At 72.6% G+C, this 54,213-nt stretch carries 57 protein-coding genes and 4 pseudogenes (1 of these 61 only partly in view); 35 read left to right on the top strand and 26 right to left on the bottom strand.

The window, feature by feature from the left end; all coding sequences use genetic code 11:
- Positions 1–597, top strand: partial view of a lysophospholipid acyltransferase family protein gene (locus tag ACWFR1_RS26180; protein ID WP_453555127.1) — the 3' portion only. 132 nt of this gene lie to the left of the window's left edge; 597 of the gene's 729 nt are visible here — the last part of the coding sequence; the start codon falls outside the window, past its left edge; the stop codon is at positions 595–597.
- A 15-nt stretch (positions 598–612) separates the two neighbouring features.
- Here the strand turns inward: ACWFR1_RS26180 and ACWFR1_RS26175 are convergent, their stop codons facing one another.
- From ACWFR1_RS26175 to ACWFR1_RS26150, 6 genes are all read right to left on the bottom strand, one after another.
- On the bottom strand, positions 613–1,035 hold the full coding sequence (locus ACWFR1_RS26175) for a DUF4345 domain-containing protein (protein WP_453555125.1): 423 nt from the start codon (positions 1,033–1,035) through the stop codon (positions 613–615).
- 53 nt (positions 1,036–1,088) lie between these two features.
- A complete protein-coding gene (locus ACWFR1_RS26170; RefSeq protein ID WP_453555159.1) occupies positions 1,089–2,135 on the bottom strand; it encodes an enoyl-CoA hydratase/isomerase family protein in 1,047 nt (348 codons plus the stop codon).
- A 325-nt stretch (positions 2,136–2,460) separates the two neighbouring features.
- On the bottom strand, positions 2,461–3,144 hold the full coding sequence (locus ACWFR1_RS26165) for a GNAT family N-acetyltransferase (RefSeq protein WP_453555123.1): 684 nt from the start codon (positions 3,142–3,144) through the stop codon (positions 2,461–2,463).
- Positions 3,145–3,429: 285 nt separating this feature from the next.
- Positions 3,430–4,152 (bottom strand): ribonuclease H family protein, encoded by a 723-nt coding sequence (locus ACWFR1_RS26160; RefSeq protein WP_453555121.1) that lies wholly within the window; start codon positions 4,150–4,152, stop codon positions 3,430–3,432.
- A gap of 111 nt (positions 4,153–4,263) precedes the next feature.
- The gene (locus tag ACWFR1_RS26155; protein ID WP_453555119.1) at positions 4,264–5,184 is read right to left on the bottom strand and encodes a phosphatase domain-containing protein; all 921 of its coding nucleotides are present in this window, start codon (positions 5,182–5,184) and stop codon (positions 4,264–4,266) included.
- Between the two features lie 2 nt (positions 5,185–5,186).
- Positions 5,187–6,395: an RNA ligase gene (locus ACWFR1_RS26150; protein WP_453555117.1), complete on the bottom strand. Its 1,209-nt coding sequence runs from the start codon at positions 6,393–6,395 to the stop codon at positions 5,187–5,189.
- 203 nt (positions 6,396–6,598) lie between these two features.
- On the opposite strand from ACWFR1_RS26150, the gene ACWFR1_RS26145 reads away from it, so the two are divergent.
- The 3 genes from ACWFR1_RS26145 (at position 6,599) to ACWFR1_RS26135 (ending at position 9,015) form a co-directional block, all read left to right on the top strand.
- Positions 6,599–6,949 (top strand): hypothetical protein, encoded by a 351-nt coding sequence (locus ACWFR1_RS26145; RefSeq protein WP_453555115.1) that lies wholly within the window; start codon positions 6,599–6,601, stop codon positions 6,947–6,949.
- 113 nt (positions 6,950–7,062) lie between these two features.
- The gene (locus ACWFR1_RS26140) at positions 7,063–7,644 is read left to right on the top strand and encodes a dienelactone hydrolase family protein (RefSeq protein ID WP_453555113.1); all 582 of its coding nucleotides are present in this window, start codon (positions 7,063–7,065) and stop codon (positions 7,642–7,644) included.
- 180 nt (positions 7,645–7,824) lie between these two features.
- Positions 7,825–9,015, top strand: a complete 1,191-nt coding sequence (locus tag ACWFR1_RS26135; protein WP_453555111.1) for a hypothetical protein — start codon at positions 7,825–7,827, stop codon at positions 9,013–9,015.
- A 40-nt stretch (positions 9,016–9,055) separates the two neighbouring features.
- Here the strand turns inward: ACWFR1_RS26135 and ACWFR1_RS26130 are convergent, their stop codons facing one another.
- Positions 9,056–9,628 (bottom strand): NADPH-dependent FMN reductase, encoded by a 573-nt coding sequence (locus tag ACWFR1_RS26130; protein ID WP_453555109.1) that lies wholly within the window; start codon positions 9,626–9,628, stop codon positions 9,056–9,058.
- A gap of 245 nt (positions 9,629–9,873) precedes the next feature.
- Here ACWFR1_RS26130 and ACWFR1_RS26125 point away from each other — a divergent pair, with 245 nt between their 5' ends.
- Entirely contained in the window at positions 9,874–11,250 is a 1,377-nt protein-coding gene (locus ACWFR1_RS26125) for an NAD(P)/FAD-dependent oxidoreductase (protein ID WP_453555107.1), read from the top strand.
- 71 nt (positions 11,251–11,321) lie between these two features.
- On the opposite strand, the gene ACWFR1_RS26120 is transcribed toward ACWFR1_RS26125, so the two are convergent.
- Complete coding sequence (locus ACWFR1_RS26120; RefSeq protein ID WP_453555105.1) at positions 11,322–12,107, bottom strand: hypothetical protein; 786 nt, start codon at positions 12,105–12,107, stop codon at positions 11,322–11,324.
- Between the two features lie 195 nt (positions 12,108–12,302).
- Here ACWFR1_RS26120 and ACWFR1_RS26115 point away from each other — a divergent pair, with 195 nt between their 5' ends.
- The 3 genes from ACWFR1_RS26115 (at position 12,303) to ACWFR1_RS26105 (ending at position 14,398) form a co-directional block, all read left to right on the top strand.
- The gene (locus ACWFR1_RS26115) at positions 12,303–12,743 is read left to right on the top strand and encodes a GNAT family N-acetyltransferase (RefSeq protein ID WP_453555104.1); all 441 of its coding nucleotides are present in this window, start codon (positions 12,303–12,305) and stop codon (positions 12,741–12,743) included.
- A 90-nt stretch (positions 12,744–12,833) separates the two neighbouring features.
- The gene (locus ACWFR1_RS26110; protein ID WP_453555101.1) at positions 12,834–13,913 is read left to right on the top strand and encodes an NAD(P)H-dependent amine dehydrogenase family protein; all 1,080 of its coding nucleotides are present in this window, start codon (positions 12,834–12,836) and stop codon (positions 13,911–13,913) included.
- Positions 13,910–14,398: a carboxymuconolactone decarboxylase family protein gene (locus tag ACWFR1_RS26105; protein ID WP_453555099.1), complete on the top strand. Its 489-nt coding sequence runs from the start codon at positions 13,910–13,912 to the stop codon at positions 14,396–14,398. Before ACWFR1_RS26110 ends, ACWFR1_RS26105 begins: the two co-directional genes overlap by 4 nt.
- A gap of 108 nt (positions 14,399–14,506) precedes the next feature.
- Here ACWFR1_RS26105 and ACWFR1_RS26100 read toward each other — a convergent pair whose 3' ends face one another.
- The 3 genes from ACWFR1_RS26100 to ACWFR1_RS26090 form a co-directional block, all read right to left on the bottom strand.
- Entirely contained in the window at positions 14,507–16,150 is a 1,644-nt protein-coding gene (locus ACWFR1_RS26100) for a GMC oxidoreductase (protein ID WP_453555097.1), read from the bottom strand.
- A gap of 182 nt (positions 16,151–16,332) precedes the next feature.
- Entirely contained in the window at positions 16,333–17,766 is a 1,434-nt protein-coding gene (locus tag ACWFR1_RS26095; RefSeq protein ID WP_453555095.1) for an aspartate ammonia-lyase, read from the bottom strand.
- A 343-nt stretch (positions 17,767–18,109) separates the two neighbouring features.
- Positions 18,110–19,225, bottom strand: coding sequence for an asparaginase (locus ACWFR1_RS26090; protein ID WP_453555093.1), 1,116 nt, complete (start codon positions 19,223–19,225; stop codon positions 18,110–18,112).
- Between the two features lie 140 nt (positions 19,226–19,365).
- Between ACWFR1_RS26090 and ACWFR1_RS26085 the strand changes: the two genes are divergently transcribed.
- The 12 genes from ACWFR1_RS26085 (at position 19,366) to ACWFR1_RS26030 (ending at position 29,550) form a co-directional block, all read left to right on the top strand.
- Complete coding sequence (locus tag ACWFR1_RS26085; protein WP_360812095.1) at positions 19,366–19,830, top strand: Lrp/AsnC family transcriptional regulator; 465 nt, start codon at positions 19,366–19,368, stop codon at positions 19,828–19,830.
- A 234-nt stretch (positions 19,831–20,064) separates the two neighbouring features.
- Entirely contained in the window at positions 20,065–20,868 is an 804-nt protein-coding gene (locus tag ACWFR1_RS26080) for an endonuclease I family protein (protein WP_453555091.1), read from the top strand.
- 367 nt (positions 20,869–21,235) lie between these two features.
- Positions 21,236–21,739, top strand: a complete 504-nt coding sequence (ectA, locus tag ACWFR1_RS26075) for a diaminobutyrate acetyltransferase (RefSeq protein ID WP_453555089.1) — start codon at positions 21,236–21,238, stop codon at positions 21,737–21,739.
- Between the two features lie 113 nt (positions 21,740–21,852).
- Complete coding sequence (ectB, locus tag ACWFR1_RS26070; RefSeq protein WP_453555157.1) at positions 21,853–23,118, top strand: diaminobutyrate--2-oxoglutarate transaminase; 1,266 nt, start codon at positions 21,853–21,855, stop codon at positions 23,116–23,118.
- A 56-nt stretch (positions 23,119–23,174) separates the two neighbouring features.
- Positions 23,175–23,594 (top strand): ectoine synthase, encoded by a 420-nt coding sequence (locus ACWFR1_RS26065; protein ID WP_453555087.1) that lies wholly within the window; start codon positions 23,175–23,177, stop codon positions 23,592–23,594.
- Positions 23,595–23,708: 114 nt separating this feature from the next.
- A complete protein-coding gene (thpD, locus tag ACWFR1_RS26060; RefSeq protein WP_453555085.1) occupies positions 23,709–24,605 on the top strand; it encodes an ectoine hydroxylase in 897 nt (298 codons plus the stop codon).
- Positions 24,602–25,519, top strand: coding sequence for an ectoine/hydroxyectoine ABC transporter substrate-binding protein EhuB (ehuB, locus tag ACWFR1_RS26055; RefSeq protein ID WP_453555083.1), 918 nt, complete (start codon positions 24,602–24,604; stop codon positions 25,517–25,519). The genes thpD and ehuB overlap by 4 nt, the downstream gene beginning before the upstream one ends.
- 12 nt (positions 25,520–25,531) lie before the next feature.
- A complete protein-coding gene (ehuC, locus tag ACWFR1_RS26050) occupies positions 25,532–26,206 on the top strand; it encodes an ectoine/hydroxyectoine ABC transporter permease subunit EhuC (protein ID WP_453555081.1) in 675 nt (224 codons plus the stop codon).
- On the top strand, positions 26,206–26,841 hold the full coding sequence (gene ehuD / locus ACWFR1_RS26045; protein ID WP_453555079.1) for an ectoine/hydroxyectoine ABC transporter permease subunit EhuD: 636 nt from the start codon (positions 26,206–26,208) through the stop codon (positions 26,839–26,841). The genes ehuC and ehuD overlap by 1 nt, the downstream gene beginning before the upstream one ends.
- Positions 26,831–27,610, top strand: a complete 780-nt coding sequence (ehuA, locus tag ACWFR1_RS26040) for an ectoine/hydroxyectoine ABC transporter ATP-binding protein EhuA (protein ID WP_453555077.1) — start codon at positions 26,831–26,833, stop codon at positions 27,608–27,610. The genes ehuD and ehuA overlap by 11 nt, the downstream gene beginning before the upstream one ends.
- A 181-nt stretch (positions 27,611–27,791) precedes the next feature.
- Positions 27,792–28,595, top strand: a complete 804-nt coding sequence (locus ACWFR1_RS26035) for an N-formylglutamate amidohydrolase (RefSeq protein ID WP_453555075.1) — start codon at positions 27,792–27,794, stop codon at positions 28,593–28,595.
- Between the two features lie 238 nt (positions 28,596–28,833).
- Positions 28,834–29,550 (top strand): flavodoxin family protein, encoded by a 717-nt coding sequence (locus ACWFR1_RS26030; RefSeq protein ID WP_453555073.1) that lies wholly within the window; start codon positions 28,834–28,836, stop codon positions 29,548–29,550.
- Between the two features lie 9 nt (positions 29,551–29,559).
- Here ACWFR1_RS26030 and ACWFR1_RS26025 read toward each other — a convergent pair whose 3' ends face one another.
- Positions 29,560–30,015, bottom strand: coding sequence for a hypothetical protein (locus tag ACWFR1_RS26025; RefSeq protein WP_453555071.1), 456 nt, complete (start codon positions 30,013–30,015; stop codon positions 29,560–29,562).
- A 358-nt stretch (positions 30,016–30,373) separates the two neighbouring features.
- Here ACWFR1_RS26025 and ACWFR1_RS26020 point away from each other — a divergent pair, with 358 nt between their 5' ends.
- Complete coding sequence (locus tag ACWFR1_RS26020) at positions 30,374–31,648, top strand: VWA domain-containing protein (protein WP_453555069.1); 1,275 nt, start codon at positions 30,374–30,376, stop codon at positions 31,646–31,648.
- Entirely contained in the window at positions 31,648–32,475 is an 828-nt protein-coding gene (locus tag ACWFR1_RS26015; RefSeq protein WP_453555067.1) for a hypothetical protein, read from the top strand. Before ACWFR1_RS26020 ends, ACWFR1_RS26015 begins: the two co-directional genes overlap by 1 nt.
- Before the next feature lie 77 nt (positions 32,476–32,552).
- Here ACWFR1_RS26015 and ACWFR1_RS26010 read toward each other — a convergent pair whose 3' ends face one another.
- The gene (locus ACWFR1_RS26010; RefSeq protein WP_453555065.1) at positions 32,553–33,152 is read right to left on the bottom strand and encodes a hypothetical protein; all 600 of its coding nucleotides are present in this window, start codon (positions 33,150–33,152) and stop codon (positions 32,553–32,555) included.
- Positions 33,153–33,173: 21 nt separating this feature from the next.
- Here ACWFR1_RS26010 and ACWFR1_RS26005 point away from each other — a divergent pair.
- Positions 33,174–33,338 (top strand): annotated as a pseudogene (locus ACWFR1_RS26005) (MerR family transcriptional regulator); the annotation flags it as partial.
- A gap of 42 nt (positions 33,339–33,380) precedes the next feature.
- Here the strand turns inward: ACWFR1_RS26005 and ACWFR1_RS26000 are convergent.
- Positions 33,381–33,860: a (2Fe-2S)-binding protein gene (locus ACWFR1_RS26000; protein ID WP_453555063.1), complete on the bottom strand. Its 480-nt coding sequence runs from the start codon at positions 33,858–33,860 to the stop codon at positions 33,381–33,383.
- 14 nt (positions 33,861–33,874) lie between these two features.
- Positions 33,875–36,268, bottom strand: coding sequence for a molybdopterin cofactor-binding domain-containing protein (locus ACWFR1_RS25995; RefSeq protein ID WP_453555062.1), 2,394 nt, complete (start codon positions 36,266–36,268; stop codon positions 33,875–33,877).
- A gap of 216 nt (positions 36,269–36,484) precedes the next feature.
- Here ACWFR1_RS25995 and ACWFR1_RS25990 point away from each other — a divergent pair, with 216 nt between their 5' ends.
- Positions 36,485–36,847, top strand: coding sequence for a hypothetical protein (locus ACWFR1_RS25990; protein ID WP_453555060.1), 363 nt, complete (start codon positions 36,485–36,487; stop codon positions 36,845–36,847).
- 68 nt (positions 36,848–36,915) lie between these two features.
- Here the strand turns inward: ACWFR1_RS25990 and ACWFR1_RS25985 are convergent, their stop codons facing one another.
- Entirely contained in the window at positions 36,916–37,209 is a 294-nt protein-coding gene (locus ACWFR1_RS25985) for a hypothetical protein (RefSeq protein ID WP_453555058.1), read from the bottom strand.
- 187 nt (positions 37,210–37,396) lie between these two features.
- Between ACWFR1_RS25985 and ACWFR1_RS25980 the strand changes: the two genes are divergently transcribed.
- Together ACWFR1_RS25980 and ACWFR1_RS25975 are read left to right on the top strand one after the other, a co-directional pair.
- Positions 37,397–38,380 carry a type 1 glutamine amidotransferase gene (locus ACWFR1_RS25980; RefSeq protein ID WP_453555056.1) on the top strand — a complete coding sequence of 328 codons (984 nt, stop codon included), beginning with the start codon at positions 37,397–37,399 and terminating at the stop codon, positions 38,378–38,380.
- A 125-nt stretch (positions 38,381–38,505) separates the two neighbouring features.
- Positions 38,506–38,943: an OsmC family protein gene (locus tag ACWFR1_RS25975; protein WP_030689015.1), complete on the top strand. Its 438-nt coding sequence runs from the start codon at positions 38,506–38,508 to the stop codon at positions 38,941–38,943.
- A 192-nt stretch (positions 38,944–39,135) separates the two neighbouring features.
- Here ACWFR1_RS25975 and ACWFR1_RS25970 read toward each other — a convergent pair.
- From ACWFR1_RS25970 to ACWFR1_RS25960, 3 genes and pseudogenes are all read right to left on the bottom strand, one after another.
- Positions 39,136–39,282 (bottom strand): annotated as a pseudogene (locus ACWFR1_RS25970) (GNAT family N-acetyltransferase); the annotation flags it as partial.
- A gap of 136 nt (positions 39,283–39,418) precedes the next feature.
- The gene (locus tag ACWFR1_RS25965; protein WP_453555054.1) at positions 39,419–40,855 is read right to left on the bottom strand and encodes a carboxylesterase/lipase family protein; all 1,437 of its coding nucleotides are present in this window, start codon (positions 40,853–40,855) and stop codon (positions 39,419–39,421) included.
- Between the two features lie 289 nt (positions 40,856–41,144).
- Positions 41,145–42,419, bottom strand: a complete 1,275-nt coding sequence (locus ACWFR1_RS25960; protein WP_453555052.1) for an MFS transporter — start codon at positions 42,417–42,419, stop codon at positions 41,145–41,147.
- 136 nt (positions 42,420–42,555) lie between these two features.
- Here ACWFR1_RS25960 and ACWFR1_RS25955 point away from each other — a divergent pair, with 136 nt between their 5' ends.
- The 3 genes from ACWFR1_RS25955 (at position 42,556) to ACWFR1_RS25945 (ending at position 45,441) form a co-directional block, all read left to right on the top strand.
- Entirely contained in the window at positions 42,556–43,536 is a 981-nt protein-coding gene (locus ACWFR1_RS25955) for a LysR family transcriptional regulator (protein WP_453555050.1), read from the top strand.
- Positions 43,537–43,610: 74 nt separating this feature from the next.
- Positions 43,611–43,976 (top strand): hypothetical protein, encoded by a 366-nt coding sequence (locus ACWFR1_RS25950; RefSeq protein WP_453555048.1) that lies wholly within the window; start codon positions 43,611–43,613, stop codon positions 43,974–43,976.
- Between the two features lie 256 nt (positions 43,977–44,232).
- Positions 44,233–45,441: a serine hydrolase domain-containing protein gene (locus tag ACWFR1_RS25945; protein WP_453555046.1), complete on the top strand. Its 1,209-nt coding sequence runs from the start codon at positions 44,233–44,235 to the stop codon at positions 45,439–45,441.
- On the opposite strand, the gene ACWFR1_RS25940 is transcribed toward ACWFR1_RS25945, so the two are convergent.
- Together ACWFR1_RS25940 and ACWFR1_RS25935 are read right to left on the bottom strand one after the other, a co-directional pair.
- Positions 45,408–46,187 (bottom strand): GNAT family N-acetyltransferase, encoded by a 780-nt coding sequence (locus tag ACWFR1_RS25940; RefSeq protein ID WP_453555044.1) that lies wholly within the window; start codon positions 46,185–46,187, stop codon positions 45,408–45,410. The genes ACWFR1_RS25945 and ACWFR1_RS25940 overlap by 34 nt on opposite strands.
- A 79-nt stretch (positions 46,188–46,266) precedes the next feature.
- A pseudogene (locus ACWFR1_RS25935) lies at positions 46,267–46,524 on the bottom strand (arylsulfatase); the annotation flags it as partial.
- Here ACWFR1_RS25935 and ACWFR1_RS25930 point away from each other — a divergent pair.
- Both ACWFR1_RS25930 and ACWFR1_RS25925 read left to right on the top strand, forming a co-directional pair.
- Entirely contained in the window at positions 46,471–46,785 is a 315-nt protein-coding gene (locus ACWFR1_RS25930; RefSeq protein ID WP_453555042.1) for a hypothetical protein, read from the top strand. The pseudogene ACWFR1_RS25935 and the gene ACWFR1_RS25930 sit on opposite strands and share 54 nt — an antisense overlap.
- Positions 46,779–47,181: pseudogene (locus tag ACWFR1_RS25925) on the top strand (TauD/TfdA dioxygenase family protein); the annotation flags it as partial. The gene ACWFR1_RS25930 and the pseudogene ACWFR1_RS25925, both read left to right, overlap by 7 nt.
- 43 nt (positions 47,182–47,224) lie before the next feature.
- Here the strand turns inward: ACWFR1_RS25925 and ACWFR1_RS25920 are convergent.
- On the bottom strand, positions 47,225–47,596 hold the full coding sequence (locus tag ACWFR1_RS25920) for a cupin domain-containing protein (RefSeq protein ID WP_453555040.1): 372 nt from the start codon (positions 47,594–47,596) through the stop codon (positions 47,225–47,227).
- 231 nt (positions 47,597–47,827) lie between these two features.
- Here ACWFR1_RS25920 and ACWFR1_RS25915 point away from each other — a divergent pair, with 231 nt between their 5' ends.
- Both ACWFR1_RS25915 and ACWFR1_RS25910 read left to right on the top strand, forming a co-directional pair.
- Positions 47,828–48,265 carry an SPW repeat protein gene (locus ACWFR1_RS25915; RefSeq protein WP_453555038.1) on the top strand — a complete coding sequence of 146 codons (438 nt, stop codon included), beginning with the start codon at positions 47,828–47,830 and terminating at the stop codon, positions 48,263–48,265.
- Positions 48,266–48,455: 190 nt separating this feature from the next.
- Positions 48,456–49,745: an ATP-binding protein gene (locus ACWFR1_RS25910; protein ID WP_453555036.1), complete on the top strand. Its 1,290-nt coding sequence runs from the start codon at positions 48,456–48,458 to the stop codon at positions 49,743–49,745.
- Here ACWFR1_RS25910 and ACWFR1_RS25905 read toward each other — a convergent pair.
- From ACWFR1_RS25905 to ACWFR1_RS25895, 3 genes are all read right to left on the bottom strand, one after another.
- Positions 49,723–50,661, bottom strand: coding sequence for a carbohydrate kinase family protein (locus ACWFR1_RS25905; RefSeq protein ID WP_453555034.1), 939 nt, complete (start codon positions 50,659–50,661; stop codon positions 49,723–49,725). The genes ACWFR1_RS25910 and ACWFR1_RS25905 overlap by 23 nt on opposite strands.
- Positions 50,662–50,664: 3 nt before the next feature.
- Positions 50,665–50,901: a hypothetical protein gene (locus ACWFR1_RS25900; protein ID WP_453555032.1), complete on the bottom strand. Its 237-nt coding sequence runs from the start codon at positions 50,899–50,901 to the stop codon at positions 50,665–50,667.
- 74 nt (positions 50,902–50,975) lie between these two features.
- On the bottom strand, positions 50,976–51,992 hold the full coding sequence (locus tag ACWFR1_RS25895) for a LacI family DNA-binding transcriptional regulator (protein ID WP_453555030.1): 1,017 nt from the start codon (positions 51,990–51,992) through the stop codon (positions 50,976–50,978).
- A gap of 205 nt (positions 51,993–52,197) precedes the next feature.
- On the opposite strand from ACWFR1_RS25895, the gene ACWFR1_RS25890 reads away from it, so the two are divergent.
- On the top strand, positions 52,198–52,782 hold the full coding sequence (locus ACWFR1_RS25890) for a YdeI/OmpD-associated family protein (RefSeq protein ID WP_453555028.1): 585 nt from the start codon (positions 52,198–52,200) through the stop codon (positions 52,780–52,782).
- A 33-nt stretch (positions 52,783–52,815) separates the two neighbouring features.
- Here the strand turns inward: ACWFR1_RS25890 and ACWFR1_RS25885 are convergent, their stop codons facing one another.
- Entirely contained in the window at positions 52,816–53,337 is a 522-nt protein-coding gene (locus ACWFR1_RS25885) for a GNAT family N-acetyltransferase (RefSeq protein ID WP_453555026.1), read from the bottom strand.
- A 98-nt stretch (positions 53,338–53,435) separates the two neighbouring features.
- On the opposite strand from ACWFR1_RS25885, the gene ACWFR1_RS25880 reads away from it, so the two are divergent.
- Positions 53,436–53,876, top strand: coding sequence for a hypothetical protein (locus tag ACWFR1_RS25880; RefSeq protein ID WP_453555024.1), 441 nt, complete (start codon positions 53,436–53,438; stop codon positions 53,874–53,876).
- The last annotated feature ends 337 nt before the right edge of the window (positions 53,877–54,213 follow it).

Below are 54,213 nucleotides of genomic sequence, written 5' to 3'. Positions count from 1 at the left end.
GTGCTCGCCGCGCTGCGCGGGCGGCTGGCCGTCGAGCCCGTCCTGCTGGCCGCCGCGGGCCTCTGGCGGATCCCGCTGCTCGGCCGGGCCCTGGTCCGCGAGGGTCACGTGCCCGTCCACCGGAACTCGGCGCGGGCCGCCGCCGCCCTCGACCACGCCGCGGTCGCGCTCGCCTCGGGGCGGCACGTGATGCTGTACGCGGAGGGCCGCATCCCGCCCCGCGGGGACGCCGCGGAGAATCCTCCGGAGCCGTTCCGGACCGGCCTCGCGCGGCTGGCGCGGGCGACCGGGGCGCCGGTCGTCCCGATCGGGCAGGCCGGCGCCCGCCGGATCACCTCCGGCGGGCGGACGAAGCAGATCGCCGGGGTGCTCACGGCGCCCGTCCGCAGGCCCGGCCTGCACGTGCACATCGGTGCGCCGATCCGGTTGCCGGAGGACGTGGCCGCGGCGACGGCCCTGGCCCACGGCGCCGTCACCGAGGCCTGGCGGACAGCGGCCGGGGCGCTCGGCGAGGCGGCGGCCCTCGGGCCCGAGGTGCCTCCCGTCACGCCGTCGCGGCCGTCCTGGCGGCGGAGGGCGGTCCGGCGCCGGGACTGACGCGCGAGCCGCCCGTCAGGCGGTCTCGCCCACACCCTGGGCGCGCGGTGCCGGGCTCTCCTTCTCCTCCGCGTCGGCCAGCCAGAACAGCACCGGAGAGAGGACCAGTTCGAGAGCGCCGAGCGCCACCTGGAACGCGTGGGGCCATCCCTCCACGGCGAGCGAGAGGATCCGCCCCAGCGCACCCAGCAGGAACACTGCGGTGAGCCATCGGACCACCGTGGCCGGGATCGGCCGCTGCCTGGCCGCCCAGAGCCAGGCGAGGCCGTAGCCGGCGAACGTCGCCCCGAGGAACCGGCCCAGGCTGTCCATCGTCGTGCCGGCCGACTCGGCGCCCGGGACGGCGGCGTTGCCGAGCACGACGTGGACGAGCCCGATCGCCACGCAGGCGTACCCCATCGCCAGGACGAGCCCGCGCAGCCACTTGGCCTTGGTCATGTTCCCAACCCCCTTTCGGCAGGCGCCCGTTCGACGGACGCGTGCTGTGCAGCCTACGAGTGCAGGCCGAGGTCGCCGCCGGGCGGGGTCGCGAAGAAGCGCGCGAGGTCCGCGTCCGTGACCTCGGGGAGGGTAGGCGGGGTCCAGTGGGGGTCGCGGTCCTTGTCGACGACCTGGGCCCGGATGCCCTCGACGAGGTCGGGGGTGGCCAGTGCCGCGCAGGAGACGCGGAACTCCAGGTCCAGGACCTCTTCGAGGGTCGCGAGCGCGCGGGAGCGGCGGAGGGTGGCCAGCGTCGCCTTGAGGGCGGTGGGTGACTTCGAGAGGAGCGTGGTGGCCGTCTCCTTGGCGGCCGGGACGCCGGCCTCGAAGAGGCGGTCGACGATCGTCTCGACCGTCTCGGCGCGGTAGCAGGCGTCGATCCACTCCCGCTGCTCGGCCAGGATGCCGGGCGGGGGCGTCACCGTGTGCCGGGAGACGGCCTCGTCGGCGGGCAGCCGGGTCAGGTCCCGGGCCAGGGCGGGGAGTTCACCGGCGGGGACGACATGGTCGGCGAGGCCGGTGAGCAGGGCGTCGGCGGCACCGATGTGGCCGCCGGTGAGGGCGAGGTGGGTGCCGAGTTCCCCGGGTGCCCGGCCGAGGAGGTACGTACCGCCGACGTCCGGCACGAAGCCGATGCCGGTCTCCGGCATGGCCACCCGCGAGCGCTCGGTGACGACGCGAACGGAGCCGTGCGCGGAGACACCGACGCCGCCGCCCATGACGATGCCGTCCATGAAGGCGACGTAGGGCTTCGGGAAGCGGGCGATGTGGGCGTTGAGCCGGTACTCGTCGCGCCAGAAGGCCGCGGACGCCGTACCGCCGGCGCGGGCGTCGTCGTGGATGGCGCGGATGTCGCCGCCCGCGCAGAGGCCCCGCTCCCCCGCGCCCTCGATGACGACGGTGGTGACGTCCGGGTCGTGCTCCCACGCGGTGAGGGCCCGGTCGACGGCGAGGACCATGGTGTGGGTGAGCGCGTTGATGGCGCGGGGGCGGTTCAGGGTGATGAACCCGGCCCGGCCCTCCGTCCGGAGGAGTACGTCGGTTGTTCCGGTCGGCACGTTCACTCGGCCCGTTCCCTTTCCCTCGACTGCTCGCTTTCTCGATCACCGTACCGGCCCGGAAGGGGACGGCCCGGTCCGATCGAGCACGGGTGGTCACCAGGTGCCGGACGAGCGGGAGGGGGCGGCTGAGCGGTCTGTGGGGAAAACGGGGCGGGAAGGACTCATCCGCTTCTCGCGGATCCTGATTGCACGGTGCACGGTCAGAGATCGGCCGCTACCCCGCGTCCTCGATGGCGAGTCCTTCCCGTCCCTTCCCATGGAACCACCGCGCCGGTGAGGACGCGAGCGCCCGTCGGAGCGGTGGTTCCCGAGTCGGGGCGGATCAGGCCGGGAGCAGGTCCTGGGGGACGCGCACCTGGCGGGGGGTCGCCATGCGAAGTTCGACGATGTCGCGGACCGTGGGCCACTCCTCGTCGAGGATCGAGTAGAAGGCCGTGTCGCGGACCGCGCCGTCGAGGCCGCGGGAGTGGGCCCGGCGGACACCTTCGCAGGTGGCGCCGAGGCGTTCGATCGCGATCCTGGATCGGGTGTTGCGGGCGTCGGCGCGCATCGTGATGCGGCGGACGCCCCAGGTTTCGAAGGCGTGCCGGAGCATCAGGTACTTGGCCTCGGTATTGATGCCGGTGCCCCGTGCCTCGCCGCCGATCCAGGTGTTCCCGATCTCGGCCGCGTCCGGGACGGCGGTCAGGGGATCACCGTGGGGCATGCCGGGGACGGGGGGCCAGATCAGAGGGCCCCGCCAGTAGTCGAGTTCGAGGAAGCGGGTCGATCCGATGACTCGCTCGTCGGCCGTACTCACCAGGGCGAAAGGCAGGCACCGGCCCGCCGCCTGATCCGCGAGGGCGCGGGCGATGTAGTCGAGGGCCGATTCCAGGCCGTCGGGCACGGGGGTGAAGGCGTAGGCCGATCGGTCCGCCCCGCCGGCCCGGGCGAGGGCTTCGGCGTGCCGCATCGCCAGCGGCTCCAGGCGCACGGTGCGCCCGGTCAGGAGAACAGGTACTGGCACGGAACCTCGGGTCTTTCACGGGCAGGGAGAGCCGCCGCCGCGGGTGGTCCGCGACGGAAGCAGGAGGGAGGTTCTCGCCGGTGCCGATCACGTCAAGCAAGCGACAAACGAGCAGGTAAAACGGTTCGTCACCGGTGCGAGGAGGACAGTATGCAGCCACAATCGCTCGGAGAACAGAACCCGGAACGAACCCGGATGCACGCGTGGGTGAAGCCTGTCGGACACCCGGGTTCGCCGGTCTCACGGGACGGACGGAGCCGCCCGCCAGTCGGACGCCGATCCCGCTCAGACGCAGGTGGGATGGCCCCAGCCATCGGGGTTCTTGGCGATGGTCTCGCCCTTGTCGTACGCCTTGCCGCAGCGGCAGCGACCGGAGAATCGGGCCTTGAGCGTGCCGCCGTTCGGGCGACCCGTGCGGGCGGAGGACGAGGAGGTACGGGCCGAGGACGAACCCGCCGATCCGGCCGGGCCCGAGGGCGCGGAGGAGCGCGTACGGGGCGCGGAGGCGCGGGTCGAGGGTTCGGGCGGGGGCAGCGGGGCGCCGGTGGCGGAGCCGAGGGGCTCCTGCGTACGGGCGCTGTGGCTGGCCGCGCGGTCGGCGGCGTCGTTGAGCGGGTCTCCGTCGACCTGGTGCGCCGGGACGTAGACGAAGGCGACGTCCCGGCCGGTGAGGAGTGCGTCGATCCGGACGACGAGGTCCTTGTTGGCGACGGGGGTGCCCGCCGCCGTCTTCCAGCCCTTGCGCCGCCAGCCGGGGAGCCAGGTCGTGACGGCCTTCATGGCGTACTGCGAGTCCATGCGGACCTCGGCGGGCACCGCCGGGTCGAGGGTTTCGAGCAGTCTTTCCAGGGCCGTGAGTTCGGCGACGTTGTTCGTCGCCCTGCCGAGAGGGCCGGCCTCCCAGCGGTCGACGACTCCGTCGGCGCCGCCGATGACCCAGGCCCAGGCCGCGGGGCCGGGGTTTCCCTTGGACGCGCCGTCGCACGCCGCGATGATCTTTTCTGCCATCCCACGATCCTGACACGGCGGCGGGGGTGGGCGGTCCACCCGGCGGGGGTGGGCGGCCCCGCCCCGCCACCGGTCAGAAGGCGACTGTCAGAGACTGTCAGAAGGCGCCCGTCAGAAGTTGCCGTAGTTGACCTGCCAGGTGGGCAGGCCCATGCGGCGCCACAGGGCGACGACGCGGTCGCGGTCGTCCAGGGAGACCCGGACGGCGTACCGGTGGCGTACGTGGGCGTCGAAGAGCTCCGCCTTCACGAGGTCGTCGCCGCGGCCGTCGCCGGAGGCGCGCATCCACAGCTCGTCGTAGGGCACGCCGTGGCGGGCGAGCCAGGCCTCGGTGATCTCCCGGTGGTCCTCGCTGCGGCCGGAGAGCAGGACGATGCGGTCGCTCTCGGCGGCCCGGAAGGCCCGCAGGGCGTCGCGCACGGAGACGTTGAGCAGGTCGAGGTCGCAGCGCGTGAAGTCGTACGGTCCACGGTCGCCGCGCAGCGCGAGAGTGCCGTCGATGTCGCACATGACGGCGGACGGCAGGGCCGGGTCGGGGACGTACGGCGTGCCCGACCCGGGCTCTCCGCCGAGCCACTCCGCGGTGAGGCGCCAACCGCCGCGGGTGGCTTTGGCGTGCTTGTCGGCGAGGATCCGGATGATCTCCTCGCCGACGGGCCGCTCGCGGGCCGCGTCGCGGCGGACGCACTCGTCGACGGGGACGTCGGTGAAGTCGTGGACCACGAAGGTCACGGGCCGGCCGACGACGGCCGCCTTCAGCCGCTTGGGGATGTGCGGGGTCAGGTGGGTGTTGTCGACGACGACGTCGAAGCCGTCGTCGACGGCGGACCGGACGGCGGCGTCCTGGATGTCGAGGACGGTCCGCTCGTGGGCGTGCGAGCGGCCCCGCTCGGGGGCGGGCACGTCGAGCATGGTCCGGAGGTCGTCGAGGTTGACGCGGCGTACGCGTCCCTCGGCGGCGGCCTGGAGGGCGCGGGCGGCCGTCGTCTTCCCGGAGGCCGGGAGGCCGGTCATGACGTGGACGACAGGCACGGTCAGTTCTCCTTGTCGTGGGTGAAGGGGTCGGTGGCCTCGGGGCGCAGCTGACGCCAGACGAGGAGATCGGTGGAGCGCCCGTCGAGGCGCAGGAAGAGCAGGGCGCGCAGGGCCCGGTCGGCCACGTCCGCGGCGGCGCGGGCGAAGGCGGCGCGGTCGCCCGCGAGGTGCGTGAGCCGGCCGTACGCCTCGTCGAGGGCCCGCTCGCGGCGGGCGGCGGCCTCTTCCAGGCCGGTGATCACCTCGCGTACCCAGGCGTCGAACTCGTCGGGGACCTGCTCCAGGAGGGCGTCGAGCGGCTTGCCGCCGGAGGCCTCGACCTCGGCGACGGAGCATCCCAGGCCCTTGGCCAGCTGTGGCGCGGGCACGGCCGCGAAGCGCTGGATGCCGTGGCCGCGCCAGATGTCCCGCTCGGTGACGCCGGTGAGCACCTTGTGGAGGCGTACGTACTCGGCGATCTTGGCCTTGGCGCGCACACCGGAGGCGAAGCGGAGCACGAAGCCCTCGGCGTCGGTGCCGGTGGCGGGGGCGCCGCCCGGGAGCGTGCTGGACTCGGTCAGCTCGACGAGCTCGGCGACGGTCATGGCGGGCCAGACGCGGACGACGGACCCGATGGGAGCCCAGGGGCCCGCGGCCTCGGCCAGGGGTGTCTCGGTGCCGTCCGGGCCGAAGGCGGCGAGCAGGACGAGGTCGCGACGGTCGCCGTAGTTCACGACGATGCGGTTCTGCGGGTAGAGGGTCTCGGCGAGGTAGGTCACACCGGGGGTCAGGCCCGTGGTGTCGGCGGTGTCCAGGTGGCGCTGGGCCCAGGTGGCCTGGGTGCTGGTGAAGGAACCCTTGGAGGCGGCGCGCCAGCGGCCGTCGTAGTGGAAGACGACCGCGAGGCTGCCGTCGACCTTGTCGTACACCTCGAAGGGCTCGTCGGGCAGCGGCGGTGCGTAGGGGCGGCCGGCGGCGTGCTCGGAGAGGTTGAAGAACTTGGGGAGGGGAAGCGCGACGATCCGCCCGGTGGTGTCGTCGGCGACGAGACCGCGGCAGCGGATGGTGGCGCGGTTCCAGCGCTGTTCGTACTGGCACGCGCGCGTGTACGTGTAGATCGACAGCGGCAGCTCGGGGTGGCTCTTGCGGGTGATGTGCCCGGCCGCGAGGGCTTCGTCGAGCTCCTCGGGCGCCATCAGGTCGTGCAGAGTCAGGGTCTCCTGGCTCATGGGGTCCCTCCCATTGGTCCGATGATCCATTCTCGGGTCGGGAGGGCCCGGAGAACAGCGAATATTCCCCGATGAGGACCGGGGACGGGCGAGGCTCGGGCAGTCGGGCGGGCTCCCCGAACCCGGGCGTGTCGGTGGTGCCCCGTAGACTCGCCGTCTCCCCGCCGGTGACGGAACCGGCGCAGTCGAAGGAAGCGAGCCCCATGAACCACGCGGACGGCACGGCACCGATCTACGCCGAGCTCATACGGGAGCGGGGGGATGTTCCGGCTGACGTCCGCCAGGTCGCCGAGGAGGTGCTGCGGGACCTCAGCCGTGTCATCCAGCTGCCGCCGCAGGGCGTCCCGGGGCCGCAGGGAGGCGTCGTGCACGCCGGTGTCGGGCCGCAGATGGGCGTCGGCGGACACCCGGGCGCCATGGGCCAGGGAGGTCCGATGGGGCAGGGCGGTCCGATGGGGCACCCGGGCGGCATGGGGCAGGGCGGATCGATGGGGCAGGGCGCCGCGATGGTGCAGGCCGGCGGCGCGGTCGTTCCGCACCGGCCGATGCGCTGAGCGGTTGGCCGCTCCTGTCGTCGGGGCGTTGTCAGTGCCGTACGTCACGCTGTCTCCCGTAAGGCCCGCACCGCGATCGGACGGGCCCCGCACGACGAACTGGGGATGACGGCATGGCCGAGGTTCTGCTCTTCCATCACGTGCTCGGGCTGACGGAGGGGGTCGGCGCGTTCGCCGACGAGCTGCGACGGGCCGGGCACACGGTGCACGTGCCCGATCTGTACGAGGGGCGGACGTTCGACGACGTCGAGGCCGGGGGTGCGTACGCCCAGGAGGTCGGCTTCGACGTCCTGACGGAGCGCGGCGAGCGGGTGGCCGAGACGCTGCCGGACGAGCTGGTGTACGCCGGGTTCTCCCTCGGTGTGCTGCCCGCGCAGAAACTGGCGCAGACCCGGCCGGGTGCCCGCGGCGCGCTGCTGTTCAGCGCCTGTGTGCCGGGGGACGCGTTCGCCCCGGCCTGGCCGGACGGCGTTCCCGTGCAGGTGCACGCGATGGACGCCGACCCGTTCTTCGTCGGGGACGGGGACCTGGCGGCGGCGCGCGAGCTGGTCGCGGACGCCGGGGACCGCGAGCTGTTCCTGTACCCCGGGAGCTCGCACCTGTTCGCGGAGCGCGGTGCGGCGTCGTACGAGCCGGAGGCGACCGGCGCGAGTCTCGCGCGCGCCCTCGCCTTCCTGGCCGCTCTCAAGCCGTAGCACGGCACGCGCGCGTGGCCGGGTCGGCCGATCGGTCGACCCGGGGGTCGGCCGATCGCCGTCGGCCCGGGGCCGGGCGGCGGACCGTACGGGGCTTTGCCAGGGCGGAGGATCGGGGCAGGCGCGGAGCCCGCTTCCGGGCGGTGCCGTCCGCGTGCGTCCCGTAGCGAGGAGTCCGACATGACGAAGTTCCGCCGTGCGTCCCGTACCGCCCGGGTCCTCGTGCCCGGCGCGGTGGCCGTCGCCTTGCTCGCGGGCTGCGCGCAGGGCTCGGGCGCGGCGGAGAGCGCCTCGCCCTCCACCGCCTCGCCCTCCGCAAGCGCGTCCGGGTCCGTCGCACCGCCGCCGCCCGCTTCCGCTCCCGTGCCCGGCACCTCGGCCCCTGGCTCGGCCCCGGCCGCTCCGGCCACGCTGCTCGTGACCGACTTCGGCTCCGACACCGTCACCTTCGTCGACCCGGCGCGCGGGGCCACGGGCTCCGTGAAGGTCGGCGCCGCTCCGTACGGTCTCGTCCTCGGCGCCGACGGACGGGCCTGGGTGGCGACGGCCGAGGGGGTGGCGGTGATGGACACCGTGACCCGGGAGCGGCTGGCCCTCGTCCCGTACCGGACGGACAGCGGCCCCGTGACGTCGGGCGAGTACCGGGGCGGCGGCATGGGCATCGCGCTCGCGCCGGACGGGCGACGGGTGTACGTCGGGGTCAACGTCCCTGGCGGGAACGGCACCCTGGAGGTCCTCGACACGGCGACCCTGCGGTTCACGGACACGGTGCCGGTGGGGCGGCGCCCGTTCGACGTGGACGTGTCGCGGGACGGCGCGGAGGTGTACGTGACGAACCACGACTCCTTCGACGTCACGGTCGTCACGGCGGGGTCGCTGAGCCCGCGACGCGTGGAGGTCGCCCCGTACGGGACGGAGGGCGGGCTCGGTTCGTGGCTCAAGCCGCACTACACGGCCGTACGGCCCTCGGACGGCAGGCTGTTGCTGCCCTTCGAGGGCGAGCGGCTCGCGGTGGTCGATCCCCGGACGGGCCGGACGACGATCGAGCCGATGACGGCGAACACGCATCAGCACGGCACCGCGGTGACCGCCGACGGGACGCTCCTTACCGTCGGCACGGGACCGATCGACCCGGACGTGGACGAGGGGCCCTCGCTCACCGTGCGGACGCCGGGCGGGACCGAGCGGGTCTACCCGCTGGAGGGCCCCCACGAGAGCGTGGCCGTGTCCCGGGACGGGCGCACGGCCTATGTGACGGGTGGCTTCACCCGGGACGGGTACTGGGACGGGCTGAGCGTCGTCGACCTCGACTCGGGTGACGTCCGCCGGCTCCCGGCGGGCTCGCGGCCGCTGGGGATCGTCGTCCTCTGAGGCTTGGGCGGCGGGTGCCCGAGCTGGGCCCTGGCGGTGGCTAGCGCGGAGGCAGGACGGTGAGCACCCGCTCGATGAACGCCTTGAAGTCGGCCATGAAGTCGCTCAGGAACTGCTGGGTCGTCGGGTCGGTGACCTCGCCGTCCTCGGTGAAGAGGCCGGGGACGAACTGGATGTACGCCTCCGGGGCGTTCATCTGCGGGGAGTTGCAGAAGCTGAGCACCGAGCGGAGGCTCTGCTGGGCCACGGCGGTGCCGATCTTGCCGGGCGAGGCGCCGATGACGGCGGACGGCTTGTGGGTGAAGGAGTTGGTGCCCCAGGGACGGCTGGCCCAGTCGATGGCGTTCTTCAGACCGCCGGGGATGGAGCGGTTGTACTCGGGGGTCACGAACAGGACGGCGTCGACGGCGGCGATGGCCTCCTTCAGCGCCTTGCCCTCGCGGGGGTAGTCGGCGTCGAAGTCGTGGTTGTAGAGCGGGAGGTCCTTGATCGGGATCTCCCGGAACTCCAGACCCGGCGGGGCGACGCGGATGAGGGCCCTGGAGAGGATCCGGTTGATGGACTTCTCCGACAGACTGCCCACGAAGTAACCGACCTGGTAGGTGCTGCTCATGCGCGCTGTTCCGCCTTCCGTGCGGCCGTGCGGGGATGCCCCGGCAACGTAACCCGGTCCCCCCGCACCAGCGACCGGAGCCGGCGCCGAGCCTGACCGGACCGGAGCGGACCGTTCCGAAGAGCGATCCCGCCGCAATGACGATAAAAAGGGTGAACCACGGATAGTCAGCGAAAAATTGCCACATGGGCTTGCTCAGTCATCACTGAGGGCATTTTGCACGCTCATACGAAAGGGCGGACAGCGTGACTCGACCGAGGATTCTCGTGGTGGGCGCCGGATTCGCCGGAGTGGCCTGCGTACGGCGGCTCGAACGGCGGCTGACCGACCGGGAGGCGCTGATCACGCTCCTGTCGCCGTTCTCGTACCAGCTGTACCTGCCGCTGCTCCCCCAGGTGGCTTCGGGGGTGCTCACCCCGCAGTCGGTCGCGCTGTCGTTGCGGCGCAGCGAGCGGCACCGGACGCGGATCGTCCCGGGCGGGGCGGTCGGCGTGGACACGGAGGCGAAGGCCGTCGTGGTGCGGACGATCTCCGGCGAGTACGTGACGGAGCCGTACGACCATCTCGTGCTCGCGCCCGGCAGCGTGACCCGCAGCTTCGACATCCCCGGTCTCGCCGAGCACGCGCGCGGCATGAAGACGCTCGCGGAGGCCGTGTACATCCGGGACCACGTCATCGCCCAGCTGGACCTCGCGGACGCCAGCAACGACGAGGCCGAGCGGGCCGCGCGGCTGCGTTTCGTGGTGGTCGGCGGCGGTTACGCGGGCACGGAGACGGCGGCCTGCCTGCAGCTGCTCACGCACAACGCGGTCAAGCGGTATCCCCGGATCGACCCGCGGCTCATCAAGTGGCATCTGGTGGACATCGCACCGAAGCTCATGCCCGAGCTGGGCGACAAGCTGGGCACCGCCGCGATGAACATCCTGACCGGCCGGGGCATCGAGGTGTCGCTCGGGGTGTCGGTGGCCTCGGTCGACGAGGAGGCGGTGACCCTCACGGACGGGCGTGTCCTGCCCAGCCGGACGCTGATCTGGACGGCCGGGGTGGCCGCCAGCCCGCTGATCGGCACGCTGGGCGCGGAGACCCTCCGCGGGCGGCTCGTCGTCGGTCCCGACATGGCCGTACCGGGGCTCGACCGGGTGTGGGGGCTCGGCGACGCGGCGGCGGTGCCCGATCTCGCCAAGGGCGAGGAAGGGGCGATCTGTCCGCCGACCGCGCAGCACGCGATGCGGCAGGGCAAGGCGCTCGCCGACAACGTGGTCGCGACGCTGCGCGGGAGCCGGACCGAGCCGTACGTCCACAAGGACCTGGGGCTCGTGGTCGACCTCGGCGGGATGGACGGGGTGTCGAAGCCGCTCGGCGTGGAGCTGCACGGGATGCCGGCGCAGGCCGTGGCCCGCGCCTATCACTGGTCCGCGCTGCGGACGAACGTGGCCAAGGCGCGGGTGATGACGAACTGGCTGCTCAACGCCGCCGCCGGCGACGACTTCGTACGGACCGGGTTCCTCGCGTCGAAGGCGGGGACGCTGCGGGACTTCGAGTACACCGACGTGTATCTGACCCCGGAGCAGGTACGGCTCCACACGGCCTCGTTCCGCGGCGGGGCGGTCGAGGCCGGCTGAGCACCGGGCCGGGAGGCCCCCGGGGACGGGGCGCCGGCCCCCGGGCTCGCGCGTGACGCCGTCCCGCGGCCTCAGCGCGCGAGGTCGGGGGCCGGGCCCATGACGACGACGGGTTCGCGGGCGGGGTCCAGGGCGACGAGGAGCTCGCGGAGCGTGCCGCGTTCCAGGGCGACGCAGGCCTGTGTGGGGCCGCCGTGGTCGACGTGGATCCAGACCCCGCCGCCCTTCCCGGCGCCGAGAGGCCTCTCCTTGTCGAGGGGTGTGCGGCCCGGTACGCGGTTGTAGTCGATGGCGATGACGTGGTCGAAGGAGCCTTCGAGGGACTCGCCGGAGAAGCCGGTGCCGCTGATGGCGAACTCCTCGTCCTGGTCGTACGGGAGCAGGGCGCCCGGGTCGGGAAGCCGTCCGCCCGCGTCGCCGAGCCGGAAGACGCCGATGGGGGTGCGCAGGTCCCCCGCGTCGTGGTCGGCGGTCCAGCCGCGCAGGGCGTTGTGGGCGGGCCAGGGTCCGGCCGCCGCGGTCCACCGGCCCGCCGCGTCCCGCTCATGGAGCACGGCCACGGCGGTGTTGCTGTCCGCGGTGGCTCCGGTGACGACGAACGCCTGGGTGGTGCCGTCGGGGATCCGGGCCTGGGTGGCCGGGCCGATGCCGGGGATTCCGGGAGCCCGGTCGGGGCGGGCGTCGCCGGCGGCGGGGGCGGACGCGGAAGCGGGGGTGGAAGCCGGGCCGGACGTCCGCGGCTCAGGGGTGGTCGGTGCGGGGGCGGGCGGGGCGGTGCGCGCGCAGCCGGTGAGCAGCAGGGCCACGCACAGCGTGCCGGCGCTCAGCAGCGCGGGGGCGCCCTTACGGACGGGCATGGGGCATCCTCCTGGCCGGGGGCGGTGCAGCGATCCGTACCCGCTCGACGGTCGGGACTGCGGCCGTGACCGTGCCCCCACCCGTACGGAGTACTGAGCGCCCACGCCGACACCGACGCTTTACGCCGACACCGACACCGACGCCGACGCCGGAAAGCGGTTGACCGGCCGTCGCCGGCGCGTTTACCTGTACTGATGAACGATCTTCACATCGCACAGGCCCGGAGCGAGGCGCAGCTCGCGGACTGGCGGGCCGTGCACAACACCGTCATCCCCACGGCCGTCCTCTCCCTCGACGAGGTGAGGGAGCGGGCAGGCCGGAACCGCCTGGACGTCGCGTACCTCGGGGACGTCCCGGTGGGCTGTTCGACGGTGCGGCCGCCGGACGAGGAGACGGCGGCGGCGACGGTCATCGCCCGGACGCTGCCCGGCTTCCGGGGGCGGGGCTTCGGGACGGCGCTGTACGAGCGGGGGCTCGCGCACGCGCGGACGCTGAGCGACGAGGGGGTCGAGACGGTGGTCCTCGCCTCGAACGAGGAGGGGCTGCGGTTCGCGCTGGCGCGCGGCTTCGTGGAGGTGGAACGGTACGTCCTGCCGGGCGATACGGTGCCGTTCGTGGCGCTCCGGCTGGGCTGAAGCCCCCTCACCCCGGGCAGAGCTGACGATTCGTCAGTTCAACCCGTCACGGGTATGGGAACCTTCGGGGCCCGGCGCTAACCTCCGCGCATGATTCGGACAGTGGTGTGGGGTACCGGAAATGTCGGGCGCGCGGCCATCCGTGCCGTGGACGCCCACCCAGGTCTCGAACTCGCGGCCGTCCTCGTGTCCGACCCGGCGAAGGTCGGCCGCGACGCGGGCCGGCTCGCGGGGCTCGGGTACGACCTCGGGGTGGTGGCCGGCGACGACGTCGGCGCGGTGCTCGACGGGCGGCCCGGGGCGGTGGTGTACGCGGCCTCCGGCGACACCCGGCCCGACGGGGCGCTCGCCGACGTGGCGCGGGCGGTGGCGGCGGGCGCGGTGGTGGTGACGCCCGCGCTGTATCCGTTGTACGACCAGCGCAACGCACCGGCGGAGTTCCGGGATCCGGTGCTCGCGGCGGTCGCCGAGGGCGGCGGTTCGCTCTTCGTGTCGGGCGTGGACCCGGGCTGGGGCAACGACGTGCTGCCGCTGCTCGTGAGCGGGCTCGCGGCCACGGTGGACGTGATCCGCTGCCAGGAGATCTTCGACTACTCGACGTACGAACAGGAGGAGTCGGTCCGGGAGTTGGTGGGGATGGGCCGGCCGATGGAGTACGAGCCGCCGATGCTGTGGCCCTCGGTCCCGACGATGATCTGGGGCGGGCAGGTGCGGCTGATGGCCCGCGCGCTGGGCGCCGAGCTCGACGAGATCCGCGAGACGATGGAGCGGCGCCCGCTGGAGACCACGGTGAAGACGCGGACGATGGGCGTCTTCGAGGCGGGGACGCAGGGCGCGATCCGCTTCGAGGTGCAGGGCATCGTCGGCGGGGAGCCCAGGATCGTCATCGAGCACGTCACCCGTATCCACCCGTCGTGCGCGCCGGACTGGCCGGTGCCGCCGGACGGGGCGGGGGCACACCGGGTGATCGTCGAGGGCAGCCCGCGGATCGAGGTGACGGTGGCGGCGACCGACGAGGGAGAGAACCGTTCGGCCGGCGGCAACGCCACGGCGGTGGGCCGGCTCGTCGGGGCGATCGGCTGGCTGGTGGCGGCGGAGCCGGGACTGTACGACGCGTTGGACGTACCGCTGATGCCGGCGGTCGGGAAGCTCGGAAGGAGACCGCGGTGATCATCGACATTCCCGAGGGCCAGGAGCCGATCGGGTACGTGTGGGGCGACATGGTTCCGGAGATCGGGACGGCGGCGGCGAACTTCTCGCTGTCGGTGTACGCCCATACGACCCTGGGGCTGCGCGAGTTCGAGGCGGCGCGGCTGCGGATCGCGCAGATCAACGGCTGCGGGTTCTGCCTGGACTGGCGCACCGACCGGGACGGCGTGAAGGTCGAGGAGGGCTTCGACGGGCTCGTCGAGGCCTGGCGGACGACGGAGGTCTCGGAGTCCTTCGACGAGCGGACGCGGCTGGCGGCCGAGTACGCGGAGCGGTACGCGCTGGACCACCACGGTCTGGACGAGGAGTTCTGGGCGCGGATGACGGCGCGGTACAGCCAGGCGGAGATCGTGGAGCTGTCGATGAGCATCGGCTCCTGGCTGGCGTTCGGGCGGCTCAACCGGGTGCTCGGCCTCGACACGGTGTGCGTGCTGCCGACGCACTGAGGGCGTGACACGCGGAGGGGCCGGCCGGGATCACCGGCCGGCCCCTCCCCCGTTCCGCGGTTCCGTCGTTCCCCCGTTTCCCCGTTTCCCCGTTCCGCGGTTCTCCCGTCAGAAGTCCTCAGCGACGATCCGCTCGATGTTCCGCTCGGCCAGGGCCGTGATGGTGACGAACGGGTTGACGCTCGCGTTGCCGGGGATCAGGGCGCCGTCGATGACGTACAGGCCCTGGTAGCCGTGGAGCCGGCCGTGGTTGTCGGTCGCCTTGCCCAGGACGGCGCCGCCGAGCGGGTGGTAGGTGAGGTGGTCGCCCCAGATCTTGTACGCGCCGAAGAGGTCGGTGCGGTAGATCGTGCCCTCCTTGGCGTTGATCTTGTCGAAGATCGTCTTCGCCGCGTCGATGGAGCTCTGCTTCCAGGACTGCTGCCAGGAGAGGTCGACCTTGCCCGTGGCCGGGTTCCAGGTGAACTCGGCCCGGTGGGGGGTCTTGGTGATGGAGAGGTAGAAGGAGGCGTAGGTCTCGATGCCGGTCGGCAGCGGGGCCACCTCGGCGAAGGCGCCGCCCGCGTCCCAGTTGTCGATGCCCGCGGTGGGCATGGCGGACTGGAGCTTGCCGGTGGGGTCCCACATGTGGTTGGCCCGGCCGCACATGACGTTGCCGTTGTCGCCCCAGCCCTTGCCGATCTCATCGTTGAGGGCGGGCAGGGCACCCGTGGCCTTGAGCCGGGTCAGGAGCTTGCTGGTGCCGACGCTGCCGGCGGCGAAGAAGACCTTGTCGGCGGTGACGGTCTTGCTCACGAGGGTGACGCCGGTGGTGTCGATCTGGTCGATGGTGACGGTGTAGCCGCCGCCGGACGCCGGGGTCACCGAGGTGACCTTGTGGAGGGCCGAGACGGTGACCCGGCCGGTGGCCGCGGCCTGGGAGAGATACGTCTTCTGGAGGGTCTTCTTGCCGTGGTTGTTGCCGTAGATGACCTCGCCGGCCAGCGCCGACCTCGGCACGGAGCCCGCGAGCTCCTGCTTCATGTACTCCCAGTCGTAGACGTTCGGCACGAAGACGAACGGGAAGCCGGAGCGCTGGGCGTGCTTCCGGCCGACGCGGGCGTACTGGTAGCAGGAGGCGCTCTCCCACCAGGCCTGGTCCACGGCGGTGACGCCGAGTCCGGCGTTGGCGCGCGGGTAGTACGTCGCGTACATCTCCTGCGCGTCGACGGTGGGGAGGATGGCGCCGAAGTTCTCCCGGCGCGGGGTGACGGCCATGCCGCCGTTGACGAGGGAGCCGCCGCCGACGCCCCGGCCCTGGTAGACGGTGATGCCGGCGAAGTCCTCGGCGTCGAGGATGCCGGTGTGGCAGGGGACGTCCTTGTCGAGCGGGAAGCCGAGGAAGTTGCTCAGGGGCTGCTTGGTGCGGCTGCGCAGCCAGAACGAGCGGTAGTCGGGCGTGGTGGTGTTGGCGAAGATGTTGCCGTCGGGCCCGGGGGTGTCCCAGGCCATGCCCATCTCGACCATGTGAACGGCGACGCCGGCCCGGGCGAGGCGCAGGGCGGCGACGGAGCCGCCGTAGCCCGTGCCGACGACGAGGGCCGGGATGTGGGCGCCGCTCGGGATCGGGGTGTTGGCGAGGCGGGTCTCGGCGTGGGCCGGGGCGGCGTGGCCGACGAGGGCCGCGGCGCCGAGAACGGAACCTGTTCCCGCGAGGAATCGACGGCGACTGACCCCGCCGATTCCCTTGACGGACTGGGGGTGTTCACTCATGTGGAGTTCCTCACTCTGGAGCGAATGGGAACATGTTCTACTGTTGACGATCCGGGAAGTCACGAGAAACCGACGGGTAACTTACGTCCGGATCTTCCGAATCCTCCGGATCTTGCACTCGGAGGGTCCTGGACCGCGGCCCCGACCGGGGCTGGGGCCACGATCGGGACCGCTGCCCGGGATCAGAGCGCGGCGGTGTCCGGGGCGCCGGTGAGCCGCTCGGGTGTGAGCAGTTCGGCGAGCCGGTGCGCGGGCAGCAGGCCCTTCTCCAGAGTGAGTTCGGCGACGCCCCGACCGGTGGCGAGAGCCTCCTGCGCGATGGCCGTGGCGGTGGTGTAGCCGAGGTGAGGGTTGAGGGCGGTGGCGAGACCGATGGAGTTCTCCACGGCCGCGCGGAGCGCCTCCGTGTTGGCCGTGATGCCGTCCACGCAGCGCTCGGCGAGCGTGAGGCAGGCGGCGCGGAGCGAGAGCAGGCTCTTGGAGAGGGCGTGGAAGATGACGGGTTCGAAGGCGTTGAGCTGGAGCTGTCCGCCCTCGGCGGCCATGGTGATCGTGATGTCGTTGCCGATCACCTCGAAGGCGACCTGGTTGACGACCTCGGGGATCACCGGGTTGACCTTGCCGGGCATGATGCTCGAACCGGCCTGGACTGCGGGGAGGTTGATCTCGCCGAGGCCCGCACGCGGCCCCGAGGAGAGCAGGCGCAGGTCGTTGCAGGTCTTGGAGAGCTTGACCGCGATGCGCTTCAGGACGCCGGAGAGCTGGACGAAGGCGCCGCAGTCCTGGGTGGCCTCGATGAGGTTGGCGGAGGTGACCAGCGGAAGGCCGGTCAGCTCGGCGAGGTTGCGCCGAGCCGTCTCCGCGTAACCGGGGGCGGCGTTGAGGCCGGTGCCGATGGCGGTGGCGCCGAGGTTGATCTCGTGGATGAGCTCGACGGCCTCGGCGAGGCGCCCGCGGTCCTCCTCCAGCATCACGGCGTACGTGGAGAACTCCTGGCCCAGGGTCATGGGCACCGCGTCCTGGAGCTGGGTGCGGCCCATCTTGACGACCTCGCGGAACTCCAGGGCCTTGGCGGCGAAGGCGTCCTGGAGCACGGCCATCGCGAGGAGGAGCTCACGGGCCGCGCCGATCGCCGCGATGCGGATGGCGGTCGGGTAGACGTCGTTGGTGGACTGGCCGAGGTTGACGTCCTCGTTGGGGTGGAGGCGGGCGTAGTCGCCCTTGGCGTGGCCGAGGAGCTCCAGGGCGCGGTTGGCCACGACCTCGTTGGCGTTCATGTTGGTCGACGTACCGGCGCCGCCCTGGACCACGTCGACGACGAACTGGTCGTGGAGGTGTCCCGAGCGGATCTCCCGGCAGGCGCCGGCGATGGCCGCGGCCTTGTCGGCGGGGAGCAGACCCAGCTCCTCGTTGGCGCGGGCCGCGGCCTCCTTGACGGCGGCGAGCGCGTCGATCAGCAGGGGATAGACGGAGATCGGCATGCCGGTGATGGCGAAGTTCTCGGTGGCGCGCAGGGTGTGCACGCCCCAGTAGGCGTCGGCGGGAACGTCCCGGTCGCCGAGGAGGTCGTGCTCGCTGCGGACGGGAGAGGGGTGCGGGGCGGGTGCGGGAACCATGGGTGCCGTCCTTGGAGGGAAAGGGAAGCGGGTACGGGCTGTGGAGTGGCCGCCGTCGGCAGCGGGGCCGGCCGGGCCGGGGGCGCGGCACGGCTCCGCCACGGCCGGCGGGTGGCACGGCTCCGCCACGGCCCGGCGGGCGGTCGCGGGGCCGTACGGCGGCGGGGGGGGCGGGGTGGGATCGGCGAGGCGACGCCGGAGGCGTCACGCCGGAGAGGTTGGCGCCGGCCCACGGGCGGAGGGTGGGGAACACTCCGCCCGCGAGCCGGGGTTCATGGGGCCCGTCAGGGGCCGGTGGGTGTGACGCCGGGGGCCGGGGGCGCTACTGGGGCGCCCGTCGGCGTCAGGCGCGCGTGGCGACGGCCGAGGCCGACCGGGAGCCGCCCGTGGCGAGAGCCGGCTCCACGCGGACCGGGCCCTCCAGGAGGCGGCGCAGGAGCGCGGTGCGGCGCACGGGGTCCGCGGCGACGTCCCCCTCGGCGAGGAGGGCGGCGAGGACGGCGATCCGCGCCTGGGCGGCCCGGAGCGTGCCGGTGAGCAGCGCTCCGGCGGCGACGAGGTCGACCGCGCCGCCGCCGGTGTAGATCTCGGCGAGCGGCCCGGAGGGAACGCGGGTGCTCACGGCGACGAGGACACCCTGGGCGACCGCGTCCGCGACGGCGGCGGCGATCTCGGGGGTGGCGTTGCCCGCACCGGTGGCTTCCAGGACGATGCCCCGGGCGCCGGCGGCCACGGCAGCCTTGAGGAAGAGCGGGTCGCCGTCGGCGTGGTGCGTGACGATGTCGACGCGCGGCAGCGGGGTCGCGCCGCCGGTGGAGCCCGGGGTCGCGGTCAGGGCCGCGCCGGGGAGCGGCAGCGGGGTGGGGCGCTCCGGGAGTCGCTCGATGTCGACGCGGGAGAAGCCGACGCGCCCGAGGCGCTCGGCGGAGGGGTCGGAGAAGGCGTCGGCGGCGAGGGTCTGGGTCTTCACGGTGCCGCGGGCCGCGTGGACACGCCCGTCGAAGACGACGAGGACGCCCAGCTCGCGGACGGAGGAGGCGACCTGGAGCGCGTCGTAGAGGTTCCCGGGGCCGTCGCCGTCGCCCGTGCCGAAGGGGCGCTGGGCGCCGGTGAGGACGACCGGGCGGGCGTCGGTGTGGTGGAGGTCCAGGAGGAAGGCGGTCTCCTCCAGGGTGTCGGTGCCGTGGGTGACCACGATGCCGTCGACGCCGGGGTCCGAGAGCGTCTCGTGGACGGTCCGGAGGAGGGCGAGCTGGTGGGCCGAGGTCATGCGGGAGCTGTTGACGTTGAACAGGTCGACGACCTCGACGCCGACGCCCTCGGGGAGGGGGGCGGTGGCCAGGACGTCGTTGCCGGAGGCGTCGGCCGCGTAGCCCGTGCCCTGCCAGCGGCTGGCGATCGTGCCACCGGTGCTGATGACGACGATCCGGCGCGGTCCTCCGTCGTTCGTCCGCTTCATGCCTGCTGCCCGTCCTCAGTCCGTACCGATGTGCGCGCCACACGCGCACGCCCCTGCTGCCGCAACGATAGGACAGGAGGCACGAAAGGCGATTGCCAATTCAGCCCGTCCTGTGCCGATCAGTGGTAGATAATTGCGCCATGGACCGAATCGATCTCCATATCTTGCGCGAGCTCCAGAACGACGGCCGGCTGAGCAACCAGGAGCTGGCCCAGCGGGTCGGACTCAGCCCCTCCCCCTGTCTGCGCCGGGTGCGGCAGCTGGAGCAGGACGGGGTGATCCAGGGCTACCGGGCGATCATCGACCCGGAGGCGGTGGGCCGGGGCTTCGAGGTGCTCGTCTCGGTGGAGGTGCGGCGGGACCGCGAGACGGTGGAGGCCTTCGAGGAGGCTCTCCAGGACGTGCCGGACGTCATCGAGGCGTACCGGCTGTTCGGCAGCCCGGGCTGCCTGCTGCGGATCGCGGTGGCCGATCTCGCGGCGTACGAGCGGCTGTGGATCGAGCGGCTGACGACGCTCGCCGGGGTCACCGAGGTCAACTCGCAGATCATCATGAAGCGGATCAAGGAGCCGAAGGGGATGCCGGTGGATGTTCGGGGCATCTGACGTCCCTCGGAGACTCCTGACGGCCAAGGGATCCCAGGGGGCCGGAGACTGAGGGGCCGTCAGCGGTTCCGCCGTATGCGAGAACGTCACAGAAAAGCCTCCTCCTGGTTACACGAGCGGCCCCCCGGCTGTGCCACGCTCCCGGCTACCACCAGTCAACACGCGTAGATCGCGGCGCCCTTGAGCCGGGCGCCGCGGCTCTCGGCGTGCCGTACCCGGGAAAGGGATCCCCCCATGTCCGTTTCGCGCATCGGTCGATGGAAGGCGTGGACCGCGGCGATATCCGCCGTCCTCGTCGGCCTCACCCTTCCGACGGTCACCGCGACCCCCGCGAGCGCCACGACCACCGCCTACGACAGCACCTACTACAAGAACGCGATCGGCAAGACCGGCACGAGCCTCAAGTCCTCGCTGCACACGATCATCAGCAGCCAGAGCAAGATCTCGTACGACGCGGTCTGGAACGCCCTGAAGGTCACCGACCAGGACCCCAACAACACGAGCAACGTGGTCCTGCTCTACAGCGGCGCCTCCCGCAGCAAGACCCTCAACGGCGGCGACGTGGGCGACTGGAACCGCGAGCACGTGTGGGCGCAGTCCCACGGCAGCTTCGGCACCTCGGCGGGCCCCGGTACGGACCTCCACCACCTGCGGGCGTGCGACGTCCAGGTCAACAGCACCCGCGGGAACAAGGACTGGGACACCGGCGGCAGCGCGGTCAGCGGCGCGCCCGGCAGTTACACGGACTCCAACTCCTTCGAGCCGCGGAACGCCGACAAGGGCGACGTGGCCCGCATGATCCTCTACATGGCCGTCCGCTACGAGGGTGACGACGCCTGGGCGGACCTGGAACCCAACGAGTCGACGACGAACGGCAGCGTTCCGTGGCACGGCCGTCTCTCGATCCTGAAGCAGTGGAACGAGCAGGACCCGCCGAGCGCCTTCGAGGAGCGCCGCAACGACATCATTTACGGCACCTACCAGGGCAACCGCAACCCGTTCATCGACCACCCCGAGTGGGTCGAGGCGATCTGGTAGACGGAGCACCGCCGATCGAACCGAACTGAGCCGAACCGAGCCGAACTGAGCCGGGCCGGGGTCATCGCCCCTGGCCCGGCTTCGTCACGTCCGAGGAGGGCCGGCCTCTACGCCTGACCGCTTCCGGCGCCTTCAAACGCGAAATCGCAGATCTTCTCATGCTCTTCGCGCACCCGTGAGATGCAACCTTAAGGCGTTACCGATCCGTTATAAACGGTGAGTTCATCCCTTTATGTTCGCGTTTGCCGCGCACGGAAGAGCGCATTCGCGCCACGGCGACCATGGGCGCACCTATCACGTTTCCCGAACCCGCAACAAGACCTCCGGGCCAGGCAGTTCCGAGATCCACTAGGTAGCTTCGGCGCCCATGACCACTGCCCGCACGACACCCCCGACGATCGCGGACGGCGCCGAACTCTGGCGGATCGCCCACGGCTCGGGGGAACTGGACCTCAACTCGCCGTACAGCTATCTGCTGTGGTGCCGCGACTTCGCCGACACGACCTCCGTCGCCCGTGACGACTCCGGACGACCGATCGGTTTCGTCACCGGCTATCTGCGGCCCGACGCGCCGGAGACGCTCTTCGTCTGGCAGATCGCCGTCGAGGACGCGCACCGCGGGACCGGGGTGGCCGGGACCCTGCTCGACGCCCTGTCCGCACGCGTGGCGGCCGAGCACGGAATCAGCCGCGTCGAGGCGACCGTCACCCCTGGGAACCTGGCGTCCGACCGGCTGTTCCGGTCCTACGCGCGCCGGCACGGCGCGGATGTGACACGGGAGGTCCTCTTCCCGTCGGCCGCCTTCCCCGCGGCGGGACACGACTCGGAGCTGCTGTACCGCATCGGCCCGCTCGGGGCTCCGGATTCCTGAGCCCTGAGTCCCGAGCGGCCCTGAGCCCTGACCGGCCTTGCGCCCCGAGCCCTCGGCCCTCGTCACCGCACCCCACGCCCCGAACCCCACACCGGAGAAGAGACCTCGTGACCCTGACCGACATCGCCGCCCCCTCCGTCTTCGAGACCGTCGAATCGGAGGTCCGCAGCTACTGCCGCGCCTGGCCCGTCGTCTTCGAACGCGCCAGCGGCAGCCGGTTGTACGACGAGCAGGGGCGCCCGTACCTCGACTTCTTCGCGGGCGCGGGCTCTCTGAACTACGGCCACAACAACCCCGCCCTCAAGCGGGCCCTCCTCGACTACCTCGCCGACGACGGCGTCACCCACGGCCTCGACATGTCGACGACCGCCAAACGCGACTTCCTGGAGACCTTCCGCGAGACGGTCCTGGAGCCCCGCGCCCTGCCCTACAAGGTGATGTTCCCCGGCCCCACCGGCACCAACGCCGTGGAGGCCGCCCTGAAACTCGCCCGGAAGGTCACCGGACGGCAGACGGTCGTCTCCTTCACCAACGCCTTCCACGGGATGTCGCTCGGCTCGCTCGCCGTCACCGGCAACGCCGCCAAGCGCGCCGGGGCGGGCGTCCCGCTGAACCACGCCATCCGCATGCCCTTCGACGACTACCTCGACGGGCACCTCCCCGACTTCCTCTGGTTCGAGCGGCTCCTGAGCGACGCCGGTTCCGGTCTCGACCACCCGGCGGCCGTCATCGTCGAGACCGTTCAGGGGGAGGGCGGCGTCAACGTCGCACGCGCCGAGTGGCTGCGCGGGCTCGCGGAGCTCTGCCGCCGCCACGACATGCTCCTCATCGTGGACGACGTCCAGATGGGCTGCGGACGCACCGGCGACTTCTTCTCCTTCGAGGAGGCGGGCATCACGCCCGACATCGTCACCCTGTCCAAGTCGATCAGCGGCTACGGCCTGCCCATGGCCCTCTGCCTCTTCCGGCCCGAGCTGGACGTGTGGCAGCCCGGCGAGCACAACGGCACCTTCCGCGGCAACAACCCCGCCTTCGTCACCGCCACGGCCGCCCTCGACGCCTACTGGCGCGACGGCGCCCTGCGCGAGCGCACCCTGAGCCGGGCGGACCGGGTGGAGCGCGCCCTCCTCGACCTCTGCGCGGGAGACGGCCGCATAGGTCTGGGGGTGCGCGGCCGCGGCCTGGTGTGGGGCCTGGAGTTCGCCGACGGGGAGCGTGCCGAGGCCGTGTGCCGGCGGGCCTTCGAGACCGGCCTCCTCGTGGAGACCTCGGGGCCGCGCGGCGAGGTCGTGAAGCTGCTGCCGCCGCTGACCGCGACGGACGACGAACTCGACGAAGGCCTCGGCATCCTGGCCCGCTCCGTCCGCCACACCGCCTGACCCACCGCCTGACCCACCGCCCGACCCCTCGTACCCGGATCCGAAAGGCATCACCCATGATCGTCCGTTCCTTCGACGAGCTGGAGAACACCGAGCGGCACGTCAGGGCCGCGTCGGGCACCTGGGAGAGCAAGCGCATCGTCCTGGCCCGCGAGCGGGTCGGCTTCTCCCTCCACGAGACGGTGCTGTACGCCGGCACCGAGACCTCCATGTGGTACGCGCACCACGTCGAGGCCGTCGTCTGCACGGCCGGCGAGGCCGAGCTCACGGACCTGGAGACGGGCCGCACGTACACGATCGTGCCCGGAACCATGTACCTGCTCGACGGCCACGAGCGGCACACCCTCAAGGTCAAGCGGGACTTCCGCTGCCTGTGCGTCTTCAACCCGCCCGTCACGGGTCGCGAGGACCACGACGAGAACGGCGTCTACCCCCTGCTCACCGAACCCGACGTAACCGTCGGGGACGACACCTGAGCGCCGGCACGACACGCCACGACTCCGTACGAGCTACGAGCTACGAGCTACGAGCTACGAGCTACGAGCTACGAGCTACGAGCTACGAGCTACGAGAAAGGAACACGCTCCCTCATGCCCTCCGCACCCACCCGTCCCGTCGACCTCTACCCCACCCGTGGTCCCAAGGAGGAACTGATCGGCCGCAAGGACCCCGTCGTGTGGTCCGAGCCCGGCACGGCGGGCCCGTTCTGGGCCCGTGAGCTGGAGGAGTACGACCGCGACGGCTTCGTGACGGTGGACGAGATCGTCACCCCGGACGAGGTCGACGCGCTCCGGGCGGAGCTGGACCGGCTCGTCTCCGACCCCGCCGTGCGGGCGGACGAACGGGCCGTCGTCGAGCCCCGCTCCCAGGAGATCCGGTCCGTCTTCGAGGTGCACCGGATCAGCGAGGTCTTCGGCCGGCTGGCCGAGGATCCGCGGATCGTCGGGCGCGCCCGCCAGATCCTCGGCTCCGACGTCTACGTCCACCAGTCGCGGGTCAACGTCAAACCCGGCTTCGGCGCCAGCGGCTTCTACTGGCACTCCGACTTCGAGACCTGGCACGCGGAGGACGGCCTTCCGAGGATGCGGACCGTCTCGGTCTCGATCGCGCTCACCCCGAACCACACCACCAACGGCAGCCTGATGATCATGCCGGGCTCGCACCGGACCTTCCTGGGCTGCGCCGGTGCCACGCCCCGGGACAACTACAAGAAGTCGCTCCGGATGCAGGACGCCGGCATCCCGTCCCACGAGGCACTGACCACCTTCGCCGACGCCTGCGGCATCCGCCACTTCACCGGCCCCGCAGGCTCGGCGACCTGGTTCGACTGCAACGCCCTGCACGGGTCGGGCGACAACATCACCCCGTACCCCCGGAGCAATGTGTTCCTCGTCTTCAACAGCGTCGAGAACGAGCCGGAGGCGCCCTTCGCCGCCCCGGTCCGGCGGCCCTCCTTCATCGCCGCTCCCGCCCGGGACCGGTCATGACCGGTCCGGCACGCTTCGACCGCCGCCGCTTCCTCGGCAGAACGACGCTCCTTGGCGGCCTCGCCCTGACGCCCGGGCTGCTCGCCGCGTGCACCCGCACCCAGGCCGGGACCGGGGCACCCGAGGGCGACGGCGAGCTCCTGGCGAGACTGCGGAGGCAGGGTTTCGTCCGGGTCGGGTTCGCCGGCGAGGCGCCGTACGGCTTCCAGGACGGCTCCGAACTCGCGGGCGAGGCCCCGACGCTGCACCGGGAGATCTTCACGGCGCTCGGCGTGCGGGAGCTGCGCCCGACGCTGACCGAGTTCGGGGCTCTGATCCCCGGGCTCCTCGCCGACCGGTTCGACGTGGTGAGCGCGGGGATGTCGATCACGCCCGAGCGCTGCGACAAGGTGATCTTCTCCGAGCCGGAGTTCGTCTCCCCCACCGCCCTGATGGTCCGTGAGGGCAATCCGAAGGGGCTGAGCGACCTGCGGTCCTGCGCGGCGAAGGGGGCCACGGTCGGTGTGCTGACCGCCGCGGTGGAGGCGTCCTTCGCCAGGGCGGCGGGTGTCCCGGAAGGCTCGGTGAAGACGCTGGCCAAGCAGCAGGACGGTCTCGACGCCCTCCTGGCCGGCCGGATCGACGCCTTCGCGCTGACCGCGATCTCCCTGCGCTGGCTCGCGCGGACGAACCGGGGTGCCGCGGTGGAGGTGGCCGAGCCGTTCGTCCCGGTGGTCGACGGCGTGCGGCAGCTCGGCGCCGGCGGAGCCGTGTTCCGGCCGGGGGCGAAGGGGCTGCGGGACGCGTTCGACGTCGAGCTCCGGAAGATCACCGGTGCTCCGGACCGGTTCGTGGAGCTGATCGGGCGCTACGGCTTCACCACGCGCGAGGTGCCGCCCCGTTCGCTGCGGACCGCCGACCTGTGCGCCGGGTGAGGGGCGGCCGGCGTGGCTGACTTCCTTCCCGAGCTCCGCCGGGCGGTGCCACGGCTCGCCGACGGGCTCCTGGTCACGGTGGAGGCCACGGTTCTCGGGGCGGCGCTCGCCCTCGTCCTCGCGTACGTGCTCGGGCTGCTGTCCCGGTCGGCGCGGCTGCCGGTGCGCGGAGCGGCGCGGCTCGTCGTGGAGTTCTTCCGGGGCACGTCGCTGTACGTGCAGCTCTTCTGGCTGTTCTTCGCGCTGCCGATGCTCGGCTTCCGGCTGGAGCCGCTGGCCTGCGGTGTGCTCGCGCTGGGGCTCAACTTCGGGGCGTACGGCTCCGAGGTGGTGCGGGGCGCCGTGGCCGCTGTACCCCGTGCCCAGACCGAGGCGGCGATCGCGCTGTCCATGGGACCGGTGGTGCGTCTGCGGCGGGTGGTGCTGCCGCAGGCGCACGCCCTGATGGTCGCGCCGTTCAAGAACCTGCTCGTCCAGCTGCTGAAGGCGACGCCCTTGCTGTCTTTGGTCACCGTCCCCGATCTCACGTTCCAGATCGACCAGTTGCGCTCCGCGACGGGCTCGACGGCCGCCTCGTACCTGCTGCTCCTGGGGCTCTACTTCGGCGTGGCCGTCGTGCTGAGCCTTCTCATGAACGCCCTGGAGCGGGCCGCGAAGGCCCGTCTCGGGCAGGAAGGAGGCCTGTGATGTGGGACGGGGAGGCCGCCCGGGCCGCTCTGCCGACCGTGCTGGAGGGGTTCGGCGTCACCCTGGTCGCGACCGTACTGGCCTTCGCCGTCGCGGCGGTCCTGGGTCTCGCCCTGGCCCTCGTCCAGCGCGCGGGTCCCGTGTGGCTGGCCCTTCCGGTGCGCGGCGCGGCCGGCTTCGTCCGCTCGACTCCGCTTCTGGTGCAGCTGTTCGCGGCCTGGGTGCTGATCCCGGGGCTCGACGCGCCGACGCTGGGCGTCCTGGTGCTCGGCGTGCACTACGCCACGTATCTCTCCGAGGTGTACCGGACGGGCATCGACGCCGTACCGAAGGGGCAGTGGGAGGCCTGCACGGCGCTGTCGCTGCCGCGCCGGAGGGTGTGGCGGGCGGTGGTGCTGCCGCAGGCCGTCCGCAACGTGCTGCCGCCGCTGGGCAACTACGCGGTCTCCATGTTCAAGGAGACGCCCCTGCTGTCGGTGATCACGGTGCACGAGATGGTCCACGAGGCGAACACCTTCGGCAGCACCCACTTCGCCTATCTGGAGAGCTTCACCCTGGCCGCCGCGGTGTTCCTGCTCGCGAGCTGGCCGACGTCCGTGCTGATACGACGACTGGAGGCACGTCTTGCCCACTGAGGATCTGGCGGTCCGCTTCGACCGGGTCACGAAGCGGTACGGAGACCACACCGTGCTCGACGGCCTCGATCTGGAGGTGGCCCGCGGGGAGCGGGTGACGCTGATCGGTCCGAGCGGTTCGGGGAAGACGACGATCCTGCGGCTGCTCATGACGCTGGAGCGGGTGACCGACGGCGTCATCCACCTGGACGGGGAGCCCTTCTCCCACATGCCGGACGGAGCGGGCGGAAAGCTGGTGCCGGCGAGCGAGCGGTACCTGGCCGCGCGCCGGCGGCGGATCGGCATGGTCTTCCAGCAGTTCCATCTCTTTCCGCACATGAGCGTCCTCGAGAACGTCGTCGAGGCGCCCGTGCACGTGCTCGGCGAGGACCGGGAGGCGGCCAGGAGCCGGGCCCGGGAGCTGCTCGACCTGGTCGGGCTCGCCGACAAGGTCGACGCACGGCCGACGCGGCTCTCCGGCGGCCAGCAGCAGCGGGTGGCCATCGCCCGCGCGCTGGCGATGCGCCCCGAGATCCTCCTCCTCGACGAGGTGACGTCCGCGCTGGACCCGGAGCTGGTGGCGGAGGTGCTCGACGTACTACGGGACATCGCCCGCCGGACCGACATCACCCTGCTGTGCGTGACGCACGAGATGGGCTTCGCCCGGGACGTCTCCGACCGGATCCTGATGTTCGACCAGGGCCGGATCATCGAGTCGGGCCCGGCCGACGCCCTCCTGGACACACCCGTGGAGGAGCGCACCCGCACCTTCCTGAGCTCGGTCCACTGAGAGGCTCACCGATCCGCTTCTGCGCCTGGTGGATCCGCCGCCGAGCGACCTGACGGACGTCGGTCCCCCGACAAGCGGATGCGCGAGGGCCGGCCAGGACCCGGCCGGCCCTCGCGGCGGCGGCACGGTCCTCCGTGCGGGGCGCACGCCGTGGGGGCGTGGTCTGTGGAAGGGTGAGCCGATGACGTCACGCTCGTACGACCTCCTCGCCGGCGCCCCGGATTCCCCCGTCCTCCTCCATGTGCCGCACTCCTCCCGGGTGATACCCCCGGACGTACGTGACGGCATCGCGCTCGGCGACGAGGAGTTGGACCGCGAGCTGGACCACATCACCGACGCCCACACGGCGGAGATCGCCGCCGTCGCCGCGACCGCCGGCGGGGCGGTCCCCTGGCGGTTCGTCAACCGGCTCTCGAGACTCGTCGTCGACCCCGAGCGGTTCCCCGACGAGCGCGAGGAGATGCTCGCCGTCGGGATGGGCGCGGTGTACACCCGGACCACGCACCGCACCCCGCTCCGACCTGGCGGGTTCGACCCGGCGCCGCTGATCGACCGGTACTTCACGCCGTACGCCCAGGGCATGGCCGACGCCGTGGCCGGGCGGCTCGCAGCGACGGGCCGTGCCGTGATCATCGACGTCCACTCGTACCCGACGGAGCGCCTGCCGTACGAGCTGCACGGCGAGGGGCCCCGTCCCCCGGTCTGCCTCGGCACGGACGCCTTCCACACTCCGCCGGCCCTGCTTGACGCGGCGCGGGAGGCGTTCGCCGGGTTCGGGGGCCTGGCGACCGACACGCCCTTCGCCGGGACGTACGTACCACTGCCGTACTACGGCAAGGACCCGCGGGTGAGCGCGCTCATGATCGAGATCCGCCGCGATGTCTACATGAGCGAGCCCGGCGGCCCGGCGGGAGAGGGAGTGCGGGCCCTCGGCGCCGCTCTGGCGGCGCTCGTCGACGCCGTGCCGCCGCACCCGTCGGCGTAGGAGCGCCGGGGCGGGCGGCGCGGCCCGATCTGATGCGGGGGTACGTGTCCTCGGTGCGGGCCACGCGGGTGATCGGGACGCGACTTCGCCGCCGTTGGCGCGGCGTTCCGTCATTCCACCCGACGGGGCGAGACAGTAGGCGGGATTTTCGGCCGAACAGCAACCCGGGGCCCTGTCGACGTCGGCAGCCGGGTGTCGCGCCGCCCGACCACCCTCTCGTCCGCAAGGGGACGCATCGATGACCGACACCGGCACGTCCTACCGTGATCTCCGCGCGCTGGTGATCAACTGCACCCTCAAGCGGTCGCCGGAGCGCAGCCACACGCAGGGGCTGATCGACATCAGCACCGGCATCATGGAGCGCCAGGGCGTCGCGGTAGAGGTGCTGCGGGCGGTGGATCTCGACATCGCGACCGGCGTGTGGCCCGACATGACCGAGCACGGGTGGGAGACCGATGAGTGGCCGGTCGTCTACTCGCAGGTGATGGCCGCCGACATCCTGACCCTGGCGGGACCTGTCTGGCTGGGAGACAACTCCTCGGTCATGAAGATGGTGATCGAGCGCCTGTACGCCTGCTCGTCGATCCTCAACGAGCACGGCCAGTACGCCTACTACGGTCGTGTGGGCGGCTGCCTGATCACCGGCAACGAGGACGGCGCCAAGCACTGCGCGATGAACGTCCTCTACAGCCTCCAGCACCTCGGATACGTCGTTCCGCCGCAGGCGGACGCGGGCTGGGTCGGCGAGGCCGGCCCGGGACCGTCGTACCTCGACCCCGGCTCCGGCGGGCCGGACAACGACTTCACGAACCGCAACGCGACCTTCATGACCTGGAACCAGCTCCACCTGGCGAGGATGCTCAAGGACACCGGTGGCATCCCCGCCCACGGAAACCAGCGCTCCGAGTGGGACGCCGGCTGCCGGTTCGACTTCGAGAACCCCGAGCACCGTTGAGTGCGGTGGTCAACGGCTCCTGTACATCGTGACCGTGAAACTGACCTTCTTGCCGTTGTGGTAGTCGGTGCTGTCCCACACGGAGAGGTGAGAGCTGTCCTTCAAACGTAGGTGCAGCACCTCATCGGCGTTGCTCCAGTTGTATCCGACGAACTGGAAGTTCGGCTCGGGGCTGTCTCCCGTCCTCTTGCTTCCCCAACTGCAGATACGCGAAGAGTCGTTCTCGCAGACGGACCAGGCCTTGACGTACAGGTGACAGTCCTCGCCCTGCCACATGTCGATACGCTTCAGCCTCGCGTCGGACGAGCGCCACTTTCCGTTGAAGGGGCTGGCGGAGCACGAGGCGACCGCTTCCTTCGCCGAGGTGACGGTGAGCACCACCGAGAGGGAGAGCGTCAGGGCGGCCGTGAGGAGCACGGCCATGATCTGGCGTAGTGACATGCGGGCAGAAGTGACCTGTGTCATCGTGAACCTCCGATAGCGGGTCGCAGCGTGGGACATCCCGTCGTCACACGACGCGTTGTCCCCCCTACTTCGGCTGAACGCCACCCGGCCCGGATCATCTCGCCCTTCACCCTCTGCCTATTCCAGGGCAGCACTCCGCAATCCTGATCGCAAGTCGGCAGGATTCCACCTCGGCTGCACGTGCCGCCCCCGGCCGTCGCGGGCTGGATCGGTGAGGCCGGCCCCGGCAGTCGGCCCCGGCCGGACTTCCCGGACCCCGCGCACCGCTGACCGGACGTCACGGGCGCTGGAGGGTGTCGGGAGGGTGAACCGGCACCCCCGTTTTGGATTGTCGGAGGATCATCAATACGATCCGGCGATGATCACGAGAAAACGGCTGGCGACCGGAGCCTGCGCGCTGCTCGCCGCCCTGGCCGCCGCGCTCCTGCCGACGAGCGCTGCCGCCGACGAGCCGGCGGCGAAGGAATCCCCCAAGGTCGAGCTGGTCCTCGACGTCAGCGGGTCGATGCGGGCCAAGGACATCGACGGCAAGTCCCGCATGTCCGCCGCCAAACAGGCCTTCAACGAGGTCCTCGACGCGGTGCCCGAGGAGGTCCAGCTCGGGATCCGGACCCTGGGCGCCGACTACCCCGGGCCCGACCGCAAGCGGGGCTGCAAGGACACCCGGCAGCTCTACCCGGTCGGTCCGCTCGACCGGACCGAGGCCAAGACCGCGGTGGCCACCCTCGCACCCACCGGCTGGACGCCGATCGGACCGGCGCTGCTCGGCGCGGCCGAGGACCTGGAGGGCGGCGAAGCCACCCGCAGGATCGTGCTCATCACGGACGGCGAGGACACCTGCGCCCCGCTCGACCCCTGCCAGGTCGCGCGGGAGATCGCGGCGAAGGGCATCCACCTCGTCATCGACACGCTGGGCCTGGTGCCGGACGCCAAGACCCGGCAGCAGCTCACCTGCATCGCGGAGGCGACCGGAGGCACGTACACCTCGGTCCACCGTACCGACGAACTCTCCCGCAGGGTGAAACAGTTGGTCGACCGCGCCGCCGACCCGGTCGTCACCCCCGTGGGCACGAAGGGTGCGGCGCGATGCGCCGACGCCCCGCAGCTCAAGGCCGGTCTGTACACCGACCGCGAGACCTTCGGCGAGCACCGCTGGTACCGGGTGGACCTGCTGCCCGGCCAGGAACTGCGCGCCTCCGTCAGCGTCTCGGCCGACCGGGCCGTCAACAACGACTACGGCGTGCTGCTGCGCGCGGTCACGCTCCACGGCCGCGAGATCGTCCGCGGCTCCGAGGCGGGCGACGGGCGTACGGACGTGATCTCGACCGGCCTCCGCTACCCGAAGCCCGATCTCGACGACGAGCCCGGGGACGCCAAGCCGGCCGCCGAGACCGTCTGCCTCCAGGTCAGCAACTCCTTCTCCGCTCCCCCGTCGGTCAGGACGACGCCGGGCATGCCGATCGAGCTGACGGTCGACGTCGTCGACGGCCCGTCGGCCACCTCGGACGTGGCCGCCTTCGGTCTCGGTCGCGGCTGGTGGCTGCTCGGGGTGCTCGTGCTCGCCGGTTTCCTGGCCGGTCTGCTCTGGGGCTGGGTGTCCCGCTGGCGCGTCGCTGTCTGGAGGACCAACTGATGCGTACCGTACGCATGCTCGCCACGGCCGCCCTCGCGGGCGCCGCGCTCCTCGGTCTCGCGGCGCCGGGCGCTTCGGCCGACTCCCCCACCCCGTCCGCCGACCCGAGCGCGAGCGCCGGGCCGACGGAGGCCGGGACCACCTTCCGTACGGCCGCGAGGTTCCTCCCGGGGCAGCAGGCCACCGCGCAGGCCGCCACGGGTGACTACCTGTACTGGGTGTTCCCCGCCGACACCGGGCAGCGGCCCACGGTGAACGCCACGGTCACCCTGCCCGAGGCGGCGCTGCGGCACGGCCCCACCACCTGGAGGGTCGACGTCTACGACGGGCTGAGGCGGCGTCAGCCGTGCATGTACGGGACCCAGTCCCGCACGGCGGCCAAGGAGACCGCTTCGGTGGAGCTGGCCTGTGTGCTGCGGCCGGTCCGCGCCTCGGCCGACGCCTGGGCGAACGACCCGCTGCCGGGCAGCTACTACGTCCGGCTGACCGTCTCCGGTCTGCCCGACGAGGACCTCGGCCAGCCGTTCACGGCCCGGGTCGGGGTGAGCACGCTCGACAAGGGCGGCGCCTACGCCACGGACGGCTCGCTCGCCGCGCCGCTCGTGCCCGGGGCGACCACCGCCGACCAGGCGGAGGCTGATGCCGACGCGGGCCGGCCGTCGGCCGTGGAGGCCGCGGCGCCGGAGGACGGCTGGTCCTCGGGCTGGTGGTCCGACCGGTGGATCTGGACCGTGGCGGGCGGCGTCCTCGCGGCGCTCGCGGGCATCGGCGGCTACGTCCTGACGCGCGGCGCGGGCCGCCCGTCCCGGCTCCCGCCGGCCGTCTGAACCGACCCTTCCGTACGACGCGAAGGCCCCCCACCGCCCTGCTGGCGCGGTGGGGGGCCTTCGCACACTCCGGCACGTCAGGGGGCCTTGGCTGCGGGGAAGTCGTGGGCGCGGGCTCCCGTGACGACGGCGACGACCGGGACCAGCAGGAGTAGCACGCTCCAGGGCAAAACCCCCGCGCCGGGGACGTCGAGGAGGAGGCCGCCCGCGAGACCGCCGGCCGCCATGGCCGCGTTCCAGAGGCTGACCAGCATGGTCTGGGCGGTGTCGGCGGCGTCCCCGCCGGAGTCGGCGACGGCCGTCTGGAGCAGCGTCGGCGCCCCGCCCCAGCCGGGGCCCCACAATCCGGCGGCCACGAGGACGAGCGCGAAGGTGACGGCGAGGACCGGCAGGACCCCGGGGACCCTCAGTGTCCGGGCGACCGGAGCGCGTCCGCCACCCCGCTCGCCCGGCAGGTCCGGTACGGCGAGCGCGATCCAGCCGAGGAGCCCGACGGCGATGACGGTCATCGCGGTGAAGGCGGCCCGCCAGCCGACGGCGGCACCGAGGAAGGTGCCGGCCGGGACCCCGAGGGAGAGCGCGACCGGGATGCCGGTCATCGCGACGGCGACGGCCCGGCCCTGGAGGTGCGGCGGGGCGAGGCGGCGCGCGCATCCGGCGAGCAGCGCCCAAGCCACCCCCGCGAGGAATCGGGCGCCCCGAGGATCAACCACTTCCCGGACGCCACACCGGAGATGCTGGCCACCCTGGAGGAGGAGCGGGACCGGATGACCGAGCGCATCCGGTTCCTGACCCGGAACCGGGACGCGGTGGCGGAGTATCTGGACGCCGTACGGGAGGAGTTGGCGACGGGGTCGGCGTAGCGCCTCGCGGGGAGGCTCGGGCCGGGTCGCGTCGTTCTCCTGTCACTCCATGCGGCGGGCCCCCTCCACGACCGCCTGCCGGATGCGGTCGTAGGTGCCGCACCGGCAGATGTTGCGGATCGTGTCGAGGTCGGCCTCGGTGATCTCCCGCCCGGCCTCCCGGGCCCGGCGGACGGTCGCCACCGCCGCCATGATCTGGCCCGGCTGGCAGAAGCCGCACTGGGCGACGTCGAGGTCGAGCCAGGCCTCCTGCATCGGGTGGAGCTCGCTCCCCACGGTGTCGGGGAGGCCTTCGATGGTGGTGATCTCGTCGGTCGGGGCGAGGTCGTCGACGGGCACGGCGCAGGGCGTGAACGCCTTGCCGTTGAGGTGGCTCGTACAGGCCCGGCAGACGCCGACCCCGCAGCCGTACTTGGGTCCGGTGACGCCCAGGACGTCCCTGAGGACCCAGAGGAGCCGGACGTCGCCCTCGACGTCGGCGGTGACGGCCTTGCCGTTCAGGATGAAGGTGTGCTGCGGCACGGGGACTCCAGGTCTCAGATGGTGCGGTCGCGGCCGTCGGTGGGCGAGGCCGGGACGGGGGGGACGGTCGGCAGGGGGGTGAAGGCGAGCGGCTCCGCGTGGTTGACGGGGAAGACCGTCGGCATCGTGCCGGTGGCGCGCCCGTAGGCGCAGGCGACGGAGGCCATAGCACCGGCCACCGCCAGCTCGCCCGCTCCGCCCGGCTTCTCGCCGTTCGACGGCATCACGATGATCTCGAGCTCGGGCGGGGTGTTCCACTGCCGGGTGTAGAAGTACTGGTCCCAGCTGCCTTCGAGGAAGTGTCCGTCGCGCAGGTGGAGGCCGGACGTCAGGGTGAGGGCGATGCCGTCGGAGATGCCGCCCATCATCTGGGCCTCCAGACCCCGTGGGTTGACGGCGAGGCCGACGTCGACGGCGCACACGACCTTCGTCACACGCGGCCCTGTGTACGCGTTCGGGATCGTCCGCCCGGTGGTCGCGGGGCGGCAGTCGATCTCGGCGAGGACGGCGACGAAGGAGTGGTACTCGGCGTGGACCGCGATCCCCTGGGCGGTGCCGGGGGCCATCGTCCGGCCCCAGTCCCCCACCTCGGCGACCTTGTCGAGGACGGCACGCGCCCTCGGGTCCTTCATGAGCCCGCGTCGCAGCGCGTACCCGTCCTTGCCCGTGCGGCGGGCCAGCTCGTCCATGACGAGTTCCTGGGCGCAGCGCACGTTGGGCGAGTAGATGCCGCGCATGGAACCGGTGTTGTAGCCCTTGTCGGTCTCGGAGAGCAGCTGGGTGGTGACGCCGAGGTGGTAGGGGCTCACCTGGGTGAGCTGGAACATCGTCTCGGAGAAGGTGAGGTCGGCGACGGGAAGCCGGGCCACTTCGGCGGTGAGGAGCTCGCCGATGCCGTGCCCGAAGTCGGTGGCCACGGAGGTGTGGCGCTGCTCGTACGTGAGGACCTCGCCCAGCGAGTACGTGGCACGGACCCGCGAGGTGGACATCGGGTGCGTACGGCCCTGGCGGAAGTCGTCGGTGCGGTGCCACATCAGCTTGACGGGCTTGCCGAGGGCGCGGGAGACCTCGGCGGCCTCGTGGGCCGCGTCGTGGAAGAGCTTGCGGCCGAAGGAGCCGCCGCCCTCGGTGACGTGGACGCGGACGGCGGTGGGCGGCAGGCCTAGCTTGAGGGCGATCTGTTCCTGGGCGACGATCGGGGCCTTGAGCGAGGCCCAGATCTCCGCGGAGTCCGCCCGCACGTCCGCGATCGCGCAGTTCGTCTCCACGGCGGCGTTGCTGGCGAAGTGGAAGGTGAAGCGGGCGTCGACCGCTTTGGTGAGGAGCGGCAGCGGCGGGACCACCAGCGGGAGTTCGGCCCGGCGGAGCTTCTCCAGGACGGTGGCGTCGGAGGCACCCTCGGCGGTGCCGGGGCCCCAGTCGACGTCGAGGGCCCGGACGGCGTCGACGCACTGGCCGAAGGTGCGGCCGCGGACGGCGACGCCGGTGGAGACGGTGACGACGTCGGTGATGCCGGGCATGGCGCTGACCTCGGCGAGGTTGGCCACGAAACGGACGGTGCCGTTGATGGTGGGCGGGCGGCAGATCATCGTGGGCAGCGCGTCCGGGACCTGGAGGTCCATCGCGAACTTCTTGCGGCCCGTGACGGCTTCGAGGGCGTCGAGCCTGCGCTGCGCGGTGCCGATGACGCGGAAGTCGGCGCGGTCCTTGAGCTCCACCTCGACCGCCGCGTCGGTGACGGCGGCGGCCTTGGCGGCGAGTTCGCCGTAGCCGAGGAGGGTCCCGGTCGGGGAGACGACGGCGCCGGCCTTCGTCGTGAGCGTCTCGACGGCGTCGCCGAGGACGAGGGCGGCGGCCCGCAGCAGACGGCCGCGGGCGACGGCGGCGGCGACCCGGATGGGGGTGTAGGTGGAGTAGGTGGTGTTGGAGCCGCCGGTCAGCTGGTTGAAGAGCAGCTCGGGCCGGGCGTCGGCGAGGGTGACCCGCACCTTTTCCAGGGGCAGGTCGAGCTCCTCCGCGACGATCATGGCGCTGGAGGTGGTGACGCCCTGGCCGACCTCGGCGCGGGGCAGGGCGAAGTGGGCTGTGCCGTCGCTGTCGACGCGGATCGTGATGAGGTCGCTGGTCGGCAGGGCGGCGAGCGTCAGCAGCTCGTTGAGGTCGAGGAGCTCGGCCGGGCCGGGCAGGGACGGGATGAGCGCCGGGGTCGCGGCGGCGGCCTGCCGGGGCACGAGGGCCTCGGCGCCGAGCTGGGCGGCGACGGTGAGAGTGGGGGCGGCGAGGACGTAACCGAGGAAGCGGCGCCGGCCGATGCCGGGTTCGTTTCCGGCCGGCGGCGGGGAGGGCACGGCTCCGTCCCCGGTGCCGCTCGTGTGGTCGTCGTCCCGCGCGGGGTGCCGCCTCGGCATGCGGTGTGCCCTTTCGTCATGGCCCGGTCTTGCTACTGCCGGGTATCCTCAGAGCGACGATCATCGCTCATACGGCGGACGTCTGGGGGCATTCAGCCCACGGGGGGTGCCGGGCGCACCGGGCACAGTCGCTGGGTGCCGTCGTCGGATGCGGTCACCGGGCTCGGCGGTGAAATCTGATGGCCCGTGACGAAGCTCCGCCGGTACGGTCGGTCCGTGTGCACCTACGCCTTCGTCCACGACAAGTTGCACTACGCGTGCGTTTCGTGCCGGGTGAGCTTCAAACGGCATCCCGGCGACGCCGGACACACGTGTCCGCGCTGTGCCGCGCCGCTGCTGTGCGCCGGCCACGACTTCGCGGCACCCCGCCGCAGCAACCGGAAGGCGTGGTCGGTCGTCGCGGTGGTCCTGGGCGCCGGGCTGCGCTACGAGGGCTTCGAGCCGTGCGGCTGCGGGCGGGACCCGAAGTTCCGGCCCCGCACCCGCGCCCAGGTGCGCGCTCGCCGCATCGTCGCCGCTCGGACCGGCACCCCTCTCGCGGAACTGCTCGGCCGGGCCGACTCGCTGGAGCCGCGCTGATCCCGGCAGGGGCTGGACACCGTCGACTCGGTCCAGCCCACACACATACGAAGGTCAGACTGCCGCGATCATCGGAGCCGCGTACGGGAGGCCGGGCCGGCGGACAGCACACCCCAGGCCTTTCTGCCGGCCCGCAGGCCGCGTGACTGAACCCGGCCCCCGCAGGAGCGGAGCTGCGCCCTGGAGACCCGGGCGCGCTGTCCGCCGCCCGCGATGAGGGCGTTGACGGAGGCCATCGGGTCGCCGCCCGCCGACCGGACGAGCAGGGCACCGAGCACGACCGGGCCGATGGCCACCGCGAGGGCCGTGCCGGTCGCGGTGACGTGCTGGAGGGGGCGGGGGCGCCGGGCGTCGAAGGTCATACCCCTATTCCAGCGGCGGACGGCGGGCCGCGTATCGGTCGAGGTACTCAGGACGGCGGCGCGACCTACTCAACTGATCACGTGGAGAGGGCCCCAGGGGCTCCCGCCGGTGCCCGTCTTCGGAGATGCTCGGGGAATTCGAACACCCCGGGACGCCCCCGGGCCGGAGCGTGGAGGCGCGACCGCCGTGACGAGCGAGACGACTGTGACCGGCGGGACGGCCGGGACCGGCGTAACGGCCGGGGCCAGGGGGACGGCCGGGACCGGCGTAACGGCCGGGGCCAGGGGGACGGCCGGGACCGGCGTAACGGCCGGGGCCGGCGGGATTGCTGAGGCTGCTGGAGGGGCCGGAGGCGCCCAGGGCGCCGGCAAGGGCACTGCCGGAGCGGCCGGGGTCCTTGCCGGCGTCCCTGTCACCGCGCCTCAAGCCACCGCCCCGCCCGTTCTCGTCGTCCAGCACGAGGAGGGCGCCGGGCCCGGTCTCGTCGGGGACCAGCTCGTCCGCGCCGGGCTCCGCCTGGACGTGGTGCGGGCCTGGCGGGGCGAGCCCCTCCCGGAGGACCTGCGCGGTCACGCGGGGCTGCTCGTCCTCGGCGGGTCCGTCAACTGCCAGGACGACGAGGCCGCCCCGTGGCTGCCCCGTGTCCGTGGGCTCGTCCGCGAGGGGGTCGCCGGTGAGGTGCCGCTCCTCGGGATCTGCCTGGGCGGCCAGATAGTCGCCACGGCCCTGGGTGGTTCGGTCGCGACCCGGCCGCAGGGGCCCGAGCTGGGCGCCGTACCGCTGCGGCGGCTTGCCGCAGCGGACGACGACCCCGTACTCACCCACGTACCGGAGGGCGCTCGGGCGGCGCAGTGGCACTGGGACGAGGTGGTTCGGCTGCCGACCGGCGCCGTACCGCTGCTGACCGGCGACGACTGCCCGTACCAGGCGTTCCGGGTGGGGTCCGCGTGCTGGGGGCTCCAGTTCCATCCGGAGGCGGAGTCCGGCACGGTCGCCCGCTGGGCCGAGGCCGACGACGCGCAGGTCCGCGCGGAGGGCGGTGATCCGGCGGCCGTGGTGGCCTCGGTACGCGAGGCGGAGCCGGAACTCCGCACGGTCTGGGGCGCGGTGTCCGGGGCATGGGGCGCGGTCGTGCGTGCCCACGCCGTCGCGCGCGCGGCCCGGGCGTGATCAGGGCCGACGTGCGCGTCCGCCTGGCGGGGCGATGGGCCTGACCGTGGCCGGGACCATGAAATGGTGTGGCGGTCGACGTACCGCTACCGCATACCGCACCACAGCGAAGGAGCTCCGCCGCCATGGCCGACTACCGGATCGAGACCGTCCGCACCGGGTACCGGAACTGGACCGCCCGCAACGACCGGGGCGCGGAGGTCCGGATGGCCGCCGCCGACGACGCGGACGCGCAGCCGTCGTTCACGCCGGTCGAGTTGCTGCTCGCGGCGATGGGCGGGTGCGGTGGTCTGGTCGTCGACCGGACCGCTCGCGCCGTGGACCACGACGACCTGCGGATCGTGGTGGAGTCGGTCTCGGGCCCCGAGGACGACGGCCGGGTGGGCCGGATCAGGGTCAGTTACGAGTTCGACCTGCCGGACAACAACCCGAAGGCAGCGGAGGTGTTCGCCCGCGGCGTGCGTCTGACGCATGAGAAGTTCTGCACGGTGAGCCGGACCGTAGAGCACGGCGCGCGTGTCGAGGCGATCCTGCCGGACGGCACGGTCGGCTTCGAGGGCTGACAGAACACTGGGGGAGGTCGGTGGTTGGGCGGGTAGTTCCGGCAGCGCGGTACGGACGAGCTGGCGCCGCTCGACCGGTCGAGCGCGGACTGGAGCGTGACGCTCTCGCGGTGACGGCCTCCTCACCGTGGAGCGGTCGCCGCCGCCATGGACATGTCCGCGCCCGGCCCGGCCTCCTTCGGTCGCTTCCGGTCAGCCGTTCGGGGTGGCCGAGGGCCACACGCCGAACCACTGCTCGGCGCCGCACTCCTCGAACCGCTCCACCTCGGTGAAGCCCGGCTTCGCCGCGAGGCGCATGGCGCGGGCGTTGGCGGTCTGGGTGGAGAGCACGACGGGTTCGACGAGGTTCGGCGGGCGGGTCGTGTCCTGGGCCCCAGCCGATCATCCGCGCGCGCCCGCCCCGGCGGACCATGCACAGCGCATGAAGAACGTGTGACACGGTCCGCGGGGTGCCCTGCCGCAGCGGCGGCTCCGCTCAGTCGAGCCACATCGCGCGGACCCCGCTCAGCGGGTCGTCGGCGATCCTGGGCTCGGCGTCCCAGATCATCGTGGCGCGCTTGTCGGTGGTGTAGCGCGGCCAGTCGGCGCCCGGGTCCTGGTCCGTGACGAAGGCGACCCACGCCCGGTGCATGGCGTCGGCGAGGGCGCGCGGCGGCGTGTCCCCGGCGACGGGCGCGACGCCTTCGGAGTCGAGGACGTCGAAGGCGAAGGGCAGGTCGAGGCAGTGGAAGGCGATGCCCATGATCGGCGAGCGCCAGGCGAACTCGTAAAGCCAGGTGGGCTGTTCGCGCCCGGCGCGGGCGTCCGCGACGGCGAGGTTGGGGGCGCGGAAGACGGCGTCGGTCATCGCCTGGCCGAAGAGGGCTGCCTCGCCCCCCGCCGCGTACGCCTCGGTGAAGGCGTCGGTCCTGGCGGGGTCGAGGCCGACGCCGCCGAGCAGGAGCGGCAACGGCACGCCCTCGGGCGCGGGGATCATCGTGAACTCGTGCTCGGTGAAGCCGAGCATCAGCGGGACGCCGTCCCCCGCGCCGCCCGCCGTCAGGGCCTCCTGCGCGGGTACGGGGATCAGCTCACCGTCCGCGAAGGGCGCGAGGGCCAGCAGCGCCGGCACGCCCTCGCGGTCCGGGCCCTGCTCGGCCAGGCGGTCCTGGAGCGCGAGTATCTCGTCGTCGCCGAGGTCGCGCAGCGCGGCCGCGGTGGCGGGGAAGCCGGTGCGGGAGGTGAGGAGCCGGGCCGCGGCGCGGGCGACCTCGGGGCCGTCGGGGCTGAGGACGGCGCCGGAGACGGAGATCGCACCGCGGAACAGTCCCCGGGCGGACGGGACGGCGAGGAGGGTCTGGACGGCGCCGCCGCCGGCCGACTGTCCCGCGATGGTGACCTTGGCCGGGTCTCCGCCGAAGGCCGCGATGTTGTCGCGGACCCACTCCAGGGCGGCTATCCAGTCCCGCACGCCACGGTTGTCGGGGGCGTCCTCCAGGTGGAGGAAGCCCTCGATGCCCAGCCGGTAGCCGAGAGAGACGACGACGACGCCGTCGCGGTTGAAGGCGGCGCCGTCGTACCAGGGGCTGGCCGCCGAGCCGGCGACGTAGCCGCCGCCGTGGATCCAGACGAGGACGGGGAGCCCGGCCTCGCGGTCGGCGTCGGGGGTGAAGACGTTGAGGTTGAGAACGCCCTCGCCCGGGATGCTGGGCTCGGGGATGATCACGACCTCGCCGAAGGGGCGGCGCTGGGCGGTCGGGCCGTACGCGGTGGCGTCGAGCGGCTCCGTCCACGGCTCCGGCGGGACGGGCGCGGCGAACCGCAGGTCGCCGACGGGGGGCTGCGCGTACGGGATCCCCAGGAACCGGAGGCTGCCGCCGGTACGGCGTTCGCCGCGGACGGGCCCTCGGGTGGTGGTGACGGTCGTGGTCATGGGGTGCTGCTCCTTCTACGCGGGGGCGGCGACACGGGCCGGGCAAGGAGCGTGTCACCGGGCGCTTACACGTGTCAATCCCGTGATGGTGCTGTGCCGTGTTGTCCGGTCCTGTGCCGAGCTGTGCGGGGCGGGGGCGGGGCTGTGCGGGGCGGGGCGGTGCGGTGCTGTGCGGGGCGGGGGCGGGGCTGTGCGGGGCGGGGCTGTGCGGGGCGGTGCGGTGGCGGGGCGGGGCGGTGCCGTGCTGTGCCGTCCCGCCCTGTCGGCCTCTCAGCCCGTGTGCCTCCCCTCAGCCGGTGTGGACCGCGCCGCCCCTGGTCTCGGTCTCGCCCTCGGCCTCGGTCGTGGCCTGGCGCCGCGGGAGCAGGAGCGGTGTCGCCAGGAGGAGGACGCCCGCGAGGGCGATCGCCGTCCGGGGGCCGACGAGACCGGCCAGGACACCCCACAGAGCGGTCAGGGTCGCGGTGGTGGCCTTGCCGGTGACCGACCAGGCGGTGAGCGTGCGGACGACCCGGCTCGTCTCCGTCAGGCGCAGACGATGGGCGGAGAACACCGGGTTGAAGACGCCGATGCAGGTGATCAGGGCGAACTCGACGGCCATCACGAGCAGGAGTCCGGTGACTCCGGGGTGGATGAGGACCAGGCCGATCGGCCAGCACACGCGGAGCGCACCCGAGACGAGGAGGACCCGGTGGCGGCCGAACCGGTCGACGAGCCCGGGAGCCAGCCGGGCGCCGAGGAGGCCGCCGAGGCAGGGGACGGCGAAGGCGAGGGCGTACTGCCAGGGGGCGAACCCCAGGGGCCCGAGCATCAGGACCGCGAGGAGCGGCGCGGTGGCCATGATCAGGCCGTTGACGAGGACGGTATGGAGGAACAGCGGGCGCAGCTCGGGGTGGGCGAGGATGTGGCGCCACCCTTCGACGAGGTCACCGAAGCGCGCAAGGGACCCTTTCTCCAGCCGGTTCTCCCGCCGGGGGCGGGCCTCCCTGCCACGGATCGCCCGGATGCCCGCCGCCGAGAGCAGATAGCTGACGGCGTCGGCCGCGACGGTGGCGACCGGGCCCAGGAGCGTGATCAGGGCGCCGCCGAGCGGCGGGCCGACGACGGTCGCGGTCCAGGTCGTGGACTCCAGCCGGGCCTGGGCGGCGACCAGGGCCTCCGGCCGGACCAGCGCCTTCAGGCAGGCGCCGGCCGCCGCGCCGAAGGTGATGTCGGCCGCGGCGACGACGACCGAGACGAGCAGCAACTGGGCGAGGCCGAGCCGGCCGAGCGCGTACGACACGGGGACGCTCAGCAGCGCCGCGCACCGGACGAGGTCCATCGCGATCATCACCGACCGCTTGCGGCGGAACTCGCCCCAGGGCCCGAGCGGGACCGCGACCGCCGCGCCCACCGCGGCCCCCACCGCGGCGAGCGAGGCGACCTCGGCGGCGCCCTTGTGGAGGACCGTGATCGCGAGCAGGGGGAAGGCGCTGAACGCGAGCCCGGTTCCGAGCGCGCTCGCCCCGTACGCCGCCCACAGCCAGCCGAAGTCGCGCCCCGGAGCCGGCCGTCCGCCCGCCATGTCCGTACTCCTCTCCGCGACACGTCGCACAACCGCGCGTCGGCAGCGGCCATCCAATCGACTCTCCGATACCGGGAGCAAACAACCCGACGAGCACCGACGGACAACCATCGGTTGTGGGGTTAGGGTCAGGGACGTGGATCTCGAAGCCGTACGCACCTTCCTCACCGTCCTGGACACGGGCCGGTTCGGGCAGGCCGCCGACGAGTTGTCGATCACCCAGCAGGCCGTGTCCAAGCGCGTCGCCGCCTTGGAGAAGGAACTGGGTGTGCGGTTGCTCACCCGCACCCCGCACGGCGCCGAGGTCACCATCGACGGGCAGGCCTTCCTGCCGCACGCCCGCGCCCTCCTCCGCGCCGAGGCCCGGGCGATCGCGTCCGTACGGCCCGGCACGCGCGCGCTGCGCGTGGATGTGATCGGCAGACGGCTGGCGCCCGCCACGCTGCTGCGGGCGTTCCACCGGACGCACCCGGAGATCGAGCTCGACGTCGTGACGCTCTTCGACGCCGACGCGGCCGTCGCCGCCCTGCGGTCCGGCACGATCGACGCGTCCTTCCGCGCGGTCACCATGCCGGGCCGGCACCTCCCCGAGGGCGTCGAGGCCCTGCCGGTCCTGGACGAGCCGATCGAGCTCCTCACCGGCCCGGCCCACGCGCTGGCGTCGGCGCGTTCCGTCACGCCGGCACGGCTCGCCGGGCACCGGATCTGGGTGCCAGGCATCGTCAGCGGAACCGAGTGGGCGGCCTACTACGCCGACCTCGCCGCCGCGTTCGGGCTCACGATCGAGGTGACGGGGCCCGACTTCGGCACGGAGCCGCTCCTCGACACCGTCGCCGACTCCCCCGAGCTCGCGACCCTCGTCGGCGCGGGAACGCGACTCGTCTGGCCCGAATCCCTCGACCTGCGGCGCATCCCCGTGCACGGCCCGACGCCGGTCTATCCGCACTCGCTGCTCTGGTCCGTGGACAATCCGCACCCCGCGCTCCACGCCCTCCGCGACCACCTCGCCGCTCCCGGGACCGGGACCGGGACCGGGACCGGGACCCCGGGAACCCCGGGGGCCGACATCTGGACACCCTCCTGGGCACGCCCGCGAACGAGGCACCCCTCGCTCTAGAATCGGACCGACCGGCCGCCGGACCAGCGGCACAGGCCGGCGACTCATGCGTCACCGGGGGAAGGCGGCACGCGATGAGGTGGAACCTCAATGTCGTGGTGGGGTCGCTCGTCTTCTTCGTCGGCGCGGGACTCATCGCGGCCGGTCTCGTCTGGAAGGGCCGTGCGGTACGGCCGTTCGCCGCTTCCCGGGCCCGGTCCGCCGCGCAGCGTGAGTACGCGCGCGATCTGCAGCGGGCGGCCGACCACGTGATCGCCACGGCCCGCCGGTCCGCCGGCGACGGCGAACCGGCCATCGTCACCGTCGAGGCCGTGGTCCGCGTGACGCGCGAGCGCTACGGCTACACCGCGGTGGAACAGCGCCACGCGGCGGCGGCACTACGCCGACGGTTCGAACACTGGCGATGCGCCGTCGACTGCGTCACGGACGCGTACACCTGAACCGACACGAGGGCGAGCCTTGCGGAGTGAGGGCTCGCTCCCAGGAGTGAGGGGGGATCGCTTCCTCCACAGCCGTGCGGGGGACGGCCGTCCAGTCGCCGTACATCAGGAGGACGCTCCGGGCAGGGCCGCCTCAGCGAACCCGGCGGCGCCGAACGAGTGGACTCCGGTGGGGCGCTCCTCGGACGGGGCCTCCGGGAGAGGTCCGGTGGTGATGTGGCTGCCTGCTCCCCCGACCTGGAAGAGGCACCCCCACATGCGACGCACCCCCACCCGACGTCTGTTCGCCTCGGCGCTGCTCGTGGCGACCGTGCTGGCCCCGATGGCCGTGGCCCCCGCCCCCGTCGTCCACGCCGCGGGCATCGACCGGCAGGACAAGGACGACTGTCCGCCGGGCGGTCTCGGTCCCGCGGTGAACGCCCGGCTGGACAAGGCCATCGAGGAGGTCCGCGAGCAGGCCGGCATCCCCGGTGTCGTCGTCGGGCTGTGGATGCCGGGCAAGGGGAGCTACGTCCGCGCGAGCGGTGTCGCCGACACCGTGACCCGCGAGCCGATGTCCGCCGATTCGTACATCCGGATCGGCAGCGAGACCAAGACGTTCACGGTGACGGCGCTGCTCCAGCTCGTCGACGACGGCCGGGTCGGTCTTGACGACCCGATCGCGAAGTACGTGCCCCACGTGCGCAACGGCCACCGGATCACGCTCCGTCACCTCGCGGAGATGCGCAGCGGCTTGTTCCCGTACACCTCCGACGCGGGCTTCGTCCACGACCTGCTGAGCGACCCCCAACGGTCCTACACCCCGGAGGAGCTGCTCGCATTCGGCATGAAGCACAAGAACACCTTCAAGCCGGGTGCGAAGTTCGAGTACTCGAACTCCAACCTCGTCCTGCTCGGCCTGGTGGTCGAGAAGGTGACCGGTCAGCGGATCCAGGACGTGATCCGCAACCGGGTGCTTCGCCCGTCGCACCTGTTCCACACGCTGTTCCCGGACGGGGCCGAGTACCCCGAGCCGCACTCGCACGGCTACACCGACCAGACGCTGAGCGGCGAGATCGAGGACGCCACGGACTGGAACCCGAGCTGGGCATGGTCGGCCGGGGCGATGATCTCGAACCTGCACGACCTGCGCCGCTGGGCCGAGATCATCGCCACCGGGAAGCTTCTCAGCCCGGAGACCCAGGCGCAGCGCCTCAAGACGCTGCCGACCGGCTTCCCCGGCACCAGCTACGGCCTCGGAATCCTGAAGACCGACGGCTGGATCGGCCACAACGGCTCCCTGCCGGGGTACGAGACGGTGACCGTCTACCTGCCCTCGCAGAGGGCCACCCTGGTCATCATGATCAACACGGACGCCATCCGTGTCGACAACCAGGAGCCGTCCACGCTGCTCGCCCGGGCGGTCACGCGGATCGTCACCCCGGAGAACGTCTACGACGGCGGCGCCCCGCTGCCCCGGTCCTGAGCGAGCTCCACGGAGAGCTGGGCGCCCAGTTCCTCGAAGCCCAGCGCGGCGGCGACCCGCCGTGAGGCCGGGGGACGGGCGCGCCACTGCGGCAGCAGACCGGCGGTGAGCGCGTGGGCTACCGCCGTCGAGGCCACGACCCTGGCGAGTCCGCGTCCCCGGGCGGCCGGGGCGGTCAGCACGCTGAGGTGGGCGGTCCGCAGGGGCCACTCCTGGTAACCGGCGGCGGCCACCGCCTCGCCGTGCTCGCGGACCACGAACACCGGGGACGTGATCTCGTCGAGGGCGGCCTCCGCCGCGTCCTCGGGACCCGCCGTGCGCTCCAGCGCGCGCACGGCCCGGTGGTGGCCGTCGAGCCGCTCCACCGCAGGGGACGCGCCTCCTGCCGGGCGGAAGCCCTCGGGTGAGACGTACGCGAGTGCCGCCGGGCCCAGCACGCGGGTCACGGGCAGGACGTCACCGACGGCCGCCGCGTCCACCACCGCTGCCACCGGCAGCCCCCGCAGCGCGCCCCGTACCGCCGCGGCGGCGCGCTCGTCCGGGACGGTCACGAGCGCCGCTCCCCCGAGGGCCACGATCCCGGCCCAGCCCATGGGACACAGGCCTGAATCCGGGGACACCACCACGTTCATCGCACCCGCCGACGGGAAGGACGCGGAAACCCCCGCCATGTCCTCCCACAGCCGCCGGGCGGCGGCAAGCGGCGGTACGGCACGGGCCTCGGCGATGTCGGGATCCTGGGGCATGAGGGCATTGTGGCCGGTCGGGCGGGGCGGGCGAAGGAGATTTCCGCTGCCCGCCCCGCCCTCCCCCGCCCGCCCTCCGTTACTCGAAGGCCGCCGCCCCCTTGAGTGCCGCCGCGACGGTCTCCGGCGCGTCCGGGCCCGGTGCTCCCGGGTGGTAGGTGACGGAGCGGAGGCGGCCGGTGAAGCGGAAGGAGCGGTGGCGTTCGAAGAGGGGCCATGAGACGGGGGACTTGCGGTCGACGCCCACGCTGATGCCCTGGAAGGGGGCCATGCCGACGAGTTGGTGGACGCTGTCGGGCGCGGCCCGGCGCTCGCCGTCCACCCAGCTGCCGACGGCGGCGCCGACGCCGAGCAGCGGGCGCCCCTGCGCGTGCTCGTCGAGGAAGCCGCGCAGCGCGCGGGCAACGGCGACCGGCAGGCCGTCCGGCGCGCTGCCGTCGTGCGGGTGGGTGCGACGGGCCAGGACGCGGCCGCGCAGGTCGACCAGGCCGAGGTCGAGCTGGGCACACCGAGGTGGACACCGCCGACGACCGGTCCGCCGGAGGCGCCGATGTGCAGGTCGACCGGGATCTGCGGGCGCCCTCGACGTAGTACGTGACGGAGCACCCCGTGGTGCGCGTCCACGGAGACCGGCGAGCGCACGCTCCTGCTCGGCGACCTCGTGCAGCGGATCAGCGGCCTCACGGGAGCCGACTCGCGCGTCCTGCTCGCGCTGTTCCAGGCGCACATCGAGCGCCCGGAGAACACCGTGCGCTGGCAGTGGCAGGTGGGCGACGTGGCCATCTGGGACAACCGCGCCACCCGGCACTACGGCGTGGACGACTCCGACGACCACGAGCGCAAGCTCCGCCGGGTGACCATCGACGGCGACGTGCCGGTCGCCGTGGACGGCGCCGCCTCGGTGCTCCTCGCGCCCGAGTCCGTGCCGGAGCCGGCCTTCGGCATCGCCTCCGGCGCGTCGACCGCGGAGCCCGCGGAGCCCGTCACGGTCTGACGGGCGCCGTCGAACCGCGCGCTTCGCGCCGGAGGAACGTCGGTCAGGAGCCCGACGGCTGGGCGTAGTCGACGAAGCCGACCCAGTCGAGGGCCGTGCAGGGTTCGTCGCCGAGCACCCAGGCGTCGTGTCCGGGCTTGACCTCCATGAAGTCGCCTGCGCCGAACTCCGTGGCCTCGCCGTCGTCCATGACGACCTTCATCCGGCCGCTGACGACGTATCCGACGTGCGACGCCTGACAGCTGTCGGTGCCGGCGATCGGCTTCACGTGCTTGGACCACTGCCAACCCGGCTCGAACACGGCGCGGCCGACCGCTCCGCGCTCACCGTTGATCAGGTCGAGCCTGCCCTTGCCGTCCTCGAAGGGGCGGGTCTCGTCCGCTGAATCGAAACTCTTCCGTACGATGCCGGCCATCGCGCTCTCCTGGCGGTGTGAAGGCCTGGCCCCGAGTCCACTTCCAGGCTACGCCGGGTCGGTCCGCCCCACCCGCTTTGGTGGTTCCAAGCAGCTCGACGGGTCGAATTCTGTGCGCTTCCCCTATCGGGCAGATCTACACATAAAGGACAGATAAGAGCACAATGGAGCCGCGGCATGATTGCCACACAAGCGGTCGGACGTGCATGACGCCAGAAGGAGGCGAGTCGTATGGCCGACGTCTCTCACCGTCGCGGTGATATCGCGGGACACCCGGACGCCGGGGAAATGCGGGATCGTTACGCCCGTGTGCTCCAGACCCGAGGTGTCGCGGCGGTCGAGGAGCTCGTGATCCTCGCCGGAATCTACGCCGCGATCTCCGCATGGACGGTTCACTTCTCCGCCGCCCAGCCGGAACTCGCCCTCAGCAACCTGGTCGTCGGCGTCGCCCTCGCGGCCCTGGGCCTCTGTATGTCGATGGCCCCCGAGCGGTCGCAGGACCTGAACTTCGTCGTGCTGCTCATGGGTGCCTGGCTGATCATCGCCCCCTGGGTGGTCGGGCAGAACCCCACCACCGGCACGATCCTGAGCAACGTGATCACCGGTGCGTGCGTCTGCCTGTTCTCCCTCACGGCCGGCGGACTGCTGATGACCAAGAGAAGGACGTGACGTTCTGAGCTGTACCGGAACGGCGGCACCTCCCCTGTGCGGAGGCGCCGCCGTTCACCGTGTCCGCCCGCTGACATAGAGCCGGTACGGAGCGTTTGTCCGCACCGCCTTGTGCACGGCGGCGCACGACCGGTGTCCCCGGCCGCGCCTAGCCTCACCGCATCGGCACGAACGAGGGGCGGTACCACCGGTGAACTGGCACATCCACGACTATCGCGAGAGCGATCTCGCGGCCGTCGTCCATCTGATCGACACCACGGCCGAGCTCGGGCAGGAGTCCGTGTTCTCGCTCGCCGAGTGCATCGGGGCCCTCACCTCCCGGCAGCCGGCCGTCGTCGCCGTCCACCAGGGCGCGCCCATCGGGGCCGCGCTGGCCTGCGTCTCCGGCGAGCGCGCCTGGGTGATGCGGATCGCGATCTCCTCGGCGTGGCGCGGCCGCGGCCTGGCCAGCGCCCTGCTCGTGGAGCTGGAGCGGCGGCTCGTGGCGGCCCGGGTCGGGCGGATCGCGTACGTGCTGCCGGAGGAGGAACTCCTCGGCGAGGGGCTGCTGAACGCCGGGTACACGCGGCAGCCGGCCGTCGCGTACTTCGAGAAGGTGGAGCCGCTACACGGGCCCGCGGCCGGGCTTCTCGACGACCTCGGCGGCCGGCTGCTCCCCGGCGACCTGTGGGCGAAGGTCGCCGGGATGGAGCGGGAGAAGGACCTCATCGAGCGCCGGGTCGTCCTGCCGCTCGCCGAGCCGGAGAGGGCCACCCGGCACGGGGTGCGGCCGCCGCGCGCGGTCTGCCTCTTCGGGCCGCCCGGCACCGGGAAGACCACGTTCGCCCGGGGCATCGCCTCCCGCCTCGGCTGGCCGTTCGTGGAGATCCTGCCGTCCCGCCTCGCCGACGAGGGGAACCTCGCGGCCGCCCTGCGGTCCGCGTTCGCGCGGATCGCCGAGCTGGAGCGGGTCCTCGTCTTCATCGACGAGGTCGAGGAGATCGCCCCGGTCCGCTCCGAGCCGGCGCAGCCGGGCGGCATGCACGGCGTGACCAACGAACTCCTCAAGCTGATACCGGGTTTCCGGGAGCGGGACGAGCGCCTCCTCGTCTGCGCCACCAACTCGATCCGTTCCCTGGACCCGGCGTTCCTGCGCCCCGGCCGTTTCGACTACCTCATCCCGATCGGTACGCCGGACAAGGTGGCGCGGGCGGCGATCTGGGCCCGGTACACGGACGGCCGAACAGACGTCGACATCGACGAACTCGTCCTGGCGAGCGATCTGTTCACCCCGGCCGACATCGAGCACGCGGCCCGGATCGCCGCCCAGGCCTCCTTCGAGCGGGACCTGGTGGCGGTCGGCGGCCGGGGCGTGGACGGCCCCGTGCCGGGGGCGAGCACGGCGGACTATCTGGAGGCGATCGGACAGTGCCGCCCGACGGTCACCCCGGCGATGGTCGAGCAGTTCGCCTCGGACATCACGACGCACGCCCGGATCTGAGAGCGAACTCCTCGTGTGCGGCGTCGAGTTCCGCCCGGTCGGGCGGCTGGGCGCCGGCGCGGGAGACGGTGACGGCCGCCGCCGTGCCGGCGCGGGTGAGCAGCTCCGTGAGCGCCTCAGCCGAGAGGCCGGCGAGTGCCTCCCTGTCCTGCCCGGCGAGGGCGTCGAGGACGGCGGACATGAAGGAGTCGCCCGCGCCGACGGTGTCGACGACGTCGACCGGTGGCGCCCCGACGGAGACGGTGTGGTGCCGGGTGAGGGCGAGCGAGCCCTCACCGCCCCGGGTGACGAGGACGACGGCCGGGCCCAGCGCGAGCCAGCGGGCCGCGACCGCGTGCGGGTCCTCACCGGGGTGGAGCCAGGTCAGGTCCTCGTCGCTCGCCTTGACGAGGTCGCTGAGGGCGACGCAGCGCTCGACCCGCGCGACGGCCTCGGTGCGCTCCCCCATCAGTCCCGGGCGGACGTTGGGGTCGTAGCTGACGGTGGCGCGGTCGCGGAGCCGCTCGGTCTCGGCGAGCACGGCGTCCGCGCCGGGCGCGGTGACGGCGGCGATCGAGCCGATGTGCACATGCGAGGGTGAGGCCTCGGCCGGTGCCGTGGCGTCCAGGGTCCAGGCGATGTCGAAGGTGTACGTGGCCTGGCCCCGCTCGTCGAGGCCGACGACCGCCGAAGGGGTGCGCGCGGGGGCGCCGCCGAGCGCGATCCGTACGCCAGCGCCCTTCAGGTGGTCGGCGATGAGCCGTCCGGCGGGGTCGCCGGCGAGCTGGGTGAGCAGGGTGACGTCCCGGCCGAGACGGGCGAGGCCGTAGGCGACGTTGGCGGGGCTGCCGCCCGGGTGGACGCGGTCGGCGGCGCCGGAGCCCGCGGGGGCGCGGACGATGTCGGCGACGCACTCGCCGATCACCAGGAAGGACATGGGTCAGAGCTCCTTGCCGTAGGTGTCCTGGTAGCCGGCCCGGCCGCCGAAGACGTTCAGTCCGACATGGCCGTCGGAGGGGCGGCCGGCGGCCTGGTCGGTACGGTCGATGATCCGGTTCCCGTCGAGGAAGACCTGGACGCGGGTGCCCTGGTGGACGATCCGGAGATGGTAGGCGCCGGCCAGGAGGGCGGGCCTGAGCCTCCGTGGGGCTCGGCCACGGGAAGGGGAGGGTGTCATAATGGTGGCTCTTTCCTCTCTTCAACACACTGGACGAAGACGGGACGAGATGACTCGACGGAGCTGATTCGCGGTCAGACCGACGAGCGTTCGAGCAGCGGGCAGTCGAGCGTCACCCTGCGGGTGTCGAGCGGCTGCCCCGCTGCGAGAGCGGCCAGCATCTCCACGCCCTTGGCGCCCATCGCCTCGAAGGGCAGGGCGAGCGTGGTCAGCTTGGGCCGCAGATAGGCGGCGATGAGCTCCTGGTTGTCGTAGCCGACCACGGCCACGTCGTCCGGGATCCGCAGCCCACGTTCCTTGATGGCGTCGTACGCGCCCATCGCCATCCGGTCGTTGCCGCAGAAGAGCGCGGTCGGCCGGTCGGCACGGTCGAGCAGTGCGCAGGCGGCCGTGAAGCCGCCGTCGGCCGTCGCGTGTCCGGAGACGATCAGCGACGGGTCCAGGGGGAGACCGGCCTCGCGCAGCGCCCGCTCGTACCCCTCGCGCCGACCGAGGGCGGCGGGGATGTCCGGGTCGAGGTTGATGAACCCGATGCGCTCGTGCCCGGCCTCGACGAGGTGGCGGCCGGCACGGTGGCCGCCGCCGATCTCGTCGGGGACGACGGAGGGCAGTTCGCCCTCGGCGTCGTAGCAGTTGACAAGGACGGTGGGGACCTCGCGGGCGGCCTTGGGGAGGGTGACCGCCCGGTGCCAGGTCGTGGCGTAGAGCAGTCCCTCGACCCGCTGTTCGAGGAGCTTGTCGAGGGCGGCGGCCTCCTGGGCCCGGTCCCCCTCGCTGGCGGCGATCAGCAGGAACTTGCGGTCGAGCCAGGCGCGGTCCTGGGCGCCCTTGATGACGTCGACGGCGAAGGGCGCGGTGACGATCTCGGTGATCAGTCCGTACCACTCGCTGCGCTGGGCGGCGAGGGCGCGGGCTCCGGCGTTGGGCCGGTAGCCGAGCTCGTCGATCGCGGCCTGAATACGACGCCTGGTCTCGTCCGGGATGGCGGCTCCGGGGCGATCGTTCAGCACGAAGGACACCGCCGTGCGCGAGACCCCCGCGCGGCGGGCGACATCGCTCATGGTGACGCTGCGGGCGCTGTTGGCGGCCACGACGACCCCTCCCTGGATCTTTCCCGGTTCTTCCCTGATCGCCGACCCGGCTCGGTCTCCCGGGTTACGCGCTTTAGTAACGCGCGTTAGTGCGGCGTTGCGCGCAAGTTACGACCGGCTTCCGGCCGCTGTCAATATCTTGTTCACGAAGGACCGCCGACGGACTCGGGCGGCGGTGTCAGCTGTGCGGGGGAAGGGTTTTCCGGTGGAGACGGTCGAGACGGTCGAGGGGCTCGCGGTCATCGCGTTCGACGACGGCAAGGAGCTGGAGGCCTGGCTGGAACTGCACCACGGGGACACCCCGGGCATCTGGCTGCTGCTGGCCAAGAAGGGCGCGGACCTCCCCTCGCCGACGGCGGACGAGATCCTCGACGGCACGCTCGTCTACGGCTGGATCACCGGCAAACGCGTCGGGCGCGACGAGCGCACGTATCTGCAGAAGATCACCCCGCGCCGGCCGCGCAGCCTCTGGTCCCAGGTCAACGTCCGCCAGGTCGAGGCGCTCACCGCCGCGGGCCGGATGCGCGAACCGGGCCTCGCGGAAGTACGGGCGGCGCGGGCGGACGGACGGTGGGAGGCCGCGTACCCCTCCCAGAAGGACGCGACCGTGCCGGACGACCTGGCTGAGGCCCTGGCGGCGGACCCGCGGGCCGCCGCGGCCTTCGAGGCCCTGGGGAAGACGGACCGCTACCTGGTGATCCTGAGTCTCTGGCAGGCGCGCACGGCGAAGACGCGGGCGGCACGGCTGGCACGGGCGGTGGCGGCGCTCGCGGCGGACGGGGCCCCTTAAGGGCCTGTCCGGCGGATCAGGGTCGGACAGGCCCTAAGCGGCGGCCCTGCGGTAGAGGACCTGGTGGGCGTCCCACTCCACGAAGGACTCCGCGTGCTCCAGGCCGACGGCCTCCAGGAGGCGGCGCGAGCGGTCGTTGGCCTCCTGGGTGACCGCGACCACGCTCGGCATGCTCTCCAGCACCCGCGCGACGACCGCGCCGACCGCCTCCCGGGCGTAGCCCCTCCCCCAGTGCTCGGGCAGGAACTGGTACGACACCTCCGTCTCGCCGTTCCGCGCGCCCGCCTCGACGCTGACGAGCCCCAGGAGGACGTCGTCCTCGGCCCGGATCACGGCGTGGAATCCGGCCGCCCCGACGATCCGCCGCTGCCGGATACGGATGACGGGCTCCGTGACGGGCCCGCCGAGATGGCGCCGCACCTCGGGGTCGGTCCACAGCCGGGTCACGGCCGCGAGGTCCCCCCGGCGAACGGCCCGCAGGAACAGCCGGTCGGTGGTGACAGACTCGGGCGGGGCCGTGGCGGGAGGCGGCGTCGGGGTCGGGGAGACGGGCATGGTGGTGATCCTCTCAGCCCCCGCCCTCGGGAACGACACCGGTGGTCCCGCACGTTCATGCCGTCGGAACGACGGCGTGGAGGGGAGGCAGGGGGCGCATGGGGACTGTCGTACGGCTGTGGGCGGCCGGGGAGATGCCGTACCGCGACGGGCTGTACCGCCCGGACGACACCGGCAGGGACGTGTACGTGGAGGGCCCGGGGGCGTATCACCCGGACGCCGGGCAACCGATCCCCTTCCGTCTCGGCGATCCCTTCGACGTGCTCCAGGCCGTCGAGGAGGACGGCACCGCCGAGGTTGACCGCTTCTTCGCGAGCCCGCTGCCGGACGGCTCGGGACGGATGTCCGGAGGTGGCGGCGGCATGGGCAACACCGGCCACCTCGCCCGCCTGGACGCGGACGGCTCCCTGCGCTGGCTGGCCTTCATGTACTGCTCGAACCCGTTCGTGGGGGTGCGCTACGAGGGAGCGACAGCCGTCTTCACCAACGACTGGGGCAACGAGCTGCGCCTCGACCTCACCGACCCGGCCCTCGCCTGACCTCACGGGAGTAATCGTCGGCCCCGGCCGATCACGCGGAGATCCTGGCGCTCTGGGAGCTGTTCAACAACCTGCGCACATTCACCGCCCGCAGCGCGTTCGTCCTGCTGATCACCCTCTGCCTGTGGCAGCCGACTACCGCCCCGCCGGCCGGCGCGACCGCCGAGGCCCGGGGTCTGGTCTAGTAGGGCTTGGTCAGGTTAGGGCTGGTGTGGGTATGCCGCGGTGACAGGTGGGGCAGACGCCGGTCCATGTCGCGAGGAGGGTCTGTAGCTCGCGGACGACGCGGTAGAGGCTCAGGCCGGCGCCGTGTCTTTTGGGGCTCTGGCCAGTCGTT

The organism is Streptomyces sp. NPDC055103 (genome assembly GCF_053607625.1).
The sequence above is the reverse complement of the archived record's forward strand: the minus strand, read 5'-3'. Positions and strand labels throughout refer to the sequence as shown.

Bases quoted from the DNA above. Each gene is read 5' to 3' on its own strand.
- ACWFR1_RS25975 (WP_030689015.1), top strand. From the start codon at position 38,506: ATGGCCGACTACCGGATCGAGACCGTCCGCACCGGGTACCGGAACTGG.
- ACWFR1_RS26115 (WP_453555104.1), top strand. From the start codon at position 12,303: ATGAACGATCTTCACATCGCACAGGCCCGGAGCGAGGCGCAGCTCGCG.
- ACWFR1_RS26080 (WP_453555091.1), top strand. From the start codon at position 20,065: ATGTCCGTTTCGCGCATCGGTCGATGGAAGGCGTGGACCGCGGCGATA.
- ACWFR1_RS25915 (WP_453555038.1), top strand. From the start codon at position 47,828: ATGGCCGACGTCTCTCACCGTCGCGGTGATATCGCGGGACACCCGGAC.
- ACWFR1_RS26100 (WP_453555097.1), bottom strand. From the start codon at position 16,150: ATGAGTGAACACCCCCAGTCCGTCAAGGGAATCGGCGGGGTCAGTCGC.
- ACWFR1_RS26175 (WP_453555125.1), bottom strand. From the start codon at position 1,035: ATGACCAAGGCCAAGTGGCTGCGCGGGCTCGTCCTGGCGATGGGGTAC.
- thpD (WP_453555085.1), top strand. From the start codon at position 23,709: ATGCCCTCCGCACCCACCCGTCCCGTCGACCTCTACCCCACCCGTGGT.
- ACWFR1_RS26110 (WP_453555101.1), top strand. From the start codon at position 12,834: ATGATTCGGACAGTGGTGTGGGGTACCGGAAATGTCGGGCGCGCGGCC.
- ACWFR1_RS26150 (WP_453555117.1), bottom strand. From the start codon at position 6,395: ATGAGCCAGGAGACCCTGACTCTGCACGACCTGATGGCGCCCGAGGAG.
- ACWFR1_RS26085 (WP_360812095.1), top strand. From the start codon at position 19,366: ATGGACCGAATCGATCTCCATATCTTGCGCGAGCTCCAGAACGACGGC.
- ACWFR1_RS25945 (WP_453555046.1), top strand. From the start codon at position 44,233: ATGCGACGCACCCCCACCCGACGTCTGTTCGCCTCGGCGCTGCTCGTG.
- ACWFR1_RS26160 (WP_453555121.1), bottom strand. From the start codon at position 4,152: ATGGCAGAAAAGATCATCGCGGCGTGCGACGGCGCGTCCAAGGGAAAC.
- ACWFR1_RS25940 (WP_453555044.1), bottom strand. From the start codon at position 46,187: ATGCCCCAGGATCCCGACATCGCCGAGGCCCGTGCCGTACCGCCGCTT.
- ACWFR1_RS26140 (WP_453555113.1), top strand. From the start codon at position 7,063: ATGGCCGAGGTTCTGCTCTTCCATCACGTGCTCGGGCTGACGGAGGGG.
- ACWFR1_RS25950 (WP_453555048.1), top strand. From the start codon at position 43,611: ATGAGGTGGAACCTCAATGTCGTGGTGGGGTCGCTCGTCTTCTTCGTC.
- ACWFR1_RS25985 (WP_453555058.1), bottom strand. From the start codon at position 37,209: ATGACCTTCGACGCCCGGCGCCCCCGCCCCCTCCAGCACGTCACCGCG.
- ACWFR1_RS26020 (WP_453555069.1), top strand. From the start codon at position 30,374: ATGATCACGAGAAAACGGCTGGCGACCGGAGCCTGCGCGCTGCTCGCC.
- ACWFR1_RS25995 (WP_453555062.1), bottom strand. From the start codon at position 36,268: ATGCCGAGGCGGCACCCCGCGCGGGACGACGACCACACGAGCGGCACC.
- ACWFR1_RS26065 (WP_453555087.1), top strand. From the start codon at position 23,175: ATGATCGTCCGTTCCTTCGACGAGCTGGAGAACACCGAGCGGCACGTC.
- ACWFR1_RS26120 (WP_453555105.1), bottom strand. From the start codon at position 12,107: ATGCCCGTCCGTAAGGGCGCCCCCGCGCTGCTGAGCGCCGGCACGCTG.
- ACWFR1_RS26030 (WP_453555073.1), top strand. From the start codon at position 28,834: ATGACCGACACCGGCACGTCCTACCGTGATCTCCGCGCGCTGGTGATC.
- ACWFR1_RS26015 (WP_453555067.1), top strand. From the start codon at position 31,648: ATGCGTACCGTACGCATGCTCGCCACGGCCGCCCTCGCGGGCGCCGCG.
- ACWFR1_RS26130 (WP_453555109.1), bottom strand. From the start codon at position 9,628: ATGAGCAGCACCTACCAGGTCGGTTACTTCGTGGGCAGTCTGTCGGAG.
- ACWFR1_RS26145 (WP_453555115.1), top strand. From the start codon at position 6,599: ATGAACCACGCGGACGGCACGGCACCGATCTACGCCGAGCTCATACGG.
- ACWFR1_RS25905 (WP_453555034.1), bottom strand. From the start codon at position 50,661: ATGTCCTTCCTGGTGATCGGCGAGTGCGTCGCCGACATCGTCCGCGCC.
- ACWFR1_RS25920 (WP_453555040.1), bottom strand. From the start codon at position 47,596: ATGGCCGGCATCGTACGGAAGAGTTTCGATTCAGCGGACGAGACCCGC.
- ACWFR1_RS25885 (WP_453555026.1), bottom strand. From the start codon at position 53,337: ATGCCCGTCTCCCCGACCCCGACGCCGCCTCCCGCCACGGCCCCGCCC.
- ACWFR1_RS26090 (WP_453555093.1), bottom strand. From the start codon at position 19,225: ATGAAGCGGACGAACGACGGAGGACCGCGCCGGATCGTCGTCATCAGC.
- ACWFR1_RS26135 (WP_453555111.1), top strand. From the start codon at position 7,825: ATGACGAAGTTCCGCCGTGCGTCCCGTACCGCCCGGGTCCTCGTGCCC.
- ACWFR1_RS25900 (WP_453555032.1), bottom strand. From the start codon at position 50,901: ATGACACCCTCCCCTTCCCGTGGCCGAGCCCCACGGAGGCTCAGGCCC.
- ehuD (WP_453555079.1), top strand. From the start codon at position 26,206: ATGTGGGACGGGGAGGCCGCCCGGGCCGCTCTGCCGACCGTGCTGGAG.
- ACWFR1_RS25965 (WP_453555054.1), bottom strand. From the start codon at position 40,855: ATGACCACGACCGTCACCACCACCCGAGGGCCCGTCCGCGGCGAACGC.
- ACWFR1_RS25880 (WP_453555024.1), top strand. From the start codon at position 53,436: ATGGGGACTGTCGTACGGCTGTGGGCGGCCGGGGAGATGCCGTACCGC.
- ectA (WP_453555089.1), top strand. From the start codon at position 21,236: ATGACCACTGCCCGCACGACACCCCCGACGATCGCGGACGGCGCCGAA.
- ACWFR1_RS26035 (WP_453555075.1), top strand. From the start codon at position 27,792: ATGACGTCACGCTCGTACGACCTCCTCGCCGGCGCCCCGGATTCCCCC.
- ehuB (WP_453555083.1), top strand. From the start codon at position 24,602: ATGACCGGTCCGGCACGCTTCGACCGCCGCCGCTTCCTCGGCAGAACG.
- ACWFR1_RS25960 (WP_453555052.1), bottom strand. From the start codon at position 42,419: ATGGCGGGCGGACGGCCGGCTCCGGGGCGCGACTTCGGCTGGCTGTGG.
- ACWFR1_RS26095 (WP_453555095.1), bottom strand. From the start codon at position 17,766: ATGGTTCCCGCACCCGCCCCGCACCCCTCTCCCGTCCGCAGCGAGCAC.
- ACWFR1_RS26025 (WP_453555071.1), bottom strand. From the start codon at position 30,015: ATGACACAGGTCACTTCTGCCCGCATGTCACTACGCCAGATCATGGCC.